The following is a 57,671-nucleotide window of genomic DNA, read 5'->3' on the forward strand; positions in this document are numbered from 1 at the left end:
GACTGCCATAACCACTGGCAGCTCGCGTATTTACCCTATCAGACGTTGGCAACTGCCAGCTAAGCACGTCATCACATGCCAGGCTGACAATCGTCTTGTTAACCTGGTGCGTTGCCTGCTGGCACGCCAGCAGCATGGCTTTGTCACATACCAAATTGATCAGGCGCGGGATCCCACTCGTCGCCTTGGCAATTTGGCGTGTCAGCGCAGGATCGAAGACGCTATACAGGCAATTAACCGCTCTCAACCGGTAGTTAATATATTCATCGACTTCTTCAGCAGTTAGTGGCAACAAATGGTAGCGAGAGGTGATCCGCTGCGCCAACTGCCGTAACCGCTCCTGTTGCAACAGCTGCTGTAGCTCTGGCTGGCCAACCAGCACCACTTTCAGCAGCTTGAGGCTATCGGTTTCCAGGTTGGTCAATAACCGGAGTTGCTCCAGCACATCCGGCATCAGATGCTGGGCCTCATCGACCAGCAATAGCGTCTGCTTGCCTTCGCTATGGTTGGCAAGCAGATGGTGATAAATCCGGTCAGTCAGGATCTTGTAGCTGGCATCATGCGGGTAATCGACTCCCAGCTCGTCACAGATGGTGGCTAACAAATCATGGGCCGACAACGCCGGATTTAAGATGATTGCCACCTGGGTTTCCTGAGGAAGGCGGGATACCAGAGCCCGCAACACGGTGGTTTTCCCTGTCCCCACTTCCCCCGTCAGCAGCCCGAACCCTCCTCCCCCGGATAAGCTAGCCAGCATATGGGTTAATGCTTCCCTGTGGCGCTCGCTGAGATAGAGGAAGCGAGCGCTGGGTACAATTGAAAATGGGGATTCATCAATCCCGAAGAAATCCTTGTACATGCCTTATACTCTTGTTCCAGTTTAGAATGATGCTAGTTATTGATGATTAAATTACCTTTGCTACCCAAGATTGTATACCCTGATACGGTATTGAAGCGATCTATGATGCAAAGGATATCAGTACGATATCTCAAATTTGCTGTTGTTATACAAAAGGAGTGAAGCTTGCAGACCTATCTTGTGGGTGGCGCCGTTCGCGATGCGCTGCTGGGATTAACGGTAAAAGACAAAGACTGGGTCGTGGTGGGTGCTACTCCGCAGCAGATGATAGACCAGGGCTACAGCCAGGTAGGTAGTGATTTCCCGGTATTCCTTCACCCGAAGACCAAACAGGAGTTTGCTCTTGCCAGAACAGAACGAAAATCAGGCAAAGGGTATACCGGTTTCATCTGCCACTCCGCACCGGATGTCACCCTCGAGCAGGATTTAATGCGCCGGGATCTCACCATCAATGCTATTGCCCAGGCCGATGACGGTACGCTCATTGACCCCTATAACGGTCAGCAAGATTTGCTAGACAAGCAACTGCGTCATGTCTCATCCGCCTTTGTCGAAGACCCGTTACGGGTGCTTCGGGTCGCTCGCTTTGCTGCCCGCTTCGCCCATTTGGGCTTTACCGTTGCACCGGAAACTCTCGCACTGATGCAGGATATGGTCGTGGCCGGCGAGCTTACGGCCCTTACCCCTGAGCGGGTCTGGAAAGAGTGGGAAAAATCCCTGTCGTCCGAAAACCCGGAGATCTTTCTCAAGGTTTTACGCCAGTGCGGTGCGCTTGGCATTATCATGCCAGAAATAGACGCGCTCTTTGGAGTGCCGCAACCCGAGAAATGGCACCCGGAAATCGATACCGGACTTCACACGCTTCTGGTTACCGAGCAGGCCGCCAAGCTCAGTACAGATACCGCAGTTCGGTTTGCCGCCCAAGTGCATGACTTAGGTAAGGCTCTCACCCCGCCTGAAGAATGGCCTAGCCATAAGCTGCATTGCCAAACCGGCCTTAGAGCAATCAAAATTCTCTGCCAGCGGCTCCGAATACCCAATGAATATCGTGACGCTGCCTTGATGGTCTGCGCCCAGCATACCAAGATCCATCATGCCGAAGAGCTGCGACCTAGCACCTTCATCAAAATTTTTGACCAGATTGATGCCTGGCGCAAACCCGATCGCATCGAGCAACTGGCACTCTGCTGCCGGGCCGATGTCCGCGGACGGACGGGTCACGAAAACGATCCCTACCGCCAGGCCGACATTCTACAAGCCGCCTTTACGGCCGCCCGGACCGTCGCCGTCAAACCGATTGTCGATGCAGGGTTCACCGGCAAGGCAATCAAGGAACAACTGGCGCTACACCGTGCCGACGCGGTAAAGGAAAGCCTGGCGACACTCAGCTAGAACGCGATCAAAAAGCCCGGCATCACGCCGGGCTTTATTCAATTTCACTGATTCAACGACAAGGCCGTGATCTGTATTACTGGCTCAGCAGAAATGCAATCAGACCGGCTCCCAGCAACAAGCGATAAATCACAAACGGCAACATACCCAGGCGGGTGACCAGCTTCAGGAATACGTGAATACACGCATAGGCGCTGACAAACGACACGGCGAGCCCGATACCCAATGCACCAAACTCAATGGCTTCACCGCTGGTTACCAGTTTCGTCCCCAGATAACCACCAGCCAATACAATGATCGGAATCGACATCAGAAACGAAAAACGCGCAGCCGCCTCACGGGTAAAACCAAGATGAAGTGCCGCGGTCATGGTGGCACCCGAGCGAGAGGTGCCTGGGATCATTGCTGCCGCCTGAGCCAGGCCGATAAACAGCGAACGCTTCCAGTCAGCTTGATATTCATTGTTCTGCTGAGTGGCCCGGATATCGACCCACCATAGCAGCAGACCAAAAAAGATGGTTGTTGCCGCAATCACCCACGCCGAACGCAGATACAGCTCGATAATATCTTTCATGAACAGGCCAAAAATACAGGCAGGAATAGTGGCAAGCACAATCATCCAGGCCAGCTTGGCTTCGGCACAGCGTCGGCCCTGAAAGATAGAGCCAACCCAAGCGCCGAGCAGCGTAACGACTTCCTTGCGGAAATACAAAATCACCGCAGCCAGCGTACCGACATGTACTGCCACATCAAATGCCAGTCCCTGATCATCCCAGCCGAATACTTCAGAAGGCAAAATCAGGTGTGCCGAACTCGAAATCGGCAAAAACTCGGTCAACCCCTGGATAAGTGCCAACACAAAGGCTTCAAAATGACTCATTATTTGTCCTTTAACATGCAATGCGCTCTACAGGCCATAATGCCTGAGAGTGTTCAAAAGAGTGCCATAACTGAGCTATGGTTCGTCCGTCACCCGGAACAGCCTGTTCCGGACACAGCTCCATCATCGGCAGTAATACAAAGGCGAACTTATACAAATCAGGCCGAGGCAGTACCGGAGTTGCATCCTGTACAACGTCACCAAACAACAAGATATCGAGATCGAGAGTCCGGCTCTGATTTTTTTGGGCATCAGGTGCCCGACCATACTGCAGCTCAAGCTGCTTTAGGGTCTGCTGCAGCCTATCAAGTGGCAATGACGTATCGATAGCAGCAACGCAGTTATAAAAGTTTGGCCCGCAGAACCCGACAGGCTCAGCTTCAAATATTTGTGAAACCCGAAAACCGGCTCCCAGCTTTTTCAGCTCAGTGATCGCGGCCTGAATGTGGTATTCACGCTCAATATTGGAACCAAGACTGATATAAGCAATGGTCACTTGCTGCCCCGTTCAATCAACACCCCAACACCACTGGCATTCGCCACTGCACCCGGCTTGGTTACCCTAACCCTGATCCACGGCACGGAAAACGTCGTCATGATCAGGCTTGCCACTTCCTCGGCAACACGCTCGACCAACAAGAAACGGCCGTTCTGGATATGTCCGGTCACGGCATCACTCACCGCAGCATAGTCCAGGGCATAGGCCACATCATCACTATTCGCGGCAGGGCGGTTATCATGCGCCATTTCCAAATCGAGCACGAGCTTCTGCTTAATAGTTTGTTCCCAGTCATACACCCCAATAGTGGCGATAACCTCAAGATGTTCGATAAATACTGAATCCATGTTCAATCGCTAATTTTGTTAGAGGTCGGATACCTAATTTGAGCAAAAACGCGTATTATCAGGTCGTAATCGTCAAAATTTATGACATTCATCCCTTGCTCGGCATTATGCCTTTGAGCAGGTCGCAAGCACTATACCACAGTCATTGTGCCAAAACGGAATGAAAGTCAGGGGTCAAACCTGAAGAAAGACGACGCCTTTTTCATAAGCAACTCTTTGTCACCAGCAACTGGAACTTTGCATGACACCACTCGCGCTTCTGATCATTATTGCCGCCTATCTGCTTGGCTCCATTTCAAGCGCCGTACTGATCTGCAGGCTGTACGGCCTGGAGGATCCTCGAGACAGCGGCTCTGGCAACCCGGGGGCAACCAACGTTCTGCGCCTTGGCGGACGCGGGGCGGCAGCCATGGTATTGGTATGCGATGTTCTCAAGGGGATGCTGCCAGTCTGGCTAAGTTATTTGATTGGGATAAATCCCTTTCTGCTCGGCATTATTGGCATCGCTGCCTGTCTCGGCCATATCTATCCGATTTTCTTCCATTTCCGTGGCGGGAAAGGGGTTGCTACGGCACTGGGGGCACTGGCGCCGATTGGCTGGGATCTCAGTGGTATGTTGATTGGAACCTGGCTGCTGACCGTCTTGATATCAGGCTACTCTTCACTCGGCGCGTTGATCACGGCGCTGGCAGCTCCGATGCTGACCTGGCTGGTCAAGCCTGAATACACAATGCCGGTATCCATGCTTTCTTGTCTGATTGTCCTTCGCCACCACGACAATGTTCGTCGTCTGCTGGACGGAAAGGAAAGCAAAATATGGACTAAATTCAGCCGCAATACCAAACACTCCGGCAACAACTCATAGAGCTATTCTCCGTCCTGCCTTGTTATTGCAGCTGATACACAGGCTTATTCGCTGATCGGTTTTAGCTGATCAATGGGCCAGCGTGGATGAGCCTTGACACTCAAGTCCATCGTTTCTTGGTTTTTCAGGCGCTGCATCCCCGCGTACGCAATCATCGCCCCGTTATCGGTGCAGAACTCAGTGCGAGGATAAAACACTTCACCCTTCATCCCGACCATCAATTTTTCCAATTCCTGGCGCAGGTACTTGTTCGCGCTAACACCACCGGCAATCACTAACCGCTTGAAGCCAGTTTGCTTCAGGGCACGCTTACATTTAATTGCCAGCGTGTCGACCACAGCTTCCTGGAAGGCAAAAGCAATATCCGCCCGCGTCTGATCGTCATCATCATTGGCTCTGATCGTATTGGCCGCGAAGGTTTTCAGTCCCGAGAAGCTGAAATCCAAGCCCGGGCGATCCGTCATTGGACGCGGAAACTTAAATCGTCCCGGCGTGCCATTTTCCGCCAGCCTCGACAGCAATGGGCCACCAGGATAATCCAGCCCCATCAGCTTGGCGGTTTTATCAAACGCCTCACCAGCGGCATCATCAACGGACTCACCGAGGATCTCGTACTCACCGATGCCTTTAACTTCAACCATCATGGTGTGGCCACCAGAAACCAGTAAAGCCACAAACGGGAATTCAGGAGGATTGTCTTCCAGCATCGGCGCCAGTAGGTGACCTTCCATATGATGAACCGCTACCGCGGGCAAATCCCATGCGTACGCCAAGCTACGGCCGATTGTCGCACCAACCAACAGGGCGCCGACCAAGCCCGGGCCTGCAGTGTACGCAACCCCGTCCAGATCGTCCGGCGTCAGCCCAGCATCAGCCAGTGCTTCCTTGATCAGTGGAATGGTCTTCTTTACATGATCACGAGAAGCCAGCTCAGGCACTACACCGCCGTAGTCCGCGTGCAGTTTTACCTGGCTGTAAAGTTCATGTGCCAAAAGGCCTTTTTCATCATCGAAAATTGCAACGCCTGTTTCGTCACAGGAGGTTTCGATGCCCAGTATACGCATAACAACCTCTATACTTATGGTAATTGGAGGCAATGTTACCGCCCTTGACAGAAATTAACCAGTTCAGGGTTGCAGAATGCTTTACAAATGCCCCCAGATCAGATTAGAATTTCGCACCATTTTTAATCAGCTGACACTTTTGAACGTCAGCGTTAACCGAATCACTCTGAGGTGAGTATTACATGCCAGTAATCAAAGTACGTGAAAACGAACCGTTCGACGTAGCACTACGTCGTTTCAAGCGCTCTTGCGAAAAAGCAGGTATCCTTTCTGAAGTACGTCGTCGTGAACACTTCGAAAAGCCTACTACTGTACGTAAGCGTGCGAAAGCAGCGGCAGTTAAGCGTCACCTGAAGAAATTGGCTCGCGAAAACGCGCGTCGCGTTCGTCTGTACTAATCTAGCGATTAACAGAAGGAACGCGTTATGACCCTGACAGAACGTCTTAAAGACGAACAAAAAACGGCGATGAAGGCAAGAAATAAGCCTCGTCTAGGTACTATCCGTTTAGTAATGGCTGCGATTAAGCAACGTGAAGTTGACGAAAAGATCACTCTTTCCGACGACGACGTGCTGGCAGTACTGACTAAAATGGTTAAGCAACGCCGTGATTCTGTCGCTCAATATGAAGCGGCAGGTCGCCAGGATCTTGCCGATGTTGAACTAGCTGAAATTTCAGTTCTGGAAGAGTTCTTGCCTCAACCGCTAAGCGACGACGAAGTTGCCGCGCTGCTGGATGATGCAATTGCTGCAACCGGTGCAACCAGCATGCAGGACATGGGCAAGCTGATGAGCGTACTGAAACCGCAAGTTCAGGGTCGTGCCGATATGGGTAAAGTTAGCCAGTTAGTGAAAGCGAAGCTTAGCTAAAACTAACCCAATTCTGCAACAAGCCGTGCTATCCATCTAGGAATGCGCGGCTTGTTTGTATTTTAGCGTCAATAAATTACACTTTTACTCCCGTTTAAATCAGGTAACGCTCACTTTATGGCAGGAAAAATCCCTCGTACTTTTATCGATGATCTCATTGCACGACATGACATCGTGGATATTGTTGATGCCCGAGTGAAACTAAAAAAGCAAGGCAAGAACTTTGGTGCCTGCTGCCCTTTCCATAATGAGAAAACCCCTTCTTTTTCCGTCAGCCAGGAAAAACAGTTCTATCACTGCTTTGGCTGTGGCGCTCACGGTAACGTCCTTGATTTTGTCATGGAGTTTGATCGTCTTGAGTTTGTCGAGGCAATAGAAGAACTATCCTCCCAGCTCGGTCTGGAAATCCCCCGCGAACAAGGCAGCGGCGGAGGCTCATCTGCGCCAAGGAGCAAAGAAAAACTGGGCCTGTATGAGATGATGGGACAGATTTCCCAGTTCTATCAATCCCAGCTCCGTACGAAAGAAGGCCAAGTCGCCGTTGATTACCTGAAAGACAGAGGCTTATCAGGCGAGGTCGTACAAAAATTCGGTATTGGTTTTGTTCCCGATCAGTGGGATATGGTCCGTACCCGATTTGGTCGAGATGCTGAATCGCAAAAATCACTTGTCACAGCAGGCATGCTGATCGAAAACGACAATGGTCGTCGCTATGACCGTTTCCGTGGCCGAGTGATGTTTCCGATTCATGATCGTCGTGGCCGGGTGATCGGCTTTGGTGGACGAGTCCTGGGTGATGGTACCCCAAAATACCTCAACTCGCCGGAAACCCCGATTTTCCATAAGGGGCGAGAGCTTTATGGCCTATACGAAGTTCTGCAGGCCTACCGCGAACCGGAAAAGCTGCTGGTCGTAGAGGGGTATATGGACGTGGTGGCTCTGGCCCAGTTCGGAGTCGATTATGCCGTCGCCTCGCTGGGAACCGCCACTACCGGTGACCATATCCAAACCATGTTCCGCCAAACAGGTACCATTGTTTGTTGCTACGACGGTGACCGAGCCGGGCGTGATGCTGCATGGCGTGCCATGGAGCAGGCTCTGCCCTATCTCACCGACGGCCGCCAGCTTAAGTTTATGTTCCTGCCTGACGGCGAGGATCCTGACACCTATATCCGCCAGTTTGGCAAAGAGGGCTTTGAGCATAAGATCAACGAGGCCATGTCGCTCTCGGAATTTATGTTTAACTCGCTCGTCGCCCAGGTTGACATGAGCAGCAAGGAAGGCAAGGCAAAACTAAAGACACTTGCCAAGCCATTGTTAGAGAAAGTGGCCGGTGAAACTCTACGTGAATACCTGCTAAATGCACTAGGCTATAATTTAGGATTACCACCAGATCAAATCAGGCTTGAACTCAAACGGGATGAAACCCAGAGACCGCGACTGCCTCAGCAGAACATCAAGCGTACGCCAATGCGCGACGTGATCGCTCTACTGATCCAAAATCCCCGTTTTGTCAGCAGCCTTGGGTTTGATATGGCCGCATTTGAAGAGATTACGGTCCCTGGACTAAATTTATTGATATCAGTAGTTGATAAATGCCGTTCGAACCCCAATATCACTACAGGCCAGTTGCTAGAGTACTGGCGTGGTAACAAGCAAGAAGCCATGATGGCCCGATTGGCCACATGGGAGCTACCCCTCGCTAAAGACGAGGATAACACTCTAGATGTATTTTTAGACGCGATGGACAAAGTCATAGACCAGTGCGTCAAACAACAAATCGAAAAGTTGCAGGCTAAATCGAACACCGTCGGCTTATCAGTCGAAGAGAAGCGGGAGTTGCAGTCATTGATACTCAACCGTCCCGGCTAGTCAGTGGTCAACAATTAAGAAGTTTGTTATAATTATTGGTTTGCATTTCTGCATACTACATTTTCACTCAGACCCGAAGTTGGATATCGTCTATGGAGCAAAATCCGCAGTCTCAGCTAAAGTTACTTGTCGCTAAAGGCAAAGAACAAGGCTATCTGACCTACGCCGAAGTAAATGACCACCTACCGGAAGACATTGTCGATTCCGATCAAGTGGAAGACATTATTCAGATGATCAATGACATGGGTATCAAGGTGGTTGAAACAGCCCCTGATGCCGATGAACTGATGATGACTGAAGATAATGCGGACGAAGACGCGATTGAAGCCGCTGCCCAAGCTCTGTCTAGCGTGGAAAGCGAGATCGGTCGCACTACCGATCCAGTACGCATGTACATGCGTGAAATGGGTACCGTAGAACTACTTACCCGTGAAGGCGAGATTGATATAGCCAAGCGTATTGAAGATGGTATTAACCAGGTTCAGTGCTCAGTGGCCGAGTATCCAAGCGCAATCGCTCACCTGCTTGAGCAGTTCGACAAAGTTGAAGCCGATGAGCTTCGTCTAACCGACATTATTTCTGGTTTTGTTGATCCGAACGAAGAGGGAACAACAGCACCAACGGCAACACATATCGGCTCCGAGCTAAGCGAATCCGATCTTGAAGATGAAGATAAAGATCTTGAAGATGACGACGACGACGAAGAAGAAGAAGAAGATACAGGTATTGACCCCGAGCTAGCCCGTGAGAAGTTCATGGAGCTTCGTGATTCTTACGAGAAAATGGCAACGGCAATCAATACGCATGGCCGCCACAATGCAAAAACAGAAGTGGCTGTCGAAGAACTTTCTGACATCTTCAAACAGTTCCGCCTGATCCCGAAACAATTTGATCGCCTAGTTAGCTCACTACGCCAATCGATGGACCGTGTTCGTACCAACGAACGTCTTATCATGCGTATGTGTGTCGACAACAGCAAGATGCCGAAGAAAACCTTCGTTAGCTTATTTGCAGGCAATGAGTCTTCTTCTGAGTGGATCGATGAAGCACTGAATTCCGGCAAGCCATATGCCGAGCGCCTGAAAAACTACGAAGAAGATCTTCGTCGCTCTACGCTAAAACTGCGAATTCTGGAACAAGAAACCGGGCTGTCGATCGAGCGTATCAAAGATATCAGCCGTCGCATGTCTATCGGTGAGGCAAAAGCTCGCCGCGCCAAGAAAGAAATGGTTGAGGCAAACTTGCGTCTGGTTATTTCTATAGCCAAGAAATATACCAACCGTGGTCTGCAGTTCCTGGATCTAATCCAGGAAGGTAACATCGGTCTGATGAAAGCCGTTGATAAGTTTGAATACCGTCGTGGTTACAAGTTCTCGACTTACGCAACATGGTGGATCCGTCAGGCTATCACCCGCTCTATCGCTGACCAGGCACGTACTATTCGTATCCCTGTTCACATGATCGAGACCATCAACAAACTGAACCGTATCTCTCGTCAGATGCTTCAGGAGATGGGCCGGGAGCCACTGCCGGAAGAACTGGCAGAGCGCATGATGATGCCGGAAGACAAAATCCGTAAAGTACTGAAGATAGCTAAAGAGCCTATCTCGATGGAAACCCCTATTGGTGATGACGAAGATTCGCACCTAGGTGACTTCATCGAAGATACCACGCTTCAGCTACCGATGGACGCTGCCACTGCAACCAACCTGCGTGGCGCAACCAACGATGTTCTGGCAGGCCTGACACCACGTGAAGCAAAAGTTCTGCGTATGCGTTTTGGTATCGATATGAACACTGATCACACCCTCGAAGAGGTCGGCAAGCAGTTCGACGTTACCCGAGAGCGTATTCGTCAGATCGAAGCCAAAGCACTGCGTAAGCTGCGTCACCCAAGTCGCTCAGACGTTCTGCGCAGCTTCCTTGACGAGTAATCGCTAGGCGTTAGTCTATTCAATACCAAAAAGCGAGCCTATCGGCTCGCTTTTTTTGTTTCTCCGATATAGGTTGAAGATCAACACTTTATGTTAACCTCCCAATTTTAGTTTTTTTACTTTAACTGCTTAAAAAGCAAACAAAACAATCCCTTTATTCGCTAGACAAGCGCCAGACCATCCCATATAATTTCCCGCACACTGGCCCCTTAGCTCAGTGGTTAGAGCAGGCGACTCATAATCGCTTGGTCCACAGTTCAAGTCTGTGAGGGGCCACCAAATATAGAAAGGCCGAAGCGGTTAATAACCACTTCGGCCTTTTCTGTCTCTGGTCTGCCTATAATCTATAACCGACTCGGCAGCTTCACTTCGTGTATCAGCGGGTCATCATCAGCCTCAACATTACTAACGCCCTAAACAGGTGTCTCCAATACGTGCCGGCGCAATCGTATCCAGAACTTGATTCAATTCTTTCCAGTCATTGGCCATTTTGTTCGCTTGAACCTGAGTTAGCACCGATCCATACTTTTCTGTTCGGTCATCTTCTACCTTAGTGTAGTGGTAGATAGTCATATCAACGGAGTCATCATCCTTGTAGGCTTTTTCCATGTTAACCACATTTTTCTGGCTATCGTCGATAAAGACAATCTCACTGAATGTCTGATCTGTCTTATCAAGTACATACTTCAGCATGGTGCCTTTATTCATGCCTGTAGTCATCATAATACCGTTGATGTAGCTTAGTGCGCGTTTGGGGTTGTCAATGTACACAGGAATAGTATCAGATCCCTTTTCCTTTAGTGGAGATATGGTCATATCAAACTGATTTCGATACATCTCACGCTCTGTCGCATATCGATAGTTCGGTGAGCGTGAAGTCAGCGCTAATACCGTCACACCTTTATCTTGCCAGTCTCGAACCATTGCCGGCACATTATCTTCGATAGTCTTCATCGGGATCAGTTCATAGAGAAGGCCGATAGAATCCTGAAACAGGCAATCAACTTTGGCGGCTTCCGTCGGCTTAACATCCAGCTTTCCTCGCTGCCACTGATACCAGATATCTCCCCCAAGATCAGAGCTCGATGTCAACAGGGTATTATCAATATCAACAACCACCAGCGGATTTTTAGCCTTGCTGGTTAACGTGCTAACTTTGTCGGCAATATCTTGAAACTTATCGGTATCTTTTACAACAACGTCAGCAAACGTGTTTGTAGCGAAGAGGAGAGTACATACTGATGCTAATGTTCTTAATTTCATGGCGTTTCCTTAACTTCTACCCATGCAGCCGTGGTGAACTATTAAGCATGCTGGTGACATAAACAACACACAAGCCGTTATGTTATAACATACAATTGAGAAGGCAGTATTTATGATAAGAAGAGGAATAAATCAGATACTGATCACATTCGAATAAGAAGTTAGCGCAATACACCCCGATAAATATCAATTAAATTGCACGCAAACGTTAAATCAACAAATTCTTTTAATATCAAATAAGTACATAGATATACTGCCGGATTAGCCTACTGTGCAAGCCTACACCCACAAACTCTCTTTTTTATCCCGCAATAAACTCCCCTTGAACTCTAAGCAACACCAAAGAGATATTTTACTGGCCAGTAATGGTGTGATGATACTTTCCTCCGTTGTGTGGCGAAGTAGCCAAAGAAGAAATAGAGAAAGGAACTTTCACTGAGAGAATCAAGGTTGTGAGTCAGAAGGTTAACAACAATACAGCCGCTTATTAGTGAGAATATAGCTCCCAACCAATTAGTATGCGCAAACAGCATCATCGACACCCTTCGCAAAAACACAATAGGAAACATTGCGTTCACACCAGGAAACAATCGAGCAACCTGTATTTATTTCATAGCTAGAAATAAATCAACTATTGATACATAACAAAAAAAATCTGTGAAATAAGTAGATAATCTCACCCTCTATAAAAACAGTAGTGAAAAGTTTGCGCATCATCACAAGGTGATAAAAGAATCAAGCTGTGCTATATTACTGAGCTTGTTTGTTAGCCAATTTTGTGGCTGCTCGACACACTTTCGTCATGATAACGTGAGAACATCCTTCAAGGACGGGACGGTAAGAACAAAACATGTACATAAGATCTGCCTTATGAAAGCAACCCGATGCTTTCATAAGGCAATATTTTTGTAAAAAATTTGTATTATCACTTAGAACTGACCACTAGAAGTTACAATTATTTGAACTGGCCCGCAGTTTGTAGGCGTATTTCAACATAAATGCACTTCTGTTTTCATGTATAACTCTGTGATTCAAATTTCCCTTGGGTAAAAGTTCGTCCGGAGACAATCCTCAATGAAAAAGACTAAGATCGTATGTACGATTGGACCTAAAACAGAATCAAAAGAGATGCTAACTAAACTAGCTAACGCTGGTATGAACGTTATGCGTCTTAACTTCTCGCACGGTGACTTTGCAGAGCACGGTCAGCGTATCGACAACCTGCGTGAAGTAATGGCAGCAACTGGCAAGCAACTTGCTATCCTGCTTGACACTAAAGGTCCTGAGATCCGTACAATCAAGCTAGAAAACGGTCAAGACTTTTCTCTGGTTGCTGGCCAGGAGTTCACTTTCACTACAGACACTTCTGTTGTCGGTAACCAAGACCGCGTAGCGGTTACTTATCCTGGTTTCGCTAAAGATCTGACTGCAGGCAACACTATCCTGGTTGACGACGGTCTGATCGAGATGGAAGTTCTTGAAACAACTGAAACTGAAGTTAAGTGTAAAGTTCTTAACAACGGTGACCTGGGTGAAAACAAAGGTGTAAACCTACCAGGCGTTTCTGTGAAGCTTCCAGCTCTTGCTGAAAAAGACAAAGCTGACCTTAAATTCGGCTGTGAGCAAGGCGTTGACTTCGTTGCTGCTTCTTTCATCCGTAAAGCGGAAGACGTAAAAGAAATCCGTGAACTGCTAAATGCGAACGGCGGCGAGAAGATTCAGATCATCTCTAAAATCGAAAACCAGGAAGGTGTTGATAACTTCGACGCTATCCTAGATGCATCTGACGGCATCATGGTTGCTCGTGGTGACCTAGGTGTTGAGATCCCTGTTGAAGAAGTTATCTTCGCGCAGAAGATGATGATCGAGAAGTGTAACCGCGCACGTAAAGTTGTTATTACAGCAACTCAGATGCTTGATTCTATGATCAAGAACCCACGTCCAACTCGTGCTGAAGCGGGTGACGTTGCGAACGCAATCATGGACGGTACAGATGCTGTAATGCTTTCTGGTGAGTCTGCGAAGGGTAAATACCCAATCGAAGCAGTAACTATCATGGCTCAGATCTGTGAGCGTACAGATGCAGCCCTTAAAGCCGAGCTAGGTTCTCGTCTAGATAGCTCTCGTCTACGTATCACCGAAGCAGTATGTAAAGGTGCAGTAGACACATCTGAGAAGCTAAACGCACCTCTAATCGTTGTTGCTACCGAAGCGGGTAAGTCTGCACGTTCTGTACGTAAATACTTCCCAACAGCAAACATCCTTGCTGTAACAACTAACGCTAAGACAGCTGCTCAGCTGGCTCTGACTAAGGGTGTTACACCTGTTGTTGTTGAGTCATTCGACAGCACTGATGCTTTCTACGGCCGTGGTAAAGATCTAGCTCTGGAAACAGGCCTAGGCGCTAAAGGCGATATCGTAGTAATGGTATCTGGCGCACTAGTACCTTCAGGTACAACTAACACAGCTTCAGTACACGTACTATAAGACGCATACTGAACCAAAAACGGGAGCCACTGGCTCCCGTTTTTTTATTCTGGTCAACAAACATCTCCTCCTTCCTTCTAATACCGACCCTAATATCAACGGAGATAAGCGGAAACGACTCACAGAACCAAGGGTTTCCTATCGCCCCTCCCGTTTTTCCATCGTATACTTCCCCTGAGCATGATTCCCGCAAGGTATACATTCTTGCTTATAAAACAATACTCTGGCTATGATTGGGTTGGCTGGTACCTTTTTATCAATTAACTTCAATCTGCTACTAATCCCCCCTAGGCAAACATGCCTGGCATTAAAAACAATAAAAAATGAGGAACGCAGTGTCTAGTCCTACTTTGACCAACAAAGTCATGGAAATGATCCGGCAAGACATCTTGCTCGGTGAGCTCGCTCCGGGACAAAAGCTTGTTGTTGCTGACTTAAAAGCCCGCTATGACGTCGGAGCCTCCCCTATTAGGGAAGCTCTGGTACAGCTGTCATGGAAAAAATACGTGAACTTTGCCCCCCAGAAGGGCTGTTGGGTAGCCCCTGTATCAATTGCCGAGCTCGAAGAGCTATTTGAAACCGGCCAGCTCCTTTCTCAAGCCCTACTTGAGCGCGCGATGAAAAACGGCGATGAAGCCTGGGAGCTCAATATCCTGACCAGCTTTCATAAACTTAGTCGAGTAAACCCCGCAGCAACAGATGTCGATTTCAACGAATGGGAAAAGCGCCACAGTGATTTCCACCTTGCTCTATTGGAAGGTAGCCAGTCCACTGTCATGCTAGGGCTATACCGTGAGGTCTACGAGCAAATTGAGCGATACCGTCATATCTGGGTCAGCCGTACACGTCACTATGAGGAGCGATACCATGATAACGGCGAACATGAAGCAATGATGAAAGCCGTGCTCAGCAGAAACCACGAAGCCGCACAGACGCTACTGAGCACTCACTCACAGCGTGCGATAGAAATGATCAAAATCTATCTATAAGCATCGACAATAAGTGCTTCTCTTAGCCTGCTAAACACCTTCCCATAACACCTGATCACCAGAAGATCTCTTTATGGTGGGTGTTCAGCAGCAATACCGCTAGCAAGAAATACAGCGCACTGACATTAAACCCCAATAAAAATAGTCCAAGGGTAGTCAGCCGAACCAGTAGTTTATTCATCATCGCCCATACTCCTTCTACCTAGGCAAGATCTTCCCTTTCAGCCCCGTCTTCTGCTCTATCATCTATTAGACTTTAGTCTAAGATACGTTGTCTTTCCGGACAAAGGTTGTATCCGCCCAAACGACGCAAGCCCGGCTCAGGGTTCCCAGAGCCGGGCTTGAAACAAGATAACAGTATGACGGCAGTAAACAGGCCGTTAGTTAGTCGATAGGTCGTTACGCCTTTAGCGCGCGCTCCCCTCTAGCAATCCCAACCACTCCGCTACGCGCAACCTCAACAATCTCTGTCGCTTCTGCCACCGCAGAGATAAAGGCATCCAGCTTGTCGCTGGTTCCCGCTAGCTGAATCGTGTAAATCTGGGTAGTAACATCAACAATTTGTCCACGAAAGATGTCTGCTGTTCGCTTGACCTCTGCTCTGGCAAAACCGCTCGCCTTTACCTTCACCAACATCAGCTCCCGCTCGACATGCTCGGTCTCGGTTACATTGCTGACTTTGAGAATATCAATGAGCTTGTGTAATTGCTTCTCGATTTGCTCCAACGCCGCATCATCTTCCACATTGGTGGTGATGTTAAGGCGTGACAGCGTCGGATCATCGGTCGGGGCGACCGTCAACGACTCAATATTATAACCTCGCTGGGAAAACAGGCCGACAACCCGTGATAATGCGCCCGATTCATTTTCAAGTAATACCGATACAATCCTGCGCATTATGTTCTCTCCGTTTTGCTTAGCCACATTTCACTCATTGAACCACCACGAATAAGCATCGGGTAGACGTGCTCGGTCTCATCCACACTGATATCGATAAAGACCAACTTATCCTTCAGCGCCAATGCTTCTTCCAGCTCGCTTTCCAGTTTGCCTGGGTCCGAAATTCGGACACCAACATGGCCATAAGCCTCAGCAATTGCCGCGAAATCTGGCACTGAATCCATGTAGGAATGTGAGTGGCGTCCCTGATAGATCATATCCTGCCATTGTTTCACCATTCCCAGGAAACGGTTATTGAGGTTGATGATCTTAACCGGGATATCATACTGCAGGGCAGTGGAAAGCTCCTGAATATTCATCTGAATACTACCGTCACCAGTCACACAGACCACTTCTGCATCCGGCAACGCAAACTTCACTCCCATAGCGGCTGGCAGACCAAAGCCCATGGTTCCCAGGCCTCCGGAGTTTATCCAGCGACGCGGCTTGTCAAACGGGTAATAAAGCGCGGCAAACATCTGGTGCTGGCCGACATCGGAAGCAACGTAAGCGTCACCGTCAGTCAGCTTATACAGCACCTCAATCACTTCCTGCGGTTTAATACGCTCACTATTTTTGTTGTAGCTTAGGCATTTACGGGAGCGCCATGACTCGATTTCGCTCCACCAGCTATCAATCGCCTGCTCGTCACTCCCCCCACTCTGCTCATCAAGCAGCTTAAGCATACTATTCAGCACTGTATCGGCCGAACCGACAATCGGGATATCGACCGCGATGGTTTTTGAAATTGAAGACGGGTCGATATCAATATGCATGATAGTGGCATCAGGGCAATATTTTTCGACGTTATTGGTGGTACGGTCATCGAAACGCACGCCGATACCAAAGATCAGATCCGAGTTATGCATCGCCATGTTGGCTTCATAAGTACCGTGCATTCCCAGCATACCCAGACAGCTTTTATGCGAACCGGGGAAAGCCCCCAGCCCCATCAAGGTGTTAACTACGGGGATATTCAGTGATTCTGCCAGCTTTACGATCTGTTCACCACAGTCAGACATAATGGCACCGCCACCGACATACAGCACCGGCTTCTTCGCCGCCAGCAAGGCCTTAACCCCACGTTTGATCTGCCCTTTGTGGCCCTGGGTCGTCGGATTATAGGAGCGCATCGCGATCGACTCGGGGTACTTATAGGGATAGGTTTCTGCCGGGTTTAGCATGTCTTTCGGGATATCAATGACAACAGGACCAGGTCGGCCGCTGGAAGCGATATAAAATGCTTTTTTGACAATATCGGGGATATCTTCAGGCTTCTTGACCAAGAAACTGTGCTTTACGACAGGACGGGAGATCCCCACCATATCGCACTCCTGGAAGGCATCGTTACCAATCAGGTTGCTCATTACCTGGCCAGAGAAAACGACCATTGGAATAGAGTCCATATAGGCAGTCGCAATACCCGTTATCGCATTGGTTGCACCGGGCCCCGATGTCACCAGCACCACGCCGACATCACCCGTGGCACGGGCATAGCCATCAGCCATATGTACGGCTGCCTGCTCATGGCGGACGAGAACATGTTCGATATCGCTTTTCTCATGCAGCGCATCGTAAATATCAAGCACTGAGCCGCCAGGGTATCCGAAGATATGCTTTACGCCTTGATCAATCATCGAACGGACGATCATGTCAGCGCCGGACAACATTTCCATATTTCTTGCCTCCAGGTCGTGTATATCATCCCATATAGCTAATTCTCAGGACATATCGAGCGGTTGTTAGCTGTCCAATACCGTAAACCGGAGGTGTGAATATCGTGTTTACGAACATTGCACAGTATGGGTAGCACAACCGCTTTCACGTGGCCGGAATTAAGATGTTCCACCACACCAATTAGCTATAACGGGCTGATATAACATAGTTAGGGCTTATTTTTAGCCTAAGTTGAAATCATGTTTACTTCTTCATGCTATGTGAGCCGCCGCCTGTCATAACAAACAACGGTAACCCGCAACAACTGTAACGCTTTTATATCAACCAAGTCTATTGGCTAAAGACACTTCACGTTATTCCTCTGCAACACCATGAAATAAGCCACCTTCCTCCGGCTTAACAGGTATGCAATAGAGATCATGCGCTAGATACAGCAGAGCAGTGAGAATATTCATCTGACGGAGTAAGAAGATATCAGGAGGTAATAGGGAGATTTAACCAGGTAGAAAGCTTCACCGTTGCACGAAAGGAAATCACAGGGAGCAACAAATCGAAAAAAGGAGCCAAAGGCTCCTTTATCTATGACGTTTAATAACTCAAGTTAATGGTTGCTGACCGACTTCTTGTGGCTTTCTTCATACATCCGCTCAATCTCCTGATTGTAGCGGTCTTGGATCACCTTGCGGCGCAATTTCTGCGTCGGGGTCAGCTCACCTTTATCCATCGAGAAGGCCATCGGTAACAAGGTGAACTTCTTCACCTGTTCGAACCGGGCAAGATCTTTTTGCAGCTCAACCACGCGTTTTTCAATCAGCTCAACGATCTGACTATGCTTGACCAGCTCAAGACGATCTTGATATTTAATGTTCAGCTCGCGAGCATGCTCTTCAAGTGTTTCGAAGCAAGGAACAATCAAAGCAGAAACAAACTTTCGGGTATCGGCAATAACGGCAATCTGCTCAATAAAATGATCTTTGCCGATAGCGCCCTCAATCACCTGCGGCGCAATATACTTGCCGCCCGATGTCTTCATTAGCTCTTTGATGCGATCGGTAATAAACAGGTTGCCCTCTTCATCGAATTCCCCGGCATCTCCTGTTTTCAGGAAACCATCTTCGGTGAAGTTATTGGCCGTTTCTTCCGGCATCTTGTAATAGCCACGCATTACCATCGGGCCACGGACCAAAATTTCATTATTGTCGCCAATTTTCACTTCTGCGCCCGGCATCGGCAGGCCGATCGAATCTGGATTGAAGCACTTGTCATCCCAGCATGAAACTGTCGCTGTGGTTTCGGTCATCCCGTAACCCAGCTTGACGTTAACGCCAATCGCATGAAAGAAACGACCGATACTCTCGTCAAGTTTGGCACCGCCACAAGGCATGAACTTAATCTGGCCACCAAGAATTTCACGCAACTTCGACAGTACAAGTTTGTCTGCCAGTTTGTAGCTCTGCTTAAGCATCAGCGATGGCTTACGCTGCTGCTGATGGCACAACGCCATCCGTGCGCCCATATTGACCGCCCAGGTGAAGATCACCTTGCGATGAAAAGGGGCTCTCGCGACTTTGTCGTGAACGGCTGAGTATATTTTCTCATACACACGCGGTACAGCAGACATGACATTCGGCTTCACTTCCGCCAAGGTTTCTTTCAGCTTGTTGGTATCTGCCAGATAGCAGTTCACACCGCCACGATGCAGCACATAGAACGTCCAGGCACGTTCGAAAACATGGGACAACGGCAGGAAGCAAAGAGAGCAGTCTCCCTCGTCCAGCGCAAGGTTGGTGTCATGGCCTTCAAGCTGCGAGGCAATGTTGGCATAGTCCAGCATTACCCCTTTCGGTGTCCCTGTCGTCCCCGAGGTATAGATCAGAGTCAACAGATCATCCATAGATGTCTGTTCGAGTCGCTGTGCCAGCTCGATCTCGGCTTCGGCGGAGGCTTGGCCAACAAAGTCATTGTAACGGCAAACTAACGAATGATCGGCCAGTTCGACATCGTCAGACATCACGACGATATGCTCAAGTTGCGGGCACTCTGCGGCGACTTCTACCGCAGCATCATGCTGAGCCTGTTCACCAACAAATAGAATCCGGACATCGGCATTATTAATAATATAAGCAGCCTGCTGCGGGGTGCTGGTAGGGTAGATAGGCACTGTCACGCAACGACTATAAAGGGCAGCAAAGTCAGCAATGGTCCAACGCGGCATGTTGCTTGAGAAAATGCCGACCTTATCTTGGACATTCAGCCCCTGGCTAAGCACAGCCAAGGCAAGTTGGTGGATCTGCTCACCAAACTCATTCCAACTAATATCCTGCCACTGGTCCTTGACCTGATGACGCAATGCAACCCGATCACCCAAACGGGCAATCTGGGTACGAATTCGATTTACGATATGAAAATCACGTTCAGCCATAACTACTCTGCCACTTTGGCTTACACCTGTAAGCCTATTCGAGACAGCGAAGTCTACAGTCGGTGCCAGAAAAGGCAACTGTAAAGCGTCACATTTTATTTTTTATGTCGTCACGATCCCAGTCCCTCCCCTTACCGGTACAGGCCTGATACGAGTTATTAATAGAAATAATACAAAGTGTAAGAAATTACTGATGCCGGGCGGGAGGCGATACCCGGCGATCAACAAAGTCAGCAAGCGCTAACTTTGGGCTGGACTTAGTATGAGCTGTCACCACAAACGTTCAGTAACTGATCACGCATCCAGATATGGCCTTTGTCTTTCTGAGATGACTCATGCCAACTTAGGTAACCGCTGATCTTGGCCGATTCAAACGGTAGCGGCAGAATTTTCAGCTGCTGACCCTGTGCAGCCGATTCAGCCAACCAACGCGGCATAACGGCAATCAAATCGGACTGACCGGCCACATACATAATGTTGCTCAGACTGGCCCCCTGGTAGGCTTCCTGATAGGAAGTGTGCTGGTTATAGATATGGTCCGCGAACATTTTCACACCGGGAATGGACTTCAGCACGGCGTGTTGTTCAGCAGCAAACTCCGCCTCGGAGATCGTTTCACCAATACGCGGGTGGTTACCGGCAGCAACCACGACCAGCTCATCGCTGAACAGTTCGGTACTGCAAAAACCCGGCTCATCAAAACGTACGTAATCAATAACAAAATCGACTTCCTGGTACCGCATCTTCTGAGTTAGCTCAGCATCAAGCTCGGCTTCAAGCTGCATGCGAAGATTCGGCGCCTGCTCGGCTACGCTGCGCAAGATACGAGGGGCAAAGCGCATATCCGACGGGCTGCAAATCGCCAGCTTAAAAGTACGGTTTGACGTCTCCGGAGAAAAGATTGAAGACGGCAATTCGTTTTTCACCAACTGCAGCGCCTGCCGCATCGGCCCGAATAGCTGCTTTGCTCGTTGGGTGGGCTGGATCCCACGACCATGACGAATAAACAACTCATCGTTGAACATCACTTTCAAGCGTGCCACAGCGTTACTTACCGCAGGCTGAGACATACCTAGATTATGTGCCGCACGGGTAATATTTTGCTCTTGCATAACCGCATCGAATACAGTCAACAAATTAAGGTCAACACTTCTTAGGTTTGACTCCATTCTGTAGCTATCCGCCGGATGGATAGATGAAGTTTTTTGCGTCATATTTTGCCTCTACTTGAATAAATTCGGGGCAAAATCCGTTATGCCACCGCTGGATGAAAAGAGCATTTCCTCTGCTCCAACCACTGAGCCCCTGTTCGGGATGCGGCCAGTATTATTCAAATAGATTGATGAAACCAATAGGCGAAACTCAGCAAATGTAAAGAGATATAACAAAAGAGTAAAATTCAGAATACAAACCAATACAAAACAAAGAGTTAACAGCAATATAAAAAGTTATAAAATCTCTATAAATAAAATAAAGGCGTAATTATAAGCAAGAATTGGCGTCAACTTGAGCAATAAATACCCATCATCCAAACCAAAAAAAACAATTTATCAATCCATCAATAAGTTCCAGTGATTGAACAAATGCACTTTTCAGCTTGATCGGATGAGTCAAATTCAGCCATTAAGTATTGCACCAAGTCGGGACATCGTACTTACTGACATATATTCAAACTATGTGTCCAGCTATGTCTCCAAGTTATGCCTCCAAACTATAAAAGATGAGTATAAAAAACGGGGCCAATTGGCCCCGTTGAACAATGCGAGAATAGTACGCTATTAAACGGGCACCAACTCCTCATGCTTTCGCACCAAGTTAAAGTCGGCGAGGATGGCATAGGCAGCCGGGATCATGAATAGCACCAGCAAAGTCGAAGTGAAGATCCCGAACACTATCGAAATCACCAGCGGTTGGATAACCTGAGCCTGCAGGCTGGTTTCCAGCAATAACGGTAGCAGACCTGCAGCGGTGGTAAGTGATGTCAGAAATACCGCACGGAAGCGCTCCCGACTCGCTTTCACTACCGCATCATGAACACTCTCGCCCTCATCGACATGATGACGAATGTACTGCACCAGCAATATTGAATCATTGACAACGACACCGGCAAGAGACACAAAACCCATAATACTCGGCATACTCAGCGCATAACCCAACAGCCAATGCCCCCAGAATACCCCTATCAATGCCAGCGGAATTGCCAGCAGCACCACAAACGGCTCCAAATAACTGCGGAACTGGTAGCTGAGGATCACAAACACCCCAAAAATTCCCAGCATAAAACCGATACCCATCGACTGGCCGGTTTGCGCCGTATCTTTGGCCTCACCTTCAAAGTCGAAACGCAAGCCCGGATAACCCTGCTGCAGCTCAGGCATTAGCCGGTCACGGAACTGACGGGTAATTTCCGTCGAGCTAATCTTGCTGCTATCGAGATCAGCAAAGACGATCAGGGTCCTGACCCCATTGATCCGTTGAATGCGGACAAAATTACGCTGGTACTCCAGCATCGCAATCGAGGCCAGCGGGATCTGGCTACCATCACCCAGGATCACCGGGAAGCTGGCCAGCGTCTGGAGGTTGGCTGCCTCCTGCTTGTCAAAGCGGACTTCGACCTCAATATTTTCCGGGCCGATCTGAATTTCATCGGCAGTCTGGCCAAAATAGGCTGCGCGCAGCTGGGAGGCTATCATCTGGCCGTCAATGCCGAAGCTCTCGGCTCCCGGACGTAGCTTAACCAAGACTTCCTGCTTGCCCATCCGCATATCATCCAGCACACCGGAAACGCCGTCGAACTCGTTGAGGAACTGCTGCAGCTCAATCGATGCCCCTTTGAGCTGCTCGAGATCATCATGCTGCATCCTAATTTCAACCGCCCGGCCACCCGGCCCGACCATCGGCTGCTTGAACACCATCGACACTGGCGCGGCAATCACCCCGACTTCCTCACGCCAGGCTGCAATGAACTCGTCTATCAAGCTGTTGCGCGATTCTGCTCCCAGCATATCCAGCCGCACAGTTGCCACATGGGGGCCGCTTTCGTCGGCATCGGCATTGAAGTTATATTGCGCAGTAATGTGCTCGACCAACGTCCGACCATCTTCCTGCTCGTCACTCCATTTGCGGTTAAGCGTCTCCGCTGCGGTTATAATTTTCCCGACAACCAACTCTGTCTGTGCCAGCGACGCCCCCGGAGGCAGGATCACCCGGGCTTCGGCAATATCACCGTCCAGCTCGGGGAAACCGACAAACTTCAGTGCACCTCCGGCAAGCAAGGAAAAAGAAATCAGCAGCATCGCAATCACACTACCCAGAAACAGATAACGCCAGCGCACCACGGCATCCACCGCGGTCACCAATTGGTTATTGCGAAACGTCTCAAAACGCTTGAGAAAGCGCGCCTTAAAGGCCAACGGTGGCCGCTCGTGCTTGCCTCTCGCCCGTTGTTTTTGCAGCGAATGACTCAGATGATTCGGTAAGATCAAAAAGGCTTCAACCAAACTGATTGTCAGTACCAGGATAAGTACCATCGGTACGACCTTCAGGACGGCCCCCATTTCGCCTTCGAGAAACAACAAGCTGCCAAAAATACACACCGTGGTGAGATAGGAAGAAAGCACACCGGGGAAGACTTTCTTCACCCCTTCGGAGACGGCATCCGGTACCGACAGTCCCCGTTCAAGGTGGGCCGCTATCGACTCGGCAATCACGATGGCATCGTCCATCATGATACCAATTGCCATCAGCAGGGCGACCAGAGACATAATGTTGATCGACAGGCCCAGTCCGGCCATCAGGAACAGGCTACCGAGGAAGGCCACCGGCAAACCGGCTGCGACCCAGAACGAATAACGGAAGGTGAAAAACAACCACATGGTGGCAAATACCAACACGACACCCTGCCAACCATTTTTCACCATCATGGTCAGGCGATCCCACAATACCGAGGAGATATCGTTCGTCAGATTAAGCGTCACGCCGGTGGGGGCGACCTTGTTTTCGTCCTCGACAAACTGAACCACCCGCTCTTTGATCCGCAAGGCATCATCGGCCTTGTTCTTGCTAATTTTCAGCAGCGCCGATGGCTGACCATCAAACAGTACCTTCTGCTCATCCAGTTCGAAGCGGTCGGTAATCGTTGCAATATCTCCCAACCTGAGCAGGGCACCATCGCTGTCAGCACCTATTACGGTATCGGCCAGTGAATCCGGGGTGATCTTCTGCTCATCAAACCGGATCAGCAAGTTTTTCTCCGCCAGCTCAATATTGCCGCTGGGTAGCTTCAAGTTCTGGCGAGCCAGGCGATCTGCAATATCACCGACACTGAGGCCAAGCTGGCGCAATGATGCCTCTTTCAGTTCAACCCGGAGCTGATGATCGGAGAATCCGGCAACATCGACCAAGGACACGCCATAATCTAGCTTCAGCTTACGTTTCAGCTGCTCGGCATAGGCTTTCAGGTGCGGCCAGCTGGTATCGGCACTGATCGCGACATCAACCACCGGCTCGTTCCAGTCAAGTTCGCGGACAATCGGCGACTCGATTTGAGTCGGAAAATCATTGATGGCATTGATTTGGGTCTGGACATCTACCAGCATCCGCGATACCACATCGCTGCTGGTCAACTTGAGAACCAGCGAGGCCGAACCCTCGACCGCCTCACAGCGGGTCTCCTCGATATTGGCCAGCCCATCAACGGCATCCTCCATCCGCATGCAGATACTTTCTTCTACTTCCTGCGGCGAAGCGCCTGGGTAAACAACAGAAGCGATGATGTAAGGCGGTGAAAATTCAGGAAAGGTTTCCCGCTTGATCTGCGGCAGTGATACAAAACCAAAGATCAGCAAGGCCAGCATCAATAGGTTGGCCGCAGTTGGATGACGGGAGAAGTAGCGGATCATAACGCCGGCTCCTCATCTATTTTGCTGTTCACGGCCGTGCCATTTCGAGTCACAACCTGAAGTGCCATGCCGGAAACGGCTGGCAGCAGATCATTGACAACAAGCTGCTGTTGAGATGATAGCTCGCCACCAATGGCTACTTTGCCGGCTCGACGGAACAATACGTTCACCTGCTGGATCTGCAACGCATTATTCTCGTCAAGCAGATAAATCTTATCACCATGAAGCGCCCGCTCGGGGATCACCCAATGGGCATTGTCCTGACCGGACAAGCGGGCCTCGACAAACATCCCGTTAACCAATGGCGGCGCATCTTCCGGGGAAAGCTGGCTGTAATCCTGATCAACCTCGAGGATCACCCCGACCGTTGCCTGATTGGCACTGACCGTATCGCTGATCCGGGTCACCCTTGCTGGCCATTGTTGCTGGAAGCTGCCGCTGGAAAGCCGGATACTCGCGGTTAAATCAAGCTGATCAGCCCGCGGACGACCATCGGCATGGGCTGTATACTGGGTCAGGCTCGACGCCAGTACCTGCATATCATGCAACGCCACCTGCGCATCAATTTCCACGGTATCAATTCCATGGGCAATCACCATACTCTGCTGGGCGTTGACCACCTGATCCTGCTCGATATCGACACTGGAAATCCGGGCATCAATCGGCAGGGTGATTATCGTTTTTTCCAGTGAACGCTTGGCCTCAGATACCCGAGATTGATTGACATCCAGCTGCGCAATCGTCACCTTGCGCTCATTCGGCAATACAATCAGCTGATTCTGGATATCCTGAACTACTTTCTTGCTAGCAAGGGTATTTTGCAGTTCTAAGTCGACGGCAGACTGCGAGGTTAACCCTTTGCCTCGTAGCTCTTTCTTACGGGTTAGCTCTTTTTGACTGATTGCCAGACGATTTTTTTCAATCTTCAGCGTCGTTTTCAGGTTCTGCTCTTCCTGGGTCAGCTTGGCTAGCTGAGCCTGACTTGAGCTGACATCGGCTTCGGCCTGGGCCAGACGGAGTTCGTAATCCAACGGATCAATTTTCAGCAATGTCGTTCCGGCATCCAGCACCCTGCCTTTCTCCAGCCCGGGATGACGATACACCACCTTGCCGGACACCTCAGCAATAGCCTGCCACTCTACCTTGGGTTTAACCCGGCCAAACCCTGTTACCATAGGTGCCAGCGGTAGCTGTTGTAAGCTAATCACATCGACAGGCCGCGCCTTATTCAGCACCGGTTTTATCGCCGGGGTCGAGCGCAGGTTAATCGCCAGTACCAGCACAGCCACACCCACCAATACCGCAGGCAGGATCAAGATTTTTCTATTGAGCTTCGTCATTGGTACGGCCTCCCTGCGCTAAAATACCGTGGAGCAACACATTGACATTGTGATCAGCCAGCTCCATTAACCATTCTTCATTTAATTCAATTCCCTGGATCCCAAGCAAGGCGGGTGGAGCCAGAAAAGGGAACACCATCATACTGATAAATGTCATCCTCGCCATCTTCGGAGACACGTCATCGCGTAATACCCCGGCCCGGACCATCTTGCTAAACATCAGATCTTCAGCAGGAAAAGCGATCTCGCTAAAAATTCTTTCCATCGCTCGCCGCTGTAAGTCACCGGGCTCCATCATCATCGTACGTACAATCAGCTTCGGCAGATCAGGGCTTGGTGCCATAATGCGATAATAGGTCCGCATCAGATCGCCCACACTAGCCACATCACCGACACTGATCACGCGTTTCAATTGAGCACGAATAGGCTCCAGTGTTTCACGCAGCATGGTCTCGAACAGGCCAGCCTTGTTACCGAAGTAGTAGCGGATCAGTGCCACATTGACATCCGCCCGGGATGCAATCATCCGGGTCGATACTTTGCTGTAAGGAAGGGCAACAAAGAGCTTTCTTGCCTCTGTGATCAATCTTTCCCTGGCGTCGGAATCCCCGCTGGGGCGGCCTGCTTTTCCTGTCATAGTCACTCTGCTGCTAAATTAATTAATCACCTGATTAATAATTTACTTCAGTACTTTATCCGGCTGTACCGAATTTATTCACACCAAATTAATCATTTGATTAATTTTATATCAGGATAAAGATTCTGCCGTGTGCGTCCTCTCACCGTTGTTCTGTTATCAAATATTGAAAGGAAAATACCTCGACACAATAATATTTCACCATTCATTCATTGCCGCCATACCAACCGCCATCGACATACTGATTAAGCAAAAGAATAAATTCATTTAAAATCATGCAAATAAACATATTGGCAAAATATATATTCAATTAGTGGTTGACGATTAACCTGTCTATTTGGTATTCATTTGTTAATCAAATTTGTGGATATCATTTAAAAAATGAAAAAACGTTTCTTTCTACTCCTTAGCCTCCTCATTATCGTGAATAATTCGCGCGGGTAGCTGATGGGTGAGAAACACCACCAAGAATTCAAAAACCCGCGCAGAAAGCGCGGGTTTTTTTATATAGAGAGCCAGCGCAAGCGGATGCAGACAACGCCTGGATAGGCGGGCCAACATAAGGAAGTAGCAATGAAAGATCAGGTCATTATTTTCGATACCACGTTGCGCGACGGTGAGCAGGCTCTTTCCGCCAGCTTAACGGTAAAGGAAAAGCTGCAAATTGCTTACGCCTTGGAGCGAATGGGCGTGGATGTCATCGAGGCAGGGTTTCCGATCTCTTCCCCGGGAGACTTTGAATCGGTGCAGACCATTGCCAAGCACATCAAAAACAGCCGGGTCTGCGCCTTGTCCCGTGCCGTCGCCAAAGACATTGATGTCGCTGCCGAATCCCTTAAAGTTGCCGAAGCCTTCCGAATCCATACTTTCATCTCGACCTCCACCATCCACGTTCAGGACAAGCTGCGCCGCAGCTATGACGATGTGATCGAAATGGGGGTTGCCGCTGTCAAACGGGCCCGCAACTATACCGACGATGTCGAGTTCTCCTGCGAAGATGCCGGCCGCACCCCAATTGATAACCTGTGCCGAATGGTAGAAGCCGCGATCACTGCCGGTGCCAATACAATTAATATTCCGGATACCGTGGGCTACACCCTGCCAAACGAGTTTGGCGGCATCGTCTCACAACTGTTCGATCGTGTACCAAATATCGACAAAGCCATTATCTCTGTCCACTGTCATGACGATCTTGGCATGTCGGTCGCCAACTCGATGGCCGCCGTCCAGGCCGGTGCCCGCCAGGTCGAAGGCACCATCAATGGTATCGGTGAGCGCGCCGGTAACTGCTCGCTGGAAGAAATCGCGATGATCATAAAAACCCGCGCCGACTTCCTGGGGGTCCATACCAACCTCAAACACGACGAGATCCACCGCACCAGCAAGATGGTCAGCCAGCTTTGCAATATGCCGATTCAGGCCAACAAGGCGATTGTCGGTGCCAATGCCTTCAGCCACTCCTCGGGGATCCACCAGGACGGTATGCTGAAGAACAAAAATACCTACGAGATCATGACACCAGAGTCAATTGGTCTTAAGAACCAAGCACTAAACCTGACCAGCCGCTCCGGCCGAGCTGCCGTCAAGAGCCACATGGATACGCTGGGCTACACCGAAAACGAGTACAACCTGGACGAACTGTATGCCGACTTCCTGAAGCTTGCCGACCGCAAGGGGCAGGTATTCGACTACGACCTTGAAGCGTTAATGCACTTTGCCAACCTGCGCGAGGAAGATGACTTCTTCAAGCTTAACTACCTAAGTGTTCAGTCTGGCAGCGTAATGGCGACCACCAGTATCAAATTACAGTGCGGCGAGGAAGAAAAATGCGAGGCGGCTGTCGGTAACGGGCCGGTCGACGCGCTATACCAGTGTATCTATCGCCTGACCGGTTACGAAATCGTGCTGGACAAATTCGACCTGACCGCCAAAGGCGAGGGTGAAGACGGGCTAGGCCAGGCCGACATTATCGCCAACTACAAAGGCCGGAAATATCACGGAACCGGCCTGGCAACCGATATTGTCGAGGCTTCCGGCCAGGCATTGCTTCACGTTATCAACAGTATTTATCGTGCTGATCAAATTGCAGAAATTAAACAAAAATCCCATATGGAGACAGTATAACCATGGCAGGTACATATAAAATTGCCGTTCTACCGGGTGACGGTATTGGCCCAGAAGTTATGCAGCAGGCACACAAGGTGCTGGACGCTGCCCAGGAAAAGTTTGGCTTTACCCTGGAGAGCAACGAATTTGATGTCGGTGGTATTGCTATCGACAATCATGGTTGCCCACTACCGGAATCAACCATGAGGGGCTGTGAAGAGGCTGATGCCATTCTGTTCGGTTCCGTTGGCGGTCCGAAATGGGAGCATCTGCCACCCAATGATCAGCCTGAGCGTGGTGCCCTACTGCCGTTACGCAAGCATTTCCAGCTGTTCTGTAACCTGCGTCCGGCGCAGATCCACAGTGGTCTGGAGAACTTCTCGCCACTGCGCGCCGATATCTCTGAACGCGGCTTCGATATTGTGGTTGTCCGCGAGCTAACCGGCGGGATCTATTTTGGCCAACCGAAAGGCCGTGAGGGCGAGGGTCCGCAGGAAAAAGCATTTGATACCGAGGTTTACCACCGCTACGAAATTGAGCGTATTGCCCGTATCGCCTTTGAGTCAGCGCAGCTGCGTGGCAAGAACGTCTACTCGATTGACAAGGCCAATGTCCTACAGAGCTCGATCCTGTGGCGGGAAGTGGTAGAGGAAGTCGCCAAGGACTACCCTGATGTTACCCTAAACCACATGTATATCGACAATGCGACCATGCAGCTAATCAAAGATCCGTCTCAGTTCGACGTGATGCTGTGCTCGAATATCTTCGGTGACATTATCTCCGACGAGTGCGCCATGATCACCGGCTCCATGGGCATGCTGCCGTCAGCGAGCCTGAACCAGGACAAGTTCGGTATGTACGAGCCTGCCGGAGGCTCGGCACCTGATATCGCAGGCAAGAACATTGCCAACCCGGTAGCACAAATTCTATCTGCAGCTCTGATGCTACGCTATAGCCTAGGCGAGGAAGCAGCCGCCCGAGCTATTGAGCAAGCTGTTTCACAGGCGTTGGAAGCGGGCGAGCTAACCGCCGATCTAGCCGGCGATGCCCCGGCACTCAGCACCAGCGAAATGGGCGACAGGATTGCCGCCTACATCCGCCAAGCCTAAAAAGTACGAGGAGCAATCGAGCAATGTCAAACACCCAGACAAAAGCGCCAAAGACGCTTTATGAAAAAGTATACGATGCCCACGTTGCCGTTGCGGCGGAAGGCGAAACCCCTATTTTGTATATCGACCGCCATCTGGTGCACGAAGTCACCTCGCCGCAGGCGTTCGACGGCCTGCGCGAGAAAGGCCGCCAAGTACGTCAGGTCGGCAAGACCTTCGCCACCATGGATCACAACGTCTCGACCCAGACCAAAGACATCAAGGCCTCGGGAAAAATGGCGCAGATCCAGATGGAGACGTTGGCCAAGAACTGCGAAGAGTTCGGCGTCACCCTGTATGACCTGAACCACAAATACCAGGGCATTGTCCATGTCATGGGTCCTGAGCTGGGGATTACCCTGCCGGGTATGACCATTGTATGCGGTGATTCACATACCGCGACCCACGGAGCTTTCGGCTCGCTGGCATTCGGTATCGGTACCTCGGAAGTCGAACATGTGCTGGCGACCCAGACGCTGAAGCAGGCCCGGGCCAAGACAATGAAAATTGAAGTCAAAGGCAAAGTGGCAGAAGGCATTACCGCCAAAGATATCGTGCTGGCCATTATTGGTAAAACCACCGCTGCCGGCGGTACCGGCTATGTAGTCGAGTTCTGTGGCGAGGCCATCACAGACCTGTCGATGGAAGGACGGATGACAGTATGCAACATGGCAATTGAGCTGGGTGCCAAAGCCGGCCTGATAGCTCCGGATCAAACCACCTTCGACTACATCAAAGATCGCAAATTCTCGCCGGCTGATGCCAACTTCGATGCTGCCGTTGCCTACTGGCAAACATTGAAAACCGATGATGATGCGGAGTTTGATGCCGTCGTAACGCTGGATGCCAAAGACATCAAACCCCAGGTGACATGGGGAACAAACCCGGGCCAAGTCATTGCTGTTGACGCGCTAATCCCGTCACCGGAGGACTTCAGTGATCCGGTAGAAAAAGCATCAGCCGAAAAAGCGCTGGCCTATATGGGGCTGGAAGCCGGCAAAAAGCTTGCTGACTTTAGTATTGATAAAGTCTTCATCGGCTCCTGCACCAACTCTCGTATCGAGGACATGCGCGCCGCAGCGGCTATTGCGAAAGGCCGTCAGGTCGCGGCAAATATCCAGGCATTGGTTGTGCCGGGCTCGGAACAGGTCAAGGCCCAAGCCGAGCTGGAGGGACTGGATAAAATCTTTATCGAAGCTGGTTTTGAATGGCGCCTGCCGGGCTGTTCCATGTGTCTGGCAATGAATAACGACCGCCTGGGGCCTAAAGAGCGTTGTGCATCAACCAGTAACCGTAATTTCGAGGGCCGCCAGGGGCGCGATGGACGTACCCATCTGGTGAGTCCGGCCATGGCCGCCGCCGCAGCATGTGCCGGCCATTTCGTCGATATTCGTGAACTGGATTTTGAAACCGCAACCGCTTAATAGAAGGAACAGACAATGGCAGGTTTTAAGCAACATACAGGTTTGGTAGTTCCTTTGGATGCGGCGAATGTCGATACAGATGCCATAATTCCAAAGCAGTTTCTCCAAAAAGTGACCCGGACAGGCTTCGGTCAGCATTTGTTTCATGACTGGCGCTTTCTTGATGATGCCGGCGAGAAACCAAACCCGGACTTTATAATGAACGCACCGTGTTATCAGGGTGCCAGTATTTTACTGGCCCGTGAAAACTTTGGCTGCGGTTCATCGCGAGAACACGCCCCCTGGGCATTGGCCGACTACGGTATTCAGGTGATGATTGCCCCGAGTTTTGCCGATATTTTCTATGGTAACGCCATCAACAACCAGATGGTGCCGGTACGCCTGAGCGATCAGGAAGTCGACGAGCTGTTCCAGTTTGTCGAAAACAGCGAAGGGGCCGAAATTACTGTCGATCTTGAGACGATGCAAGTGAGTGCCAACGGCAAGCAGTACAGCTTCGAGATTGATGAATTTCGCCGTCACTGCCTGCTCAACGGCTTGGATAACATCGGCCTGACCCTGCAACACGAGGACAAGATTGCCGAGTATGAAAGTAAAATTCCGGCTTTTCTTGCCTAACAAGTAAATACTTACTCGCGCCCCGGCATCTATAGCTGGGGCACTTTACTATGCTGTTAGTTAATAATGAATTATTTCGCACCGGATACCCTGAAAGTCTGAACGATGATTGCTGCAAGAAAGCTGGCTGATACGAGGTCATATCATCTAGTTACTTTCCCCCAAGGCCGCAAGGACTTAGAATGCGTATTATATTCACCCTTTTATTACTGCTGGTTTCCGCCACTGGCAGCGCTGCACCCAAAGCCGAGCTGTGGCCCTACTGGCAACAAAGCAACGAAGCCAATACCGCGACCATCGACCACTCACTTTGGCAGCACACACTAAATAAGTATCTGGTACTGCACCCCCAACAAACACTGTTTCGCTACCACGCAGTTTCAAGCAACGGCAAATATGATCTTGACCGCTATATCCGCAAACTGGCCGCTACTGACCCTCGCAGCTATAGCAAAGACGAGCAGTTTGCCTATTGGGTGAACCTTTATAATGCCCTGACTGTTCAGCTGATCCTCGATAACTATCCGCTGAAATCCATTACCAAGCTAGGCGGCTTTTTCAGCTTTGGTCCCTGGGACGAAAAGCTGCTCACCATTAATAACAACGCATTGTCGCTCAATGATATCGAACACCGGATTCTGCGTCCGATCTGGCAGGACGCTCGTATTCATTATGTCGTCAACTGCGCCAGTCTGGGGTGCCCGGATCTCCAGCCCGAGGCATTCACCGCCGACAACAGCGAAAAGCTGCTTGAACAGAGTGCCAGCCGGTTTATCAACAGCACCAAAGGCGTCAAGGTAACAGGTAGCAAAGTGCTCCTTTCCTCTATCTATAACTGGTATAGCATCGACTTCGGTAACAAGAGCATGCTGCAAAACCACCTTAACCAATACCGAAAAGGCAAGCATGTTGAACTAAATAGCATTAGCTACGACTATGACTGGACACTCAACGAAGCTCGCTAGGGCGAAACACCGCCAACCCGACACAAAGTGGTATTGCGCTGGCAACAGACTGCGTAGCGCATTACAATAGCTATCGTTCTCATTGGGGAGTCTGAGCACAAAGCCAGACTGAGATTGCAACAGCAGAACCCACAGAACCTGAACCAGGTCATGCTGGCGTAGGAATTGAGATAATCTGACCACCATAACTGTCAACGTTGCAGCACGACGCTGAACACCTTTCTCAACCCTGTGCCGCTCATACGATTTATTTCCCTCTTGCAGGATGCAAGGGTATCAGGAGCGCATAGTGAAAAAATTACTTCCGATTCTAACTCTGTCGATGGCAGCAAGCTCAACATGGGCAACTACAGAAACCAACGATTCAACAACCACAGACACGCTAACCGTTTATACCTACAGCTCTTTTGCTTCTGACTGGGGACCGGGCCCGGCAATTGAAAAAGCCTTTGAAGCACAGTGCAACTGTAACCTTGAATTCGTCGCTCTGGACGACGGGGTATCGATCCTCAATCGCCTGCGCCTTGAAGGCAGCAACACCCAAGCCGATGTTCTGCTGGGTCTAGACAACAACCTGCTCAGCGAGGCAAAGAAAACCGGCCTGCTAACGACGCATAAAGTCGATACCAGCCATGTCACCCTGCCAAACGGCTGGAGCGATGATACTTTTGTGCCGTATGACTACGGTTACTTCGCATTTGTTTACGATTCCGAGAAGCTGGCAACGCCGCCCAAAAGTCTGGCGGAGCTGGTTGAGCGCGATGATCTGAGCATTATCTATCAAGACCCACGCACCTCGACACCGGGCCAGGGCCTGATGCTGTGGATAAAGTCGGTCTATGGGAACAAGGCGACTGATGCATGGCAGCAGCTGGCGAAAAAAACAGTTACTGTCACCAAGGGCTGGTCGGAAGCCTACAACATGTTTCTAAAAGGCGAGTCAGATCTGGTACTGTCATATACGACGTCACCGGCTTATCACATCATTGCCGACAGCGAGAGTAAGTACAAAGCAGCCAACTTCAGCGAAGGCCACTACATGCAGGTTGAAGTCGCCGCCAAGCTGAAAAACAGTCAGAACCAGAAACTGGCCGATCAGTTTATGTCCTTTATCCTGACGCCGGACTTCCAGTCTGTGATCCCGACGGGTAACTGGATGTATCCAGTTACCAAGCAGGATTTACCTAAAGGATTTGAGCAGCTAACACAACCTGCCAAGTCATTGGAGTTCGGTGCCGAGGAAGTGGCCGCCAAGCGTCGTGGATGGATCCGTGAATGGCAACATGCCCTGACCCAATAATGGCCACAATCCTTTGAATACACGCGTTACCCAAACCCTGCCCGGCATCATCTTTGCCGGGCTTATTATCGCTCTGGTACTGAGCGCGATCATCGCTCTGATCAGCCAGGCCAACGAGATCAATCCGTTGCAGATCTGGCAAGACCCTTACCTGCGTCATGTCTCCGGCTTCAGCTTCTATCAGGCACTGCTTTCAACCCTGCTGAGTATTATCCCGGCCATCCCGACCGCCTATGCCCTGTCACGCCGTCAGTTCCCCGGCCGGGGTCTGTTACTGCGTCTGTTTGCGATGACCTTGGTACTCCCGGTATTGGTTGCAGTCTTCGGCCTGCTGGCTATCTATGGCAGAAGCGGCCTGCTGGCCGAGTGGCTCAATGCCAACGGTCAATCTCTGCCTTTTTCTATCTACGGCCTGAACGGCATCTTGCTTGCCCATGTGTTTTTCAACTACCCCCTCGCAACCCGCCTGCTCCTGCAAAGCCTGGAGGGGATCCCGTTCGAGCAGCATCAGCTTGCAACGCATTTGGGGATCAAGGGCTGGAGCAAATTTCGCTTTATCGCCTGGCCGCGGCTTCGCCAGCAGCTGCCTCATGTTATTGGCCTGATCTTCATGCTGTGCTTTACCAGCTTTGCAGTGATCATGTCGCTGGGGGGCGGTCCGAAAGCCACAACAATTGAACTGGCCATCTATCAGGCACTGCGCTACGACTTTGACTTGGCAGGCGGAGCAATTCTGGCTCTGTGGCAAATGCTGATTTGCAGCAGCCTGGTGCTATTTACCCAGCGATTTGCCAAACCGCTGTCAACCCTCAGTGGATCAACCTCCCGTCAGCCGCCGAGCCAGTTTGACAGCTGGCAGACCAAAGCATGGGACGGGATATGGATTGGCTTTGCATTGCTGTTGGTTCTCCCACCGCTGCTGGCCGTAGTCGGTGCCGGGATCAACCGCCAGCTCCCCAGTTTGCTGGCCGAGCCAGCTCTATGGCAAGCTATCCTGAATTCATTAAAGATAGCCTCGCTGTCTTGTCTTACGGCCCTCGTTAGCGGCGTAGCCATTTTGGTTACCAGTCGCCAGTGGCGGCTACAGAAAAAAAACTTACCAGCGGACGGGATTGAACTGCTCGGCACCATTATCCTGATCACACCGGGACTGGTACTGAGTACCGGCATATTTCTGCTCCTGCGCCAATACATCGATGCCTTTGCAGCAGCCTTCTGGGTCATTGTCGGCGTTAATGCTCTGATGGCACTGCCCTATGTGATCAAAACCCTGAGCCAGCCAATGCTGCATGTTGCCCAGCAATATAATCCGCTGTGCCAGAGCCTTGGCATGGACGGACTCTCCCGCTTCCGTCTGGTTGAGTGGCGAGCACTGCGTAACCCCATCGCCCAGGCATTGGCTATGGGGTTTGTTCTGTCGCTGGGGGATCTCGGTGCTATTGCTTTGTTTGGCAGCCAAGGATTTCAGACCTTGCCGCTGTATCTGTTCCAGCTGCTAGGCAGCTACCAGATGGATGCCGCCGCCGTTGCTGCACTACTTTTGTTACTCCTCAGCCTGGGGATCTTTACTCTGGTTGAAAAATTACTGATTCGGACGCCATAATGCTGACCCTGAACCAATTAACCCACAGCTACGCTCAACCGACTCAATCCCGGCAGGCAGAGCATACCCGGCTGACCTTTGATCTCGATGTCGAAGCTGGTGACATTGTTGCCCTGATAGGCCCGAGCGGGGCTGGCAAGAGTACCCTGCTTGCTATGGTGGCTGGATTTCTCCCCCCCGATAGCGGCACGCTCACCATTGCCGACCAGACAATCAATCGCCAGCTTCCGTCCGAAAGACCGCTCTCGCTCCTGTTTCAGGATCACAACCTATTTCCCCACCTGAGCGTATTCGAGAATATCGGCCTGGGTCTTCACCCCGGGCTCAGGCTCAGCAGGGAAGACAAGGAAAATATTGTGGTGGCGGCTTCCCGTGTCGGGATCCAGAAATACCTCGACCGCCTGCCTGAGCAATTATCCGGCGGCCAAAAACAACGAGTTGCACTAGCGCGTTGCCTGATCCGAAAACGGCCGCTACTGCTGCTGGACGAGCCTTTTTCCGCCTTGGATCCGGCTTTGCGAAAAGAAATGCTGGAACTGGTAAAAAGTCTAGCCAAGGAGCACCAAACCACCGTACTGATGGTTACCCATAGTCCGGAAGATGCCCTGAAAATCGCCGGTAACTGTGCTTTTATCTGTGATGGCAAGATAAGAGTATTCGGAGAAACCAAGCAAATGCTTACTCAGCCAGAAGACGAGGCGCTGAAGAAATATTTAGGGGTTTAGATGGAAGTGACGAGAAACGAGTGTCTATATCCTAGAGACTCGTTTCCCGGTATTAGTTATAAATTCTCTTCCGCAAACTCAGCCAACCGGCTGCGGACGACGCCATTGAGATAAATGTTGGCACTTCCCTCGAAATTCTTAAAACGCTCAACGATATACGTCAAGCCCGAGGTGACTGGAGATAAGTAGCTGGAGTCAATCTGCGCCAGGTTACCGGAACAGACAATCTTCGTGCCCTCCCCGCATCGGGTAATAATAGTCTTGATCTGGGAGGCGGTTAGGTTCTGGCACTCATCCAGCAATACGAAGGCATTCTGGATTGAGCGGCCGCGCATAAAGTTAATCGATTTGAATTGAATGTTCGCTTTGTCGTAGATGTACTTCATTGAGCCATCAGTACAGACATCATTTTTGTGTAGCGCTTCCATGGTATCGGTAACGGCCGCTAGCCATGGCATCATTTTTTCTTCTTCGGTACCCGGTAAATAACCAATCGACTCGGCAATTTCCGGCGTATTACGGGTTACAAGGATCTTGTCATACATGCCTTTTTCGATCACCTGCTCCAATGCCGCGGCCATCGCCAAAATGGTTTTGCCACACCCGGCGGGGCCGGTCAGGATCACCAGATCAATTGCCGGATCCATCATCGCATCCAGCGCCATGCCCTGATAGACATTTTTAGGGTGGATCCCCCAGGCCTGCCGGTGCATTAAACGCTCCTGGCCGATATCCTTCAACGTTACAGTCTCGCCGTCAATGGCCTGTACCCGAGCGGCAAAATCCGATCCCTCATCAAGCAGGTATTGGTTGATAAAGGGGGTTTCAAATAGCTCCGAGGGGAGTGTATGCAAAGTCGAGCGACCATGGCTCTCTGACTGGCATTCGCCAACCCGTCCCCAAAAATCCCCCGAAAATGTATGAAACCCCTTGGTAAGTAGTTTCACGTCATCAATTAACTGATCAGAGCGGTAATCATCAACAAAATAAACACCGGCGCCTTTCGCCCGTAACCGCATATTAATGTCTTTGGTGATCAGCACCACTTCCCGTGGTGCATACTCTGCCTGTAAAAAAAGCACCCCATTGAGGATCCGGTTATCGCCCGCCTTGTCGGCAAAAGCATGCACGGTCTCGGTGACTTCATAGTCGGCAAATATAGCAACCGTTCCTTGGTTGTCTCCTTGGTTAGAAAATGGGATCCCGGCAGAAATCTGCTCGGGTGTCGCATCATGGAAGATATCTTCCAGTGCACGGATCGCGATTCGGGCATCACGCGATACATCACGCTTGCTGTCCTTGATGCGATCCAGTTCTTCTAGCACCGTCATCGGAATAACGACGTCGTGCTCTTTAAAGGAATAAATGGCGAGGGGTTCGTGAAGTAAAATATTCGTATCCAGTACAAACACTTTCCGTTCAACGTCGTCCATAGGTACCTCCTTGGTAACAATCAGACAGCAATAAAATTGCCATCATTCTTTAAGCGTATGCCAAATTAGTGTGGTTACTATTAAAGACCGGAGATAATTAAAGAATTGTGACAATCATGCCTAAAAATACTTTGGCGGATTCTGGGCACTTTCGCCGTGACCTTACTCACAGCATGCAGTAACATTAGTCCCCTTTTTTACCGGTGCAGATTCTGGCTTACACTTAATCTCAGTGTAGTTCAAAAATGTTAGAGCATCGGATTAGCATTCTCCTTAATATCAAATAATTAGAAGGTTTTAACCACTATGCCATTTGCTTTGGGTCAACGTTGGATCAGCGATACTGAAAGTGATCTGGGTTTGGGAACAGTCGTTGCGGCTGATGCCCGTACTGTCACCTTGATGTTCTCGGCCTGTGAAGAGAACCGCCTGTATGCACGCAGTGATGCTCCCGTTACCCGCGTAATGTTTAATGTCGGCGATGTGGTTGAAAGCCATGAAGGCTGGTCACTGAAGGTCGAGCAGGTCGAGGAGGCCGGCGGCGTATTCACCTATATTGGCACACGTACAGATACCGAAGAAGAAAATGTTCAGCTCCGTGAAATTTTCCTCTGCAATCAAATCCGCTTCAATAAGCCGCAGGACAAGCTGTTTGCCGGCCAAATCGACCGTATGGATCGTTTTGCCCTACGTTACCGCGCATTGAAAAACCAGTACGAGCAGCACAAGAGTCCGTTGCGTGGCCTGTGCGGTATGCGTGCCGGCCTGATCCAGCACCAGCTATACATCGCCCACGAAGTCGGTCGTCGTTATGCACCGCGCGTATTGCTTGCCGACGAAGTCGGTTTGGGTAAGACCATCGAAGCCGGTATGATCATCCACCAGCAGGTTCTCTCTGGCCGCGCAGAGCGTATTCTGATCCTGGTTCCGGAAACGCTCCAGCACCAGTGGCTGGTAGAAATGATGCGTCGCTTCAACCTGCACTTCTCTATCTTTGACGAAGAGCGCTGTGTAGAAGCCTTCGCGGATTCTGCCAATCCGTTCGATACCGCGCAGTTTGTCCTGTGTTCACTGGACTTCCTGCGCAAGAGCCGCCGCCGTTTCGAGCAGGCCCTCGATGCCGACTGGGACCTACTGGTTGTCGACGAAGCACACCACCTGGAATGGAGCGAGGACAAACCAAGCCGCCAGTACCAGGTAGTCGAGGCACTGGCAGAAAAAAGTCCGGGCGTCCTGCTGCTAACGGCAACGCCAGAACAGCTAGGCCACGAAAGTCACTTTGCCCGCCTGCGCTTGCTCGACTCTGACCGCTTCTATGACTATGAAGCCTTCGTAGAAGAAGAGCGCCAATATGCCCCCGTTGCGGATGCCGTCTCTCGCCTGCTGTCGGGCGAGAAGCTAGATGATACCGCTCTGAACCGCCTGACCGAGCTGCTGCCAGAACAAGATATCGAGCCTATGCTTAGGATCATCGAGTCTCAGCAGATCGATGAAGAACAACAGAATACGGCCCGTCAGGAGTTAATTGACAATCTGATGGATCGCCATGGTACCGGCCGAGTCCTATTCCGTAACACCCGCGCGGCAATTAAGGGCTTTCCGCAGCGCCACCTGAACATGTATCCGCTGGCTCTGCCGACTCAGTATCAAACAGCCATGCGTGTGGCCGGAATGATGAATGGCAAGATGTCTGAAGAACAGAAAGCCATCAAGCTGCTATACCCGGAAGATATCTACCAGGAATTTGAAGGTGATTCCGCCACCTGGTGGAACTTTGATCCGCGAGTAAACTGGCTGCTGGATATGCTCATGGCAAACCGCAATGAGAAAGTGCTGGTTATTTGCTCCCGCGCACAAACCGCTCTGACACTGGAGCAGGCCCTACGCGAGCGTGAAGGGATCCGGGCAACAGTCTTCCACGAAGGTATGTCAATCATTGAACGTGATAAGGCAGCCGCTTACTTTGCCCAGGAAGAAGCCGGGGCTCAGGTATTACTCTGTTCGGAAATTGGCTCGGAAGGCCGTAACTTCCAGTTCGCCAACCAGCTGGTCATGTTTGACCTGCCCAACAACCCCGATCTGTTGGAACAGCGTATCGGTCGTCTGGATCGCATTGGTCAGATGCGCGATATCGAAATCCATGTTCCGCACCTGCAGGGCACCTCCCAGGCACTGCTGGCACACTGGTACAACGAAGGCCTGAACGCCTTTGAAGAAACCTGCCCGACCGGCCGTGCCATATATGACGCCTTCAGCAGTGAGCTCATTGCGCTGCTGGCCAATGACACCCATGATGGCGATGCTCTGGAACAGCTGATTGAACGCAGCGCCGCTATGCACCGTGAACTAAAGGCCAAGCTGGAGCAAGGACGTGACCGTCTGTTGGAAATTCACTCCAACGGAGGCGACAAGGCATGTGAACTGGTTAATCAGATCGCAGCCAAAGACGGTGACACCAACCTGGTGACATTTGCCCTCGGCCTGTTCGATACCATTGGCCTGAATCAGGATGACAAGGGTGAAAACGCCATTGTGGTGACACCATCAGAGCACATGATGGTTGCCAGCTATCCGGGCCTGCCTTATGACGGCTGCACCATCACATTTGAACGTGAAACGGCACTATCGCGAGAAGATCTGCACTTTATCAGCTGGGAGCACCCAATGATCCAGGGCGGTATCGACCTGCTGCTATCTGAAGGAGTGGGCACAACAGCCGTTTCTTTGCTAAAAAACAAAGCCCTTCCTGCCGGTACCCTGCTGCTTGAGTTGGTATATGTCGTCGATGCGCAGGCACCGAAACAGTCCGGTATCGGTCGTTTCTTGCCACAGACACCAATCCGTATTTTGCTTGATGCCAAGGGCAACAACTTGTCGGCCAATGTCGAGTTTGAAGGCTTCAACCGCCAGCTTAGCCCGGTGAACCGTCATCTGGCCAGCAAGCTGGTCAACTCGGTACAGAAGGATATCCACGTTCTGATTGAACATGCCGAGCAGGCTGTTGCCAAAGAGCTGGTGACTGTTCGCGAAGCCGCTCAGGCCGAAATGGAAAACAACCTGCGTGCCGAGCTGAATCGCCTTCAGGCCCTCAAGGCCGTCAACCCGAACATCCGTGATGACGAATTGGAATTGATTGAGACCCAAATTCAGGATCTAACAGGCTATATTGCCAAAGCCCAGGTTCAGCTGGACTCGTTGCGTCTGATTGTCGTCAGCCATGGCTAACCCTTAACTATCTCTGAACTAACGTTTCCAGAGCACGACTAAGTACTTCCGAGCCGTCGAACAGCCCTATGCTGCCGGCGGCTTTTCAATTTCAAGCACCACTGCGATCGCCATTTGTAATATGGTACTATCGCCCGCCTCGATCCCTGTCAGCCTGAACGAAACATGAAACCATTGCCTTTGCTGGACTATAACCCGCCCACAGATCCGTGGCTGGATATTCTGCACCTCGACAACGATCTAATTGCGATCAACAAACCATCCGGTTTGCTCTCAAACCCAGGCCGGGATCCTATCCACCATGACAGCGTATACAGCCGGGTACTCCAGGCGCATCCCGAAGCCCACCTCGTTCACCGGCTGGATATGGCAACCTCAGGATTGATCTTGCTTGCCACCAACAAAGACTCAGAGCGTCACCTACAAAAGCAATTCAGGGAACGCCTGACCGAAAAAGTCTACTACGCAAGGGTGTGGGGGGGGCTGGAACAAGATAGCGGTACGGTTGATCTGCCACTGATCTGCGACTGGCCAAACCGTCCGAAGCAGAAAGTCTGTTTCGAAGACGGCAAACCCTCAGTCACCCACTATCAGGTCATTGCCCGAGAAGACAATACCACCCTGGTGCGGCTGCGCCCCGTGACAGGCCGCTCTCATCAGCTCAGGGTTCACATGCTGGCACTTGGCCACCCTATCCTTGGCGACCGCTTCTACGCCCATGACGAAGCCCGGGAGAGTGCACCAAGACTTCAACTCCATGCCGCCGAGCTGACCTTTCTTCAGCCCACGACCGAGCTACCGATGCACCTGTTCGCCCCCTGCGATTTCTACTCCGATGCGCCAAGCAAAACACTACCAGATCAAGAAAGTTAACCCTCTTGGTTGAGGTCTCCCCCAAAGTTGGTGTTTACTGGTTGATACTCAAGTTCCCTCAAGGTGCCTGGGAATAACATCAACTTTGGAGCCTATTGCCAAGCCTATGGAAAAAATAGTATTCCTGGATCGGGGTACCATTCCCGACCATATCCAGCTACCTCAGCCCAATTTTACTCATCAATGGCACGAATATCCGGCAACGTCACCAAAACAGGTACTCAAACGCCTGCAACACGCGACGATTGCCATCACCAACAAAGTGACTCTGGATGCAGAGATACTCAGCCAGCTCCCCGAATTGAAGATGATCGCCATTGCCGCAACCGGCACCAATAATGTCGATCTTGACTACTGCCGCCAACACGGAATAACCGTCAGCAATATCCGAGGCTATGCAACCGATTCGGTTCCTGAACATGTTGTCGCGATGATGTTTGCCTTGCGACGGAACCTGATGGGTTACCACCAAGATATCGAAGCCGGGGTATGGCAGCAGACAAAACAGTTTTGCTTCTTTACTCATCCGATAGGGGATATCAAAAGCACAACGCTGGGGATCATCGGCGGCGGCAGCCTGGGGCAAGCGGTCGCGAAATTAGGGCAAGCATTAGGAATGGCGGTGTTGTTTGCCGAGCACAAAGGTCAGCAGAGTTGCCGAGAAGGCTATACCCTGTTTTCTGATGTGCTGAAGCAGGCCGATGTCCTTACTTTACATTGTCCTTTAACCGCGCAGACAGTCCACCTGATAGGTCAGCAAGAGCTGACAAGCATGAAACCGTCCAGTTTGTTGATCAACACCGGCCGAGGAGGCCTCGTTGACGAGCAGGCACTGGTTGATGCACTAAAACAGGGAGAGATAGGCGGTGCCGGCGTTGATGTATTTACCGAAGAGCCTGCCGATAACAGCAACCCTCTGGTTGCCTATGCCGACCTGCCAAACCTACTACTGACTCCCCATGTCGCCTGGGGTTCCGATTCAGCCATTCAGACCCTCGCCAACCAGCTTATCGACAATATAAACCAGTTCGTGGAAGGCAAGCCACAGAACGTGGTTTAGTGGTAAATGGTAAAGTTCGAGTCGCGAGTGTTGAGGTTCTAGTCACTCGACACTCGCCTCTCGCCACTTTGACTTACTTCAACCCTTTTTCCTTGCGGATCAGATCATAGGCCGCCTGCAGCTGCTGGGTTTTCTGCTTGGCCAGCTCCATCATCTCAGGCGGTAGTCCTTTGGCTGCCAGCTTGTCAGGGTGGTGTTCGTTCATTTGCTTACGGTACGCCCGTTTCAGCTCCTGGGCTGACGCTGACTCAGCAACACCCAACAGTTCATAGGCATCGGCAAGTTGATCCTTGGTTGGCGCCTGTCTAAACGCCCCCTGCTGCTGGTACTGCTGATTGAATCCACCTTGCTGAAAACGAAAAGCCGCTTCCTGCATATGCAGGCGCTGCTCCAGCTGGCGATCTGAGTAACCAAGGCTGCGGGCAATGACAAACAACAGCTGGCGCTCGCTCGGGTGCAGGCTGCCGTCAGCAAATGCCGCCTGAATCTGTAGTTCGATAAAAAACTGCAGCAGGTCAGCCCTGCCTGCGCAACTCATCCGCACTTTTGCCAACGTCTCATCCAGCGGGAAATCGTCTTCTTTTCCCTCTCGAAAAGCATTTTGTGCCTGTCGGCGAGATTCACCATGCAGGCTCATACGATCCATAATTGCACTGGCAACCCGGATTTCTTCTTCCGTTACCCGCCCTTTAGCCTTGGCCATATGGCCCATAACAGCAAAGCCAGCATAGAAAAACTCCGCCTGCCGCTCGGCGCTTCTGGCGCGATCAGCGCCAAAATTGCCAAACCCGCCACGGGAATAAATATTTGTTCTGGCTCGGTCGAACTTATGCCCTAAAAAAAGGCCTAACAACAAACCGAACGGCCCACCAAGAAGGAACCCAAAAAATGCGCCTAAAATCTTACCCCAAACCTGCATTCTCTACTCTCTGGTAATTTGCTAAATTTAGAAATATTTTTCTGATATTAACCCGACACAATAACGCGAAAAGATGCCGTCGGATAGAATTTGCATTATGATAGCTGTCATTGATCGGGAAAGCTTGTAAAAAGCGCCACCAATTCGTTTCTGAAATGCGCTGAAACTTGAATACAGGAAAGTTGAATTAGATGTCATTAACCTCCCGCAGCTTATTAGCCACCATGATTAGCCTTGCGCTTTATGGTCCAGCAATGGCTTACGAAAACCCCGCACCAAGCGAAGATGTCAATGATGAGTCTGCGGCTGTCAATGGCACTAAGAGCGACCTTGAACTGGTTCGAGGAGTATGCATTGCACCTCAGGATATGCCTGAAGATACTAATAACGAGCCGATTAAGGTCTCTGCCGACAAGGCAGAAGCCAAGCCGAACCAAAAACTCACCTACTCGGGCGATGTCATACTGCAGCAAGGAAACCGTACGGTTGCTGCAGACACTGCAACCTTGCACCAGCCCGAGAATATCGTAACGGCTGAAGGCGACGTCTACTTTCATGACGGAACTGTTGAGGTCTACTCCGACCGCATTCAAAGTAATTTAGACACCGAAGACTCCGAGATGGATAACGCGGTATATAACATGACTTGTGAAGCGGGTCGCGGCGAAGCTGAGCGGATCACCAAAAATGGCATCGCCTACTACCGCTTGAAAAATGGCACCTATACCACCTGCCCTCCTGGTGACAAGAGTTGGCAGTTTTCGGCCACCAGTATCGAACGTGAAACCGATTCTCCTTTTGCCGATTTGTATAATGCCCGTTTTGAAATTGCAGATGTCCCTGTTTTTTACATGCCGTATCTACGAGTTCCTGTCGGCAAAGAGCGCCTAACCGGTTTCCTCTACCCCTCTTTAAGCTATGGCTCTCGTGATGGCTTCGAGCTGGAAACACCGTTTTACTGGAACATCGCGCCCAACTACGACATGACCATCACCCCTAAGTACATGAGCAACAGGGGCCTACAGCTTAATTCCGAGTTTCGCTATCTGACCGAGGCGGGTAATGGTAGCTTGAGTGGCGAATACCTTGGCGATGATAAAAGTGCTCCGGATCAGGGAGCTCGCTGGGGCTTCAACTGGTCACATGGCGGCACATACAAGAGCCACTGGTTATTTGATGTGGACTACAGCAAGGTCAGTGATGTGACCTACTTCTCGGACATCGATTCCAGCATTGGCGAACGTGAAGACAACAACCTACTGCAAAAGGGAGAGGTCTCCTACCGTGAACGTTTCTGGGACTCAACGCTACGGGTAAGGGACTTCCAGCCTCTGACGCTCGGGGTCTCTTCCAACTACCGCCTGATGCCACAGTTGGAATTCAACTATTATCGACCGGATATGGCTTATGGGCTGGACTTCACTCTGAACAGTCACATCAGCCGCTTTGAAAATGATGCCGTCGATAAACCCTCGGCAGATCGTGTCCATCTCGAACCGACACTGACGCTGCCGTACTCAACGCCTTGGTGGTCTATCACCTCCGAGGCCAAGCTGATGTATACCTACTACAATCAGGAATTTGACAGCAGTATCGACGGACTGGAAACCCTGGAAGAGACAGCCTCTCGTTCGGTCCCGAGCATTCGGATACACAGTGGCCTGTATCTGGAGCGCGATGCATTGCTGTGGGGTGAAGACTACGTCCAGAGCCTTGAGCCTCAGGTACAATATCTGTTTGTCAGAGATGTCGAGCAGCAGGACATCTTCGGCAGCTACGATACGACACTACTGCAAACCGACTACTACGGCCTGTTCCGTGGCAAGCGCTATTCTAGCGTCGACCGAATTTCCGCCGCCAACCAGTTCACCGTCGGGGCAAGTACCCGTTTCTTTGACAACGATTTCGTCGAGCGCTTCAACCTGTCGTTCGGTCAGATATTCTACCTCAATGACGCTGGCCGTAACCTAACCGAAGATAGCGAATCGACACCTAACTACTCGGCATCTGCATTTGAATCCGACTTCAACTATGACGACTGGTTATTCTTCCATGGCGGACTTCAGTACGACGCCAGCAAGAAAGAAATGCAGCTTGCCAACGCGACAATGGAGTATCGCGAAGATGCCCTGTTTAGCCAGCTAAACTACCGGTACGTTTCAAAAGACTATATCAAGCAGAGCCTGCCTGATAATGACCAGATTGATAACTATACCGAAGACGGGATCTCCCAGCTTGGCTTCTCGACAGGTTTCCCTGTCTACGGCGGCCTGAGCCTGCGTGGTGACTACTACCATGATTTGACTGAAAACCAGATGCTGGAAGGTCAGATCACCCTAAACTACCGTTCCGCCTGCTGGATGATCAGCCTTGGCTATAATGAATATCTGAAATCCCGCAGCGACGTAAACAGCCAGCCAGCTGAGTACGAACAAAACTTCAGTGTCTCATTCAGCCTATTAGGGCTGGCCGGAGCGCCTTCGGCCGGAGCAGCAACCGCCAGTGGCAATGCTATCGCCTATGGCCGTCCGTTCTACCTCAACAACTAACCAGATGTCGCGGTATTCGACCGCGGCATCATCCGATTTAACGCGCCACGGCGCATGATGGAAAGATGTATGAAAAAGTGGAAGTCTTCACTGCTTGGCCTGACACTATGGAGCCTGGCTGCCGGCAGCATTGCTGCCCCGCAAGAACTGGACAAGGTCGTAACTATCGTCAACGACAGTGTGATCCTGCAAAGTGACGTCGACGCAATGCTGAAAACCGTGCAGATGAACGCTGCCCGCCAGAATCAGCCACTACCGTCAAACGACATTCTGTCAGAACAGGTGATGGAAAAACTGATCATCGAAACGCTCCAGCTCCAGCAGGCTGAGCAGTTCGGGATCCGTATTGATGATACCCGTCTGGATCAGGCGATTAATCAAATTGCTGCCGAGCGCGAGATGTCAGTCGCCCAGTTGCAACAGCTCCTGGCTGACAATGGCATCAGTTTTGCCGTGTTCCGCGAACAGATGCGACGTGATATCACCGCCAGCGAAGCGAGAACCATTCAGGTCCGTCGACGTATTAATATCCTACCTCAGGAAGTCGACACCCTCGCCGAACAGCTAGATAAGAAAAACCAGCAAGGTGTCAGCTTTAACATTAGCCATATCCAGCTACGCATCAGCGAAGATGCCAGCGCCACTCAACGAAGCGAGACCTTGGCACAGGCTAACCAACTGGTTAAAGAACTGAAAAATGGAGCCGACTTTGCCAACCTGGCCTATAGCTATTCCAAAGGCCCAAAAGCCTTGCAGGGTGGCAAATGGGGCTGGATGCGCCAGGAAGAAATGCCAACGATCTTTGCCGATCAGATTAAATCCAGTGGTAAAGGCGCCATTATCGGCCCATTCCGCAGCGGTGTTGGCTACCACATCTTGAAAGTCAACGATGTTCAGGGGCTGGAAACCATTTCCGTCACTGAAATAAATGCTCGCCATATCTTGGTTAAAACCTCGGTGATCATGAGCGACGAAGGTGCCCAGCGCCAACTTGAAAAAACGCGTAAAGCGATTCTAGCCGGAGAACAAAGCTTTGCTGATGCGGCGCAGGCACTAAGTGCTGATCCGGGTTCCGCAGCAAACGGAGGAGAGCTGGGCTGGCAGACTCCTGATATTTACGTGCCAGAGTTTAAAGACAAAGTAGAAACACTACCAACCGGTATGATCAGCCAGCCATTCAAAACTGTTCACGGCTGGCACATTGTTGAAGTTACAGAGCGCCGTGATGTCGATCGTACCGATGCCGCGGTCAAGAATCGTGCCTACCGAATTCTATTCAGCCGCAAGTTTAACGAAGAGGCCCAGGCCTGGCTGCAAGAGCTACGGGCTGGTGCCTATATCGAACAGCCGGAAGACGCCAATGACCAAGGTTAAACGTATCGCAATTACCCCGGGGGAGCCGGCAGGGATCGGCCCCGATTTAGTACTTGCCCTAACCCAACAAGACTGGCCTCACGAACTGGTAGTTTGTGCTAGCTCCCAGCTTATGGTAGAACGTGCAGCCCTGCTAGGGTTGCCGCTCACAGTCATTGACTATGATCCGGCCCAGCCTGCTCAGCCTCATAAGGCCGGTACGCTGGTTATCGCCAATCATGAACTGAAAGCGCCGTCCAAAGCAGGCGAACTGAATGAGCTTAACGGTCATTATGTCCTCGAGACATTAGGCCAGGCTGCAGATGGCTGCATGAATGGTGAGTTTTCTGCGGTGGTCACCGGCCCTGTACATAAAGGGGTCATTAACCGTGCCGGCGTTTCATTCAGTGGCCATACTGAATTTTTTGCCCAGAGATCTGATACTGCCCAAGTAGTGATGATGCTGGCAACTGAGGGACTGCGAGTGGCACTAGTGACTACTCACATTCCGCTGGCCTATGTTTCCAAGGCTGTGACAGAGGAACGGCTACAGCAGGTTATACGTATTCTGCACGCCGATCTGGTCAGCAAGTTTGGTATAAAACAACCCAAAATTTATGTCTGCGGGCTTAACCCGCATGCCGGTGAAGATGGCTGTCTGGGAATGGAGGAGATTGAAGTGATCTCGCCAGCTCTCGAGCAGCTTCGCCAGCAAGAAGGAATGGATCTGGTCGGCCCTTTGCCGGCAGATACCATCTTTCAGGAAAAATACCTGGCCGATGCAGATACTGTATTAGCCATGTATCACGATCAGGGGCTGCCAGTGCTTAAATTCAAAGGCTTTGGCAAATCAGTCAACATAACGTTAGGCCTGCCCTTTATCAGAACCTCAGTAGATCATGGTACCGCACTGGAACTTGCTGGTACCGGACAGGCGGACACCGGTAGCCTTTGGACAGCGCTATCGCACGCCCTTGAATTGGTAGAAAAACAAACATGAGCAGTGATCAGGTCCATCTAGGCCACCGCGCACGAAAGCGCTTTGGCCAGAACTTTTTGAAAGACCCTTACATTATTGACGGCATTGTATCGGCAATTAACCCGAGACCAGGCCAGAACCTGGTTGAAATCGGCCCGGGTCTAGGGGCTATCACTGAACCAGTCGGCAAGCAGGTTGATAAGTTTTCGGTGATTGAACTCGACCGTGACTTGGCTGAACGTCTGCGCAACCACCCTGACTTGGGTAGCAAACTGACTATCCATGAAGGCGATGCCATGCGCTTCGACTTCACACAGCTAATTAAAGAAAACAATAAGCTACGTATTTTCGGTAACTTGCCATATAACATATCGACACCGCTAATGTTCCATCTTTTCTCGTTCCATGAGCATATCCAGGATATGCACTTCATGTTACAGAAAGAGGTAGTCAATCGCCTGGCAGCAGGCCCGGGCAGTAAAGCCTATGGTCGATTAACCGTAATGGCTCAGTACTATTCACGTGTAATGCCGGTATTGGAAGTCCCGCCGGAGTCATTCGTGCCTGCGCCAAAAGTTGATTCAGCCGTTGTTCGTATTACACCATATGAAACATTGCCGCATCCATGTACTAATCTTAAATGGCTGGACCGTGTTTGCCGTGAAGGTTTCAACCAGCGGCGTAAAACGATCCGTAACTGCTACAAGGCACTTTTGACCACAGAGCAGCTGGAAGAACTGGGGATCAACCCGGGGTTGCGCCCTGAGAATCTGACTTTAGAGCAGTTTGTTGCTATGGCTAACTGGCTGGATGCCAACCACAATGCATCAAAATAAATGATAAGTTTATCAGGGCTCGGCAGCTAGCCGGGCCCTGCCAAACTGCCGACGAAAGGAAGCAATACATTGACGACAAATGCTATCCCCACAATCAAGTGCAGAGTGGTTACCCACTATATCGAAGATCAATCGGAACCTGAAAACCAGCGCTATGTGTTCTCGTATACGATTACGATCCGCAATCTGGGTAGCGGTGAGGCACAACTACTGAACCGCCACTGGTTGATCACTGATGCCAACGGTAAAAAACTGGTTATTGACGGAGAAGGAGTCGTTGGTGAGCAACCCAAAATTGCAGCCAATGATGAATACACCTATACCAGCGGTACCATTATCGAAACCCCGCTAGGGGTGATGCAAGGTCACTATGTCATGATCAATGAACAGGGAGACGAGTTCGAGGCCGAAGTTTCCCCATTCCGGCTGTCTATCCCCAATATCCTTCACTGAGGCTCCTTATGTCGACTTACCTTGTCGGTGATATTCAAGGCTGCTTTGACGATCTCTGTGATCTGCTTGAACAAGCCCATTTCAACCCACAGCAAGATGAACTGTGGCTATCGGGCGACCTCGTTGCCCGTGGTCCCCAATCGCTAGAAACTCTGCGCTTTGTCAAAGGCCTAGGTGATAAGGCAACCACCGTTCTCGGCAACCATGACCTTCACCTGCTGACGGTGGCCAATGGGCTTGCCAAAGTTAAAAGCCGAGATAAAATTCAACCGATCCTTGATGCTCCCGACCGCGACGAACTACTTGAATGGCTCCGCCAGCAACCCATGCTGGCAGAACACCCACAATACCTTTTTGTCATGGCTCATGCCGGTATTCCCCCTCAATGGGATCTCCCTATAGCCCGTCAGCAAGCCCGAGAAGTCGAGGCCTGCCTGCGAAGTGATGACTACCTGTGGCTCCTCAAGAATATGTACGGCAACGGACCCGATATATGGACCCCGGATCTGAGCGGAATAGAGCAATATCGCTACACAATCAATGCCTTTACCCGAATGCGCTTCTGTTACCCGAATGGCCGACTTGATATGGATTGCAAGCTCTCGCCAGAGCAGGCCGAAACCGGACAGCTCAAGCCGTGGTTTGATCTACCCAGACAGCCACTCGGTAAGAAAGTGATCTTTGGCCACTGGGCCGCGTTAATGGGCTATGAAGATCAACACGTCATAGGGTTGGATACTGGATGTGTCTGGGGGAACAGCATGACACTGCTTCGCTGGGAGGACGGTGCTCGGTTTGAAAAGGCATGCCCGGTTTATGCTTGATCAACTGAGCTAAAACTAGCTTAGCCAATAGAACTATTCGCCAAGCTAGTTTTTCTTACTGACGTTCCAAAATAACAAAACGCATGCTATGGGCGTTTTTTTCATCGGCCTCATAGCTTTCAGCAAAGACCTCATTCCATCCCGCTTCCCAATCAGGGAAACACGTATCTCCCTCGACAATGAGGTCAATAAATGTCAGGTATAAGCGTTCAGCTTCCGGCAGGCAGGCAGCATAAATACTACCACCACCGATAATCATCAACTCCTCGACGTCACCGGCCGCCTTTTTGGCCGCAGCAATATCAGGCACCACTGTCACGCCTTCAGCATGAAAATTCGGATTGCGGCTGATCACGATATTTTGGCGGCCCGGTAACGGTCGGCCAATCGACTCAAACGTCTTGCGCCCCATCACGATTGGCTTTCCCAGTGTTGACTGCTTAAACCACGCAAAATCGGCTGGCAAGTGCCAAGGCATCGCATTGTCCTTGCCAATCACCCGATCATTGGCCATCGCCGCAATCATACTGATCTTCATATTATTCCCTTCGCAAAACTAAACCACAGGACGGCGACGATAAAACAATAGACCCGGCATTGCTAGCCCTATAGCCAGCGCAGCCACAATAAATACGGCCTTGATACCATTCTCCAGCATCAGCGCCCACAACTCGGGGCTAAAGCCTCGGTGGTTGATTTCTACCAAAGCGATCATCGCCTTAAACGCAAAGACACCGGGAACCATCGGGATCAAAGCAGCAACCGTGAAAACTTTCGGATGGGCAAGAAAACGATGCGACCAATGAACACCGATCATTCCAACAAGAGTTGCAGCCCCCAACGTAGCCCACTCGATCGGCACTCCCCAGTGCATCAAGACAAACCGGCTACCATGGCCCAAAGCGCCGCCAATCGCGCAATACTTAAGGGCCTTCTGCGGTACATTAAACACCAAAGCAAAACCTATGGCCGGGATCATGGCGAAGAACATATCATTGAGCAAAGCCAACAGAAAATCGAGATTTATCATGATAACCAGCCCCAAACACCCAGCACATTCATAGCTGCCACAATCCCCATACTCGTCGATAACGTCAGCAACGTTGCCATTGTCCAGCGCGCTATTCCCATGTTCACATAGCCTTTCACCATATCAGATATGGCGTTGATCAACGGAAAACCAGGTACCAACATCAAGACAGAAGATGCCATTGCCAAGAAAGGGGCCTCACCAATCTGATATACCTGGCCAAAGCCCGAAATAAGTGTGGTAACAAATGCAGTCACCCCAAAGTTAACCAACGGGTTGAAATGGCAATGTGCAATCTCCTGTCGTACAAACATTCCGACAGAAGAAGCAAAAAAGGTGAGGAAAAATACTGGCCAGTCGGCACCAGCCAAGCGGCTAAACGCGGCACATGACAACCCGATCATCACTATGACCAGGAAACGGTTGTAGCGTAACGGTTTGATCTTTTCCAAGCGCTGATGAACCGCCTCTACCCCCAGCAGCCCACGCTCGGCCATAATACATACCCGCTGGATCTCGGTAACTACCTGCATGTTGATCCCGCGATCCTGGCATCGTCGTGTCGTCGTGATACACCGTCCGTGGCTCAAGGTCGTAATCACCATCGAACTGGCTGACAGTGATACTTCAACACTCTCCACACCCAGTGCCTGCCCTAGTCGACAGGTAACATCTGCCACCAGCGTACTTTCAGCCCCATGTTGCAGCAAACGCTGGCCAGCCAATACGGCTAGCCTCGAAATTTCTCGTTGCTGTGGCTCTGTCAACGTTTCCGTTAACGGTTCCGCCCCACTTACCATTTCCTTCCCTCTGAATGAGTCTTCTATTAACAAATAGTGCAATTATCAGACAATTATCGTTCCACTACGTTGACCAGACACAAAAAAGCCGCTCTTCAGAGCGGCTTTTCATTAGAACTGGACAATAACATCGGTATCAACGCAGACTATGGCTTGTAGATGATCTCTACATCATAGTCGTCTTCGTTCCAATCATCCCAATCATCATCATCGTCGTCATCGCTGCTTTCGGCTTTCTTCAGCTGCTCTTCGTGGTAGTCATCCCACTTAAACTCAACTTTTTCAGCCTTCTCTTCTTCTTCGACAATTTGTTCTTTTGGAAGCTGCTCGATGAATTCCATCAAGTCATAAGTCAGCTCTTTGGTACCCATACGAGTTAGAGCAGAAATACAGTAGTAATCTCCCTCCCACGCCAGCGCTTCTAAAATCTCATCGATCTTCGCTTGTGCGTCTTCCTCTGAAAGAAGATCAACCTTATTGAAAATGATCCAACGAGGTTTGTTTGCTAGCTTGTCGCTGTATTTATCCAGCTCATTTAAGATAGTGAAAGCATTCTCAATCGGATCTGAACCATCAACAGGTAGTAGATCGATCATGTGCAACAATACACGACAACGCTCTAGGTGTTTCAAGAAGCGAATACCCAAACCAGCACCATCAGCAGCGCCTTCAATCAATCCGGGGATATCAGCAACAACAAAGCTACGATCAGAATCGACGCGAACAACACCCAGGCTCGGAATCAATGTTGTAAACGGATAATCCGCTACTTTTGGCTTTGCTGCCGAAACAGAGCGAATGAAGGTCGATTTACCCGCATTAGGCAGGCCTAGCATCCCCACATCAGCAAGCAGCAACAGCTCAAGACGAAGGTGACGGATCTCACCTTTACTGCCCATCGTTTTCTGACGAGGAGCTCGGTTTACTGACGACTTAAAACGGGTGTTACCCAGGCCATGGAAACCGCCCTTGGCTACCATGATCTTCATACCATGCTGGGTCAGGTCGGCAATAACTTCGCCGGTCTCTTCATCAATAGCGCGGGTACCGACAGGAACCGTTAGCACCTTGTCTTCACCACGTTTTCCGGTACAGTTACCACCACGGCCATTTTCACCGCGTACCGCAGCATGGAATCGTTCAAAGCGGTAATCAATCAGAGTATTGACGTTTTCATCGGCAAGCAGATAGACATCACCACCGTCACCACCGTCACCACCGTCAGGGCCACCTTTAGGTATATACTTTTCAGTACGGAAACTAACAGTACCGTTACCACCGTCACCAGCATCAGCTCGAATTACCGCTTCATCTACAAACTTCATCTCTTTCTCCGCGCTATGGCGTTAAAACGTCTCGACCAGGTCACGTCAGCAATTACCCGGAAGCTATTAACTAATTGTAATGGACCTTGACTATTTATGCTGCCTGATAAACTTATGGCCAATGGCGCAAAACATCGCGCCACTTACCACAACCATAGCGCCGACATAGCCAAGAACATTCAGGGCTGCGGCAGCAAAAAACTGTGGCCAGATCAAGCTGGCAAGGTCGACAAATAATATTGTGAACAAGGGAGCCAGGGTGATCACCGCACTCACTTGCGAGGCCTGCCAGCGCGCCATTGCTTCTGCAAAGGCACCATAGCCGACCAGGGTATTTATACAGCAGAACATCAACATGCCCAGCTGTCTCGAATCCATCAACAGGATCTGCTCTGGTGATGCCAAAGGTGTCAGCATCAAAGCACAGATCATATAGATCATCAGTAAGATCTGAGGTGAGCTAAAATGTCTTAGCATCACTTTCTGGGCCAAGCCATAAATGACCCAGACCAGCGCAGCCAATACAGCGAGCATAACGCCCTGAGTATAACCACTAAAACTGGTAAACAGTTCAACCAAGCGTTCATTAAAAAACAACAGCAGGCCTAACATCAGGCATGCCACACCAATGACTTGGTGTACCCCCAGCTTTTCTCTAAACAGCCAAACGCTGGACAGCAATAAAATGACCGGCGCCAACTGAATGATCACCTGCACCACTGGCGGACTGAGGTATTCAAGCGCGCTGTTAAACAGCACAAAGTTACCAGCCAAGCCAAGACTCGCCAACATAAGGATGCCACATTCGGCTAACCTTAACGTTCTGGCCCGAGGTAACTGCTTACGCCAATACAGCCATAACCCTAAACCTATCGAAGCCGTTACAAAGCGATACCAAACTATGGTAAATGGCTCCATTACTTCGACAGCTTGCTTCATTGCTATGGGCAGAGCGCCCCAGAATAATGCCGTCGTTAGCGCCAGCAAGATTCCTGCAGTCGGGTTTTGATTCGGCATAAACCCTTCCATAACAAAAAGCCCCGCCAATAGGCAGGGCTTTAAAATTCATTACGAGGCTAAATTATTCAGCTTCGATAGAAATGAATTTACGGTTCTTAGGACCTTTAACTTCGAACTTCACTTTACCGTCAGATAGAGCGAATAGAGTGTGGTCTTTACCGCAACCTACGTTGTTACCAGCGTGGAATTTAGTACCACGTTGACGAACGATGATGTTACCTGCAAGTACAGATTCGCCACCGAAACGTTTAACACCTAGGCGTTTGCTTTCTGAGTCGCGACCGTTACGAGTAGAACCGCCAGCTTTTTTGTGTGCCATCTTTAAATTCTCCTGTTATTAAGCGCTGATGCCAGTGATTTTGACTTCAGTGAACCACTGACGGTGGCCCGCTTGCTTACGAGAGTGCTTACGACGACGGAACTTAACGATTTTAACTTTATCGCCACGACCGTGAGTAATAACTTCAGCAGTAACTTTACCGCCAGCTACGAAAGGTGCGCCTACAGTCACTTCTTCGCCGTTAGCTACAAGAAGAACTGAATCAAATTCAACGCTAGCACCAGTTTCAGTGTCTAGTTTTTCTAAGCGTAGGGTCTGGCCTTCGCTTACACGGTGTTGTTTACCACCACTTTGGAAAACAGCGTACATGTCTTACTCCGCTTGTCCGCATAGGCCATTAGCCACTTATAATTTGGGCTATGGGTATGCGCTTAATCTTGTCATCAATAGGGCGCGAATGTTACGCGAAAACGGGGCTTCTGACAACCCATTAAGCGAAGAAAAATGGTGAAAAGCTAGCCAGTAATAAAAGTCCCTGATTTAAACGTAAACGAGGTTATGAAGATAGCGGGATTTTAGTATAATATTCGATAATTATTTTTTGATACCAATTCACAAAAATAACCGAGTAATTTAGAACTTGGCGGGCTATTTAATACGCAATGCATGCTACAGCTCATCGTAGCAGTTTTCGGATAAGCATCACGTATAATAAAGCCGACGACCTTTGCATATGCCTATTGCCAAGGCTTGGCGTCAGTTATTTATTGTAAATTGGTATACTTAACTTTTCCGCCTGGTGCGGCAAACAATTTTGCTGGATGTTCAATGGATTTCAAAGCTATCCAAGCGCTTACCGCCAACGACATGGCGGAGGTTGACGCGAAGATACTGGCACAACTGAATTCAGATGTTGCCCTAATCAATCAACTCGGTTTTTACATTGTCAGCGGTGGCGGGAAACGCCTGCGTCCTATGCTGGCAGTCCTGGCTGCCCGCGCTCTTGGATATGAAGGTAACAAGCACACGACTGCCGCTGCATTTATCGAATTTACTCATACTGCAACATTGCTTCACGATGATGTTGTCGATGAATCGGATATGCGCCGGGGCAAGGAAACGGCCAATGCCATGTTTGGCAATGCCGCCAGCGTCTTGGTCGGGGATTATATCTATACCCGCTCCTTCCAGATGATGACAAGCCTACGATCTTTGCGGATCCTTGACATTATGAGCGAAGCGGTAAATGTGATCGCCGAAGGCGAAGTGCAGCAGTTGATGAACTGTAATGATCCAGACACCACTGAAGATAACTATATGCAGGTTATCTACTCAAAAACCGCCCGCTTGTTCGAAGCCGCGACACAGGTAGCGGCGATTATTGCTGATGCCCCTGAAAATGTCGAAGCCGCTTTACAGGACTACGGGCGTTTCTTGGGTACCGCCTTCCAGCTTATCGACGATGTATTGGATTACAATGCCGACGGCGAGGAGATGGGGAAAAATGTCGGCGATGATCTTGCCGAAGGTAAACCGACCCTTCCTCTGCTGCATGCGATGCACCATGGCAATGCCGAGCAGGCAGCC

Annotated in this window: 49 protein-coding genes, 1 tRNA gene and 1 riboswitch (2 of these 51 cut by a window edge); of the genes, 27 read left to right on the forward strand and 23 right to left on the reverse strand. The window is 50.4% G+C overall.

The genetic code is table 11. From position 1 onward, the window contains the following. Positions 1–859, reverse strand: partial view of an ExeA family protein gene (locus tag EDI28_RS18740; protein ID WP_128785418.1) — the 5' portion only. The gene continues 815 nt to the left of window position 1, outside the view; 859 of the gene's 1,674 nt are visible here — the first part of the coding sequence; its start codon is at positions 857–859; its stop codon lies beyond the left edge, outside the window. A 165-nt stretch (positions 860–1,024) separates the two neighbouring features. On the opposite strand from EDI28_RS18740, the gene EDI28_RS18745 reads away from it, so the two are divergent. Continuing rightward, positions 1,025–2,251, forward strand: coding sequence for a multifunctional CCA addition/repair protein (locus EDI28_RS18745; protein WP_128785419.1), 1,227 nt, complete (start codon positions 1,025–1,027; stop codon positions 2,249–2,251). A gap of 76 nt (positions 2,252–2,327) precedes the next feature. Here the strand turns inward: EDI28_RS18745 and EDI28_RS18750 are convergent, their stop codons facing one another. From EDI28_RS18750 to folB, 3 genes are read right to left on the reverse strand one after another with little or no spacing between them, the layout of a single operon-like run. Further along, complete coding sequence (locus EDI28_RS18750) at positions 2,328–3,131, reverse strand: undecaprenyl-diphosphate phosphatase (protein WP_128785420.1); 804 nt, start codon at positions 3,129–3,131, stop codon at positions 2,328–2,330. A gap of 10 nt (positions 3,132–3,141) precedes the next feature. Beyond that, on the reverse strand, positions 3,142–3,627 hold the full coding sequence (gene folK, locus EDI28_RS18755) for a 2-amino-4-hydroxy-6-hydroxymethyldihydropteridine diphosphokinase (RefSeq protein ID WP_128785421.1): 486 nt from the start codon (positions 3,625–3,627) through the stop codon (positions 3,142–3,144). Further along, positions 3,624–3,977, reverse strand: coding sequence for a dihydroneopterin aldolase (gene folB, locus EDI28_RS18760; RefSeq protein WP_128785422.1), 354 nt, complete (start codon positions 3,975–3,977; stop codon positions 3,624–3,626). The genes folK and folB overlap by 4 nt, the downstream gene beginning before the upstream one ends. 241 nt (positions 3,978–4,218) lie before the next feature. Between folB and plsY the strand changes: the two genes are divergently transcribed. Beyond that, positions 4,219–4,842, forward strand: coding sequence for a glycerol-3-phosphate 1-O-acyltransferase PlsY (gene plsY / locus EDI28_RS18765; RefSeq protein ID WP_128785423.1), 624 nt, complete (start codon positions 4,219–4,221; stop codon positions 4,840–4,842). A 44-nt stretch (positions 4,843–4,886) separates the two neighbouring features. Here the strand turns inward: plsY and tsaD are convergent, their stop codons facing one another. Further along, positions 4,887–5,906 (reverse strand): tRNA (adenosine(37)-N6)-threonylcarbamoyltransferase complex transferase subunit TsaD, encoded by a 1,020-nt coding sequence (gene tsaD / locus EDI28_RS18770; protein ID WP_128785424.1) that lies wholly within the window; start codon positions 5,904–5,906, stop codon positions 4,887–4,889. Between the two features lie 182 nt (positions 5,907–6,088). Between tsaD and rpsU the strand changes: the two genes are divergently transcribed. From rpsU to EDI28_RS18795, 5 genes are all read left to right on the forward strand, one after another. Then, positions 6,089–6,304, forward strand: a complete 216-nt coding sequence (gene rpsU, locus EDI28_RS18775) for a 30S ribosomal protein S21 (RefSeq protein WP_005301411.1) — start codon at positions 6,089–6,091, stop codon at positions 6,302–6,304. 27 nt (positions 6,305–6,331) lie between these two features. Then, positions 6,332–6,775, forward strand: a complete 444-nt coding sequence (locus tag EDI28_RS18780) for a GatB/YqeY domain-containing protein (RefSeq protein WP_128785425.1) — start codon at positions 6,332–6,334, stop codon at positions 6,773–6,775. A gap of 117 nt (positions 6,776–6,892) precedes the next feature. Continuing rightward, the gene (dnaG, locus tag EDI28_RS18785; RefSeq protein ID WP_128785426.1) at positions 6,893–8,647 is read left to right on the forward strand and encodes a DNA primase; all 1,755 of its coding nucleotides are present in this window, start codon (positions 6,893–6,895) and stop codon (positions 8,645–8,647) included. Positions 8,648–8,739: 92 nt separating this feature from the next. Next, a complete protein-coding gene (rpoD, locus tag EDI28_RS18790) occupies positions 8,740–10,581 on the forward strand; it encodes an RNA polymerase sigma factor RpoD (protein WP_128785427.1) in 1,842 nt (613 codons plus the stop codon). A 203-nt stretch (positions 10,582–10,784) separates the two neighbouring features. Beyond that, positions 10,785–10,860 (forward strand) — tRNA-Ile (locus EDI28_RS18795). A 126-nt stretch (positions 10,861–10,986) separates the two neighbouring features. Here the strand turns inward: EDI28_RS18795 and EDI28_RS18800 are convergent. After that, positions 10,987–11,844: a DUF2608 domain-containing protein gene (locus EDI28_RS18800; protein WP_128785428.1), complete on the reverse strand. Its 858-nt coding sequence runs from the start codon at positions 11,842–11,844 to the stop codon at positions 10,987–10,989. Positions 11,845–12,918: 1,074 nt separating this feature from the next. Here EDI28_RS18800 and pykF point away from each other — a divergent pair. Next, positions 12,919–14,331, forward strand: coding sequence for a pyruvate kinase PykF (gene pykF / locus EDI28_RS18805; protein WP_128785429.1), 1,413 nt, complete (start codon positions 12,919–12,921; stop codon positions 14,329–14,331). Positions 14,332–14,654: 323 nt separating this feature from the next. After that, complete coding sequence (locus EDI28_RS18810) at positions 14,655–15,320, forward strand: GntR family transcriptional regulator (RefSeq protein WP_199287464.1); 666 nt, start codon at positions 14,655–14,657, stop codon at positions 15,318–15,320. 55 nt (positions 15,321–15,375) lie between these two features. On the opposite strand, the gene EDI28_RS27560 is transcribed toward EDI28_RS18810, so the two are convergent. The 8 genes from EDI28_RS27560 to EDI28_RS18845 form a co-directional block, all read right to left on the reverse strand. Further along, positions 15,376–15,504 carry a hypothetical protein gene (locus EDI28_RS27560; protein WP_267900012.1) on the reverse strand — a complete coding sequence of 43 codons (129 nt, stop codon included), beginning with the start codon at positions 15,502–15,504 and terminating at the stop codon, positions 15,376–15,378. A gap of 215 nt (positions 15,505–15,719) precedes the next feature. After that, entirely contained in the window at positions 15,720–16,217 is a 498-nt protein-coding gene (gene ilvN, locus EDI28_RS18815; protein WP_128785430.1) for an acetolactate synthase small subunit, read from the reverse strand. Next, positions 16,217–17,935, reverse strand: a complete 1,719-nt coding sequence (locus EDI28_RS18820) for an acetolactate synthase 3 large subunit (protein ID WP_128785431.1) — start codon at positions 17,933–17,935, stop codon at positions 16,217–16,219. Before EDI28_RS18820 ends, ilvN begins: the two co-directional genes overlap by 1 nt. Before the next feature lie 602 nt (positions 17,936–18,537). Further along, positions 18,538–20,358, reverse strand: a complete 1,821-nt coding sequence (locus EDI28_RS18825) for an AMP-dependent synthetase/ligase (RefSeq protein ID WP_128785432.1) — start codon at positions 20,356–20,358, stop codon at positions 18,538–18,540. A gap of 257 nt (positions 20,359–20,615) precedes the next feature. Then, entirely contained in the window at positions 20,616–21,572 is a 957-nt protein-coding gene (gene leuO / locus EDI28_RS18830) for a transcriptional regulator LeuO (RefSeq protein WP_128785433.1), read from the reverse strand. A gap of 564 nt (positions 21,573–22,136) precedes the next feature. Continuing rightward, positions 22,137–25,259: an efflux RND transporter permease subunit gene (locus EDI28_RS18835; RefSeq protein ID WP_128785434.1), complete on the reverse strand. Its 3,123-nt coding sequence runs from the start codon at positions 25,257–25,259 to the stop codon at positions 22,137–22,139. Further along, positions 25,256–26,599, reverse strand: coding sequence for an efflux RND transporter periplasmic adaptor subunit (locus tag EDI28_RS18840; protein ID WP_128785435.1), 1,344 nt, complete (start codon positions 26,597–26,599; stop codon positions 25,256–25,258). The genes EDI28_RS18835 and EDI28_RS18840 overlap by 4 nt, the downstream gene beginning before the upstream one ends. Beyond that, complete coding sequence (locus EDI28_RS18845; RefSeq protein ID WP_128785436.1) at positions 26,583–27,236, reverse strand: TetR/AcrR family transcriptional regulator; 654 nt, start codon at positions 27,234–27,236, stop codon at positions 26,583–26,585. Before EDI28_RS18845 ends, EDI28_RS18840 begins: the two co-directional genes overlap by 17 nt. A gap of 573 nt (positions 27,237–27,809) precedes the next feature. Between EDI28_RS18845 and leuA the strand changes: the two genes are divergently transcribed. From leuA to thiQ, 8 genes are all read left to right on the forward strand, one after another. Next, entirely contained in the window at positions 27,810–29,360 is a 1,551-nt protein-coding gene (gene leuA / locus EDI28_RS18850; RefSeq protein ID WP_128785437.1) for a 2-isopropylmalate synthase, read from the forward strand. 2 nt (positions 29,361–29,362) lie between these two features. After that, the gene (leuB, locus tag EDI28_RS18855; RefSeq protein ID WP_128785438.1) at positions 29,363–30,451 is read left to right on the forward strand and encodes a 3-isopropylmalate dehydrogenase; all 1,089 of its coding nucleotides are present in this window, start codon (positions 29,363–29,365) and stop codon (positions 30,449–30,451) included. Positions 30,452–30,474: 23 nt separating this feature from the next. Further along, positions 30,475–31,914 (forward strand): 3-isopropylmalate dehydratase large subunit, encoded by a 1,440-nt coding sequence (gene leuC, locus EDI28_RS18860; protein WP_128785439.1) that lies wholly within the window; start codon positions 30,475–30,477, stop codon positions 31,912–31,914. Positions 31,915–31,929: 15 nt separating this feature from the next. Beyond that, on the forward strand, positions 31,930–32,532 hold the full coding sequence (gene leuD, locus EDI28_RS18865; RefSeq protein ID WP_128785440.1) for a 3-isopropylmalate dehydratase small subunit: 603 nt from the start codon (positions 31,930–31,932) through the stop codon (positions 32,530–32,532). A 182-nt stretch (positions 32,533–32,714) separates the two neighbouring features. Continuing rightward, complete coding sequence (locus EDI28_RS18870) at positions 32,715–33,497, forward strand: DUF547 domain-containing protein (RefSeq protein ID WP_128785441.1); 783 nt, start codon at positions 32,715–32,717, stop codon at positions 33,495–33,497. 73 nt (positions 33,498–33,570) lie between these two features. Beyond that, positions 33,571–33,679: riboswitch (TPP riboswitch) on the forward strand. Positions 33,680–33,819: 140 nt separating this feature from the next. Continuing rightward, entirely contained in the window at positions 33,820–34,797 is a 978-nt protein-coding gene (gene thiB / locus EDI28_RS18875) for a thiamine ABC transporter substrate binding subunit (RefSeq protein ID WP_128785487.1), read from the forward strand. A 13-nt stretch (positions 34,798–34,810) separates the two neighbouring features. Further along, complete coding sequence (gene thiP, locus EDI28_RS18880) at positions 34,811–36,400, forward strand: thiamine/thiamine pyrophosphate ABC transporter permease ThiP (protein WP_128785442.1); 1,590 nt, start codon at positions 34,811–34,813, stop codon at positions 36,398–36,400. Then, positions 36,400–37,125, forward strand: coding sequence for a thiamine ABC transporter ATP-binding protein (thiQ, locus tag EDI28_RS18885; protein ID WP_128785443.1), 726 nt, complete (start codon positions 36,400–36,402; stop codon positions 37,123–37,125). The genes thiP and thiQ overlap by 1 nt, the downstream gene beginning before the upstream one ends. A 56-nt stretch (positions 37,126–37,181) precedes the next feature. Here thiQ and EDI28_RS18890 read toward each other — a convergent pair whose 3' ends face one another. Then, positions 37,182–38,558, reverse strand: a complete 1,377-nt coding sequence (locus tag EDI28_RS18890) for a PhoH family protein (RefSeq protein WP_128785444.1) — start codon at positions 38,556–38,558, stop codon at positions 37,182–37,184. 306 nt (positions 38,559–38,864) lie between these two features. On the opposite strand from EDI28_RS18890, the gene rapA reads away from it, so the two are divergent. The 3 genes from rapA to EDI28_RS18905 all read left to right on the forward strand — a co-directional run bounded on the left by rapA (position 38,865) and on the right by EDI28_RS18905 (position 43,716). Further along, positions 38,865–41,783, forward strand: coding sequence for an RNA polymerase-associated protein RapA (gene rapA / locus EDI28_RS18895; RefSeq protein ID WP_128785445.1), 2,919 nt, complete (start codon positions 38,865–38,867; stop codon positions 41,781–41,783). A 165-nt stretch (positions 41,784–41,948) separates the two neighbouring features. Continuing rightward, entirely contained in the window at positions 41,949–42,656 is a 708-nt protein-coding gene (gene rluA, locus EDI28_RS18900; protein ID WP_128785446.1) for a bifunctional tRNA pseudouridine(32) synthase/23S rRNA pseudouridine(746) synthase RluA, read from the forward strand. A 106-nt stretch (positions 42,657–42,762) separates the two neighbouring features. After that, entirely contained in the window at positions 42,763–43,716 is a 954-nt protein-coding gene (locus tag EDI28_RS18905) for a D-2-hydroxyacid dehydrogenase (protein WP_128785447.1), read from the forward strand. Positions 43,717–43,789: 73 nt separating this feature from the next. Here the strand turns inward: EDI28_RS18905 and djlA are convergent, their stop codons facing one another. Further along, positions 43,790–44,635, reverse strand: a complete 846-nt coding sequence (djlA, locus tag EDI28_RS18910) for a co-chaperone DjlA (RefSeq protein ID WP_128785448.1) — start codon at positions 44,633–44,635, stop codon at positions 43,790–43,792. 191 nt (positions 44,636–44,826) lie between these two features. On the opposite strand from djlA, the gene lptD reads away from it, so the two are divergent. From lptD to EDI28_RS18940, 6 genes are all read left to right on the forward strand, one after another. After that, positions 44,827–47,184, forward strand: coding sequence for an LPS assembly protein LptD (lptD, locus tag EDI28_RS18915; protein WP_128785449.1), 2,358 nt, complete (start codon positions 44,827–44,829; stop codon positions 47,182–47,184). Between the two features lie 69 nt (positions 47,185–47,253). After that, positions 47,254–48,558 carry a peptidylprolyl isomerase SurA gene (surA, locus tag EDI28_RS18920; protein ID WP_128785450.1) on the forward strand — a complete coding sequence of 435 codons (1,305 nt, stop codon included), beginning with the start codon at positions 47,254–47,256 and terminating at the stop codon, positions 48,556–48,558. After that, on the forward strand, positions 48,545–49,537 hold the full coding sequence (pdxA, locus tag EDI28_RS18925; RefSeq protein ID WP_128785451.1) for a 4-hydroxythreonine-4-phosphate dehydrogenase PdxA: 993 nt from the start codon (positions 48,545–48,547) through the stop codon (positions 49,535–49,537). The genes surA and pdxA overlap by 14 nt, the downstream gene beginning before the upstream one ends. Continuing rightward, complete coding sequence (rsmA, locus tag EDI28_RS18930; protein WP_128785452.1) at positions 49,534–50,352, forward strand: 16S rRNA (adenine(1518)-N(6)/adenine(1519)-N(6))-dimethyltransferase RsmA; 819 nt, start codon at positions 49,534–49,536, stop codon at positions 50,350–50,352. The genes pdxA and rsmA overlap by 4 nt, the downstream gene beginning before the upstream one ends. A gap of 69 nt (positions 50,353–50,421) precedes the next feature. Next, positions 50,422–50,805 (forward strand): Co2+/Mg2+ efflux facilitator ApaG/CorD, encoded by a 384-nt coding sequence (gene apaG, locus EDI28_RS18935; protein WP_128785453.1) that lies wholly within the window; start codon positions 50,422–50,424, stop codon positions 50,803–50,805. An 8-nt stretch (positions 50,806–50,813) separates the two neighbouring features. Next, positions 50,814–51,629, forward strand: coding sequence for a symmetrical bis(5'-nucleosyl)-tetraphosphatase (locus EDI28_RS18940; protein WP_128785454.1), 816 nt, complete (start codon positions 50,814–50,816; stop codon positions 51,627–51,629). Positions 51,630–51,684: 55 nt separating this feature from the next. Here the strand turns inward: EDI28_RS18940 and folA are convergent, their stop codons facing one another. The 7 genes from folA to rplU form a co-directional block, all read right to left on the reverse strand. After that, positions 51,685–52,167, reverse strand: coding sequence for a type 3 dihydrofolate reductase (gene folA, locus EDI28_RS18945; protein WP_128785455.1), 483 nt, complete (start codon positions 52,165–52,167; stop codon positions 51,685–51,687). A gap of 18 nt (positions 52,168–52,185) precedes the next feature. Then, positions 52,186–52,659 (reverse strand): threonine/serine exporter family protein, encoded by a 474-nt coding sequence (locus EDI28_RS18950; protein WP_128785456.1) that lies wholly within the window; start codon positions 52,657–52,659, stop codon positions 52,186–52,188. After that, positions 52,656–53,459: a threonine/serine exporter family protein gene (locus EDI28_RS18955; protein ID WP_128785457.1), complete on the reverse strand. Its 804-nt coding sequence runs from the start codon at positions 53,457–53,459 to the stop codon at positions 52,656–52,658. The genes EDI28_RS18950 and EDI28_RS18955 overlap by 4 nt, the downstream gene beginning before the upstream one ends. Before the next feature lie 146 nt (positions 53,460–53,605). Beyond that, the gene (cgtA, locus tag EDI28_RS18960; protein WP_128785458.1) at positions 53,606–54,784 is read right to left on the reverse strand and encodes an Obg family GTPase CgtA; all 1,179 of its coding nucleotides are present in this window, start codon (positions 54,782–54,784) and stop codon (positions 53,606–53,608) included. Positions 54,785–54,874: 90 nt separating this feature from the next. Then, the gene (locus EDI28_RS18965; RefSeq protein WP_128785459.1) at positions 54,875–55,801 is read right to left on the reverse strand and encodes a DMT family transporter; all 927 of its coding nucleotides are present in this window, start codon (positions 55,799–55,801) and stop codon (positions 54,875–54,877) included. A 64-nt stretch (positions 55,802–55,865) separates the two neighbouring features. Beyond that, positions 55,866–56,123, reverse strand: a complete 258-nt coding sequence (gene rpmA / locus EDI28_RS18970) for a 50S ribosomal protein L27 (protein ID WP_128785460.1) — start codon at positions 56,121–56,123, stop codon at positions 55,866–55,868. Positions 56,124–56,141: 18 nt separating this feature from the next. Next, positions 56,142–56,453, reverse strand: a complete 312-nt coding sequence (rplU, locus tag EDI28_RS18975) for a 50S ribosomal protein L21 (RefSeq protein ID WP_128785461.1) — start codon at positions 56,451–56,453, stop codon at positions 56,142–56,144. Positions 56,454–56,912: 459 nt separating this feature from the next. Between rplU and ispB the strand changes: the two genes are divergently transcribed. After that, a protein-coding gene (ispB, locus tag EDI28_RS18980; protein WP_128785462.1) for an octaprenyl diphosphate synthase crosses the window boundary here: on the forward strand, positions 56,913–57,671 show its 5' portion. It continues 213 nt past the right edge of the window; only the first 759 of its 972 coding nucleotides appear in the window; its start codon is at positions 56,913–56,915; its stop codon lies beyond the right edge, outside the window.

It is taken from the genome of Photobacterium chitinilyticum (assembly GCF_004104355.1).
GTDB classification, from domain to species: Bacteria; Pseudomonadota; Gammaproteobacteria; order Enterobacterales; family Vibrionaceae; genus Photobacterium; species Photobacterium chitinilyticum.

Excerpts from the sequence above, each read along its gene's own strand:
- leuA (WP_128785437.1), top strand. The coding sequence starts at position 27,810 with ATGAAAGATCAGGTCATTATTTTCGATACCACGTTGCGCGACGGTGAG.
- EDI28_RS18870 (WP_128785441.1), top strand. The coding sequence starts at position 32,715 with ATGCGTATTATATTCACCCTTTTATTACTGCTGGTTTCCGCCACTGGC.
- cgtA (WP_128785458.1), bottom strand. The coding sequence starts at position 54,784 with ATGAAGTTTGTAGATGAAGCGGTAATTCGAGCTGATGCTGGTGACGGT.
- leuD (WP_128785440.1), top strand. The coding sequence starts at position 31,930 with ATGGCAGGTTTTAAGCAACATACAGGTTTGGTAGTTCCTTTGGATGCG.
- rpoD (WP_128785427.1), top strand. The coding sequence starts at position 8,740 with ATGGAGCAAAATCCGCAGTCTCAGCTAAAGTTACTTGTCGCTAAAGGC.
- EDI28_RS18950 (WP_128785456.1), bottom strand. The coding sequence starts at position 52,659 with ATGATAAATCTCGATTTTCTGTTGGCTTTGCTCAATGATATGTTCTTC.
- tsaD (WP_128785424.1), bottom strand. The coding sequence starts at position 5,906 with ATGCGTATACTGGGCATCGAAACCTCCTGTGACGAAACAGGCGTTGCA.
- leuC (WP_128785439.1), top strand. The coding sequence starts at position 30,475 with ATGTCAAACACCCAGACAAAAGCGCCAAAGACGCTTTATGAAAAAGTA.
- dnaG (WP_128785426.1), top strand. The coding sequence starts at position 6,893 with ATGGCAGGAAAAATCCCTCGTACTTTTATCGATGATCTCATTGCACGA.
- EDI28_RS18965 (WP_128785459.1), bottom strand. The coding sequence starts at position 55,801 with ATGCCGAATCAAAACCCGACTGCAGGAATCTTGCTGGCGCTAACGACG.
- rapA (WP_128785445.1), top strand. The coding sequence starts at position 38,865 with ATGCCATTTGCTTTGGGTCAACGTTGGATCAGCGATACTGAAAGTGAT.
- lptD (WP_128785449.1), top strand. The coding sequence starts at position 44,827 with ATGTCATTAACCTCCCGCAGCTTATTAGCCACCATGATTAGCCTTGCG.
- EDI28_RS18905 (WP_128785447.1), top strand. The coding sequence starts at position 42,763 with ATGGAAAAAATAGTATTCCTGGATCGGGGTACCATTCCCGACCATATC.
- EDI28_RS18780 (WP_128785425.1), top strand. The coding sequence starts at position 6,332 with ATGACCCTGACAGAACGTCTTAAAGACGAACAAAAAACGGCGATGAAG.
- EDI28_RS18890 (WP_128785444.1), bottom strand. The coding sequence starts at position 38,558 with ATGGACGACGTTGAACGGAAAGTGTTTGTACTGGATACGAATATTTTA.
- thiB (WP_128785487.1), top strand. The coding sequence starts at position 33,820 with ATGGCAGCAAGCTCAACATGGGCAACTACAGAAACCAACGATTCAACA.
- leuB (WP_128785438.1), top strand. The coding sequence starts at position 29,363 with ATGGCAGGTACATATAAAATTGCCGTTCTACCGGGTGACGGTATTGGC.
- ilvN (WP_128785430.1), bottom strand. The coding sequence starts at position 16,217 with ATGCGCAGGATTGTATCGGTATTACTTGAAAATGAATCGGGCGCATTA.
- plsY (WP_128785423.1), top strand. The coding sequence starts at position 4,219 with ATGACACCACTCGCGCTTCTGATCATTATTGCCGCCTATCTGCTTGGC.
- EDI28_RS18825 (WP_128785432.1), bottom strand. The coding sequence starts at position 20,358 with ATGGCTGAACGTGATTTTCATATCGTAAATCGAATTCGTACCCAGATT.
- pykF (WP_128785429.1), top strand. The coding sequence starts at position 12,919 with ATGAAAAAGACTAAGATCGTATGTACGATTGGACCTAAAACAGAATCA.
- folB (WP_128785422.1), bottom strand. The coding sequence starts at position 3,977 with ATGGATTCAGTATTTATCGAACATCTTGAGGTTATCGCCACTATTGGG.
- EDI28_RS18955 (WP_128785457.1), bottom strand. The coding sequence starts at position 53,459 with ATGGTAAGTGGGGCGGAACCGTTAACGGAAACGTTGACAGAGCCACAG.
- EDI28_RS18940 (WP_128785454.1), top strand. The coding sequence starts at position 50,814 with ATGTCGACTTACCTTGTCGGTGATATTCAAGGCTGCTTTGACGATCTC.
- leuO (WP_128785433.1), bottom strand. The coding sequence starts at position 21,572 with ATGACGCAAAAAACTTCATCTATCCATCCGGCGGATAGCTACAGAATG.
- pdxA (WP_128785451.1), top strand. The coding sequence starts at position 48,545 with ATGACCAAGGTTAAACGTATCGCAATTACCCCGGGGGAGCCGGCAGGG.
- EDI28_RS18840 (WP_128785435.1), bottom strand. The coding sequence starts at position 26,599 with ATGACGAAGCTCAATAGAAAAATCTTGATCCTGCCTGCGGTATTGGTG.
- rluA (WP_128785446.1), top strand. The coding sequence starts at position 41,949 with ATGAAACCATTGCCTTTGCTGGACTATAACCCGCCCACAGATCCGTGG.
- EDI28_RS18750 (WP_128785420.1), bottom strand. The coding sequence starts at position 3,131 with ATGAGTCATTTTGAAGCCTTTGTGTTGGCACTTATCCAGGGGTTGACC.
- EDI28_RS27560 (WP_267900012.1), bottom strand. The coding sequence starts at position 15,504 with ATGATGAATAAACTACTGGTTCGGCTGACTACCCTTGGACTATTTTTA.
- folA (WP_128785455.1), bottom strand. The coding sequence starts at position 52,167 with ATGAAGATCAGTATGATTGCGGCGATGGCCAATGATCGGGTGATTGGC.
- EDI28_RS18810 (WP_199287464.1), top strand. The coding sequence starts at position 14,655 with ATGAGGAACGCAGTGTCTAGTCCTACTTTGACCAACAAAGTCATGGAA.
- rplU (WP_128785461.1), bottom strand. The coding sequence starts at position 56,453 with ATGTACGCTGTTTTCCAAAGTGGTGGTAAACAACACCGTGTAAGCGAA.
- EDI28_RS18835 (WP_128785434.1), bottom strand. The coding sequence starts at position 25,259 with ATGATCCGCTACTTCTCCCGTCATCCAACTGCGGCCAACCTATTGATG.
- rpsU (WP_005301411.1), top strand. The coding sequence starts at position 6,089 with ATGCCAGTAATCAAAGTACGTGAAAACGAACCGTTCGACGTAGCACTA.
- EDI28_RS18800 (WP_128785428.1), bottom strand. The coding sequence starts at position 11,844 with ATGAAATTAAGAACATTAGCATCAGTATGTACTCTCCTCTTCGCTACA.
- surA (WP_128785450.1), top strand. The coding sequence starts at position 47,254 with ATGAAAAAGTGGAAGTCTTCACTGCTTGGCCTGACACTATGGAGCCTG.
- djlA (WP_128785448.1), bottom strand. The coding sequence starts at position 44,635 with ATGCAGGTTTGGGGTAAGATTTTAGGCGCATTTTTTGGGTTCCTTCTT.
- rpmA (WP_128785460.1), bottom strand. The coding sequence starts at position 56,123 with ATGGCACACAAAAAAGCTGGCGGTTCTACTCGTAACGGTCGCGACTCA.
- EDI28_RS18845 (WP_128785436.1), bottom strand. The coding sequence starts at position 27,236 with ATGACAGGAAAAGCAGGCCGCCCCAGCGGGGATTCCGACGCCAGGGAA.
- thiQ (WP_128785443.1), top strand. The coding sequence starts at position 36,400 with ATGCTGACCCTGAACCAATTAACCCACAGCTACGCTCAACCGACTCAA.
- EDI28_RS18820 (WP_128785431.1), bottom strand. The coding sequence starts at position 17,935 with ATGGAAATGTTGTCCGGCGCTGACATGATCGTCCGTTCGATGATTGAT.
- rsmA (WP_128785452.1), top strand. The coding sequence starts at position 49,534 with ATGAGCAGTGATCAGGTCCATCTAGGCCACCGCGCACGAAAGCGCTTT.